The sequence below is a fragment of the Klebsiella ornithinolytica NBRC 105727 = ATCC 31898 genome (assembly GCF_001598295.1).
GTDB classification, from domain to species: domain Bacteria; phylum Pseudomonadota; class Gammaproteobacteria; order Enterobacterales; family Enterobacteriaceae; genus Klebsiella; species Klebsiella ornithinolytica.
In genome coordinates this window covers 514,846-572,516 of sequence record NZ_BCYR01000001.1, presented here as the reverse complement: position 1 = coordinate 572,516, position 57,671 = coordinate 514,846, and the positions used below count along the sequence as shown (strand labels likewise).

Annotated in this window: 49 protein-coding genes and 1 pseudogene (2 of these 50 only partly in view); 31 read left to right on the top strand and 19 right to left on the bottom strand. The window is 56.3% G+C overall.

The annotated features are described in order from the left end of the window. From mepS to ROR01S_RS02485, 4 genes are all read right to left on the bottom strand, one after another. Positions 1-359, bottom strand: the 5' portion of a protein-coding gene (gene mepS, locus ROR01S_RS02500; RefSeq protein ID WP_004864824.1) for a bifunctional murein DD-endopeptidase/murein LD-carboxypeptidase. Its footprint begins 214 nt before the window's first position; only the first 359 of its 573 coding nucleotides appear in the window; its start codon is at positions 357-359; its stop codon lies beyond the left edge, outside the window. A 425-nt stretch (positions 360-784) separates the two neighbouring features. Next, positions 785-1,492: a phosphatase PAP2 family protein gene (locus tag ROR01S_RS02495; RefSeq protein WP_004864822.1), complete on the bottom strand. Its 708-nt coding sequence runs from the start codon at positions 1,490-1,492 to the stop codon at positions 785-787. Between the two features lie 42 nt (positions 1,493-1,534). Further along, positions 1,535-2,512 carry a CobW family GTP-binding protein gene (locus ROR01S_RS02490; protein WP_064359079.1) on the bottom strand — a complete coding sequence of 326 codons (978 nt, stop codon included), beginning with the start codon at positions 2,510-2,512 and terminating at the stop codon, positions 1,535-1,537. A gap of 121 nt (positions 2,513-2,633) precedes the next feature. Further along, on the bottom strand, positions 2,634-4,100 hold the full coding sequence (locus ROR01S_RS02485) for a mannitol dehydrogenase family protein (RefSeq protein ID WP_004864819.1): 1,467 nt from the start codon (positions 4,098-4,100) through the stop codon (positions 2,634-2,636). Between the two features lie 206 nt (positions 4,101-4,306). Between ROR01S_RS02485 and uxuA the strand changes: the two genes are divergently transcribed. Continuing rightward, entirely contained in the window at positions 4,307-5,497 is a 1,191-nt protein-coding gene (uxuA, locus tag ROR01S_RS02480) for a mannonate dehydratase (RefSeq protein ID WP_004864817.1), read from the top strand. 586 nt (positions 5,498-6,083) lie between these two features. Here uxuA and yeiP read toward each other — a convergent pair. Further along, the gene (gene yeiP / locus ROR01S_RS02475) at positions 6,084-6,656 is read right to left on the bottom strand and encodes an elongation factor P-like protein YeiP (protein WP_004864815.1); all 573 of its coding nucleotides are present in this window, start codon (positions 6,654-6,656) and stop codon (positions 6,084-6,086) included. A 149-nt stretch (positions 6,657-6,805) separates the two neighbouring features. Between yeiP and ROR01S_RS02470 the strand changes: the two genes are divergently transcribed. Next, positions 6,806-7,060, top strand: coding sequence for a YkgJ family cysteine cluster protein (locus tag ROR01S_RS02470; protein ID WP_015583834.1), 255 nt, complete (start codon positions 6,806-6,808; stop codon positions 7,058-7,060). Here the strand turns inward: ROR01S_RS02470 and setB are convergent. Next, positions 7,057-8,238, bottom strand: coding sequence for a sugar efflux transporter SetB (setB, locus tag ROR01S_RS02465; RefSeq protein ID WP_032717962.1), 1,182 nt, complete (start codon positions 8,236-8,238; stop codon positions 7,057-7,059). The genes ROR01S_RS02470 and setB overlap by 4 nt on opposite strands. Before the next feature lie 331 nt (positions 8,239-8,569). Here setB and fruB point away from each other — a divergent pair, with 331 nt between their 5' ends. The 3 genes from fruB to fruA are packed head-to-tail and all read left to right on the top strand — an operon-like array spanning position 8,570 to position 12,347. Beyond that, positions 8,570-9,700 carry a fused PTS fructose transporter subunit IIA/HPr protein gene (gene fruB, locus ROR01S_RS02460; RefSeq protein WP_064359078.1) on the top strand — a complete coding sequence of 377 codons (1,131 nt, stop codon included), beginning with the start codon at positions 8,570-8,572 and terminating at the stop codon, positions 9,698-9,700. Beyond that, positions 9,701-10,639, top strand: coding sequence for a 1-phosphofructokinase (fruK, locus tag ROR01S_RS02455; protein ID WP_004864796.1), 939 nt, complete (start codon positions 9,701-9,703; stop codon positions 10,637-10,639). 16 nt (positions 10,640-10,655) lie between these two features. After that, a complete protein-coding gene (fruA, locus tag ROR01S_RS02450) occupies positions 10,656-12,347 on the top strand; it encodes a PTS fructose transporter subunit IIBC (protein WP_004864795.1) in 1,692 nt (563 codons plus the stop codon). Positions 12,348-12,462: 115 nt separating this feature from the next. On the opposite strand, the gene nfo is transcribed toward fruA, so the two are convergent. Further along, positions 12,463-13,320 carry a deoxyribonuclease IV gene (gene nfo, locus ROR01S_RS02445; RefSeq protein WP_004864792.1) on the bottom strand — a complete coding sequence of 286 codons (858 nt, stop codon included), beginning with the start codon at positions 13,318-13,320 and terminating at the stop codon, positions 12,463-12,465. Positions 13,321-13,413: 93 nt separating this feature from the next. Continuing rightward, complete coding sequence (locus tag ROR01S_RS02440; RefSeq protein ID WP_004864791.1) at positions 13,414-14,463, bottom strand: YeiH family protein; 1,050 nt, start codon at positions 14,461-14,463, stop codon at positions 13,414-13,416. 371 nt (positions 14,464-14,834) lie between these two features. Between ROR01S_RS02440 and yieE the strand changes: the two genes are divergently transcribed. The 5 genes from yieE (at position 14,835) to pdeG (ending at position 21,597) form a co-directional block, all read left to right on the top strand. Further along, positions 14,835-15,701 carry a DNA-binding transcriptional regulator YeiE gene (gene yieE, locus ROR01S_RS02435; protein WP_004864789.1) on the top strand — a complete coding sequence of 289 codons (867 nt, stop codon included), beginning with the start codon at positions 14,835-14,837 and terminating at the stop codon, positions 15,699-15,701. Between the two features lie 191 nt (positions 15,702-15,892). Next, on the top strand, positions 15,893-17,362 hold the full coding sequence (locus ROR01S_RS02430) for an amino acid permease (protein WP_004864786.1): 1,470 nt from the start codon (positions 15,893-15,895) through the stop codon (positions 17,360-17,362). 58 nt (positions 17,363-17,420) lie between these two features. Beyond that, positions 17,421-17,687: a hypothetical protein gene (locus ROR01S_RS26940; RefSeq protein ID WP_155407391.1), complete on the top strand. Its 267-nt coding sequence runs from the start codon at positions 17,421-17,423 to the stop codon at positions 17,685-17,687. Further along, positions 17,675-19,648: a catecholate siderophore receptor CirA gene (gene cirA / locus ROR01S_RS02420; protein ID WP_015583841.1), complete on the top strand. Its 1,974-nt coding sequence runs from the start codon at positions 17,675-17,677 to the stop codon at positions 19,646-19,648. Before ROR01S_RS26940 ends, cirA begins: the two co-directional genes overlap by 13 nt. A gap of 425 nt (positions 19,649-20,073) precedes the next feature. After that, positions 20,074-21,597, top strand: a complete 1,524-nt coding sequence (gene pdeG, locus ROR01S_RS02415; protein ID WP_004864779.1) for a cyclic di-3',5'-guanosine monophosphate phosphodiesterase PdeG — start codon at positions 20,074-20,076, stop codon at positions 21,595-21,597. A gap of 75 nt (positions 21,598-21,672) precedes the next feature. Here the strand turns inward: pdeG and fghA are convergent, their stop codons facing one another. Continuing rightward, positions 21,673-22,509 (bottom strand): S-formylglutathione hydrolase, encoded by an 837-nt coding sequence (gene fghA / locus ROR01S_RS02410; RefSeq protein ID WP_004864777.1) that lies wholly within the window; start codon positions 22,507-22,509, stop codon positions 21,673-21,675. A gap of 360 nt (positions 22,510-22,869) precedes the next feature. Between fghA and folE the strand changes: the two genes are divergently transcribed. The 6 genes from folE to mglC all read left to right on the top strand — a co-directional run bounded on the left by folE (position 22,870) and on the right by mglC (position 29,906). Continuing rightward, positions 22,870-23,538, top strand: coding sequence for a GTP cyclohydrolase I FolE (folE, locus tag ROR01S_RS02405; protein WP_004864775.1), 669 nt, complete (start codon positions 22,870-22,872; stop codon positions 23,536-23,538). A gap of 17 nt (positions 23,539-23,555) precedes the next feature. Continuing rightward, positions 23,556-24,713, top strand: a complete 1,158-nt coding sequence (gene yeiB, locus ROR01S_RS02400; protein ID WP_004864773.1) for a DUF418 domain-containing protein YeiB — start codon at positions 23,556-23,558, stop codon at positions 24,711-24,713. A gap of 155 nt (positions 24,714-24,868) precedes the next feature. Continuing rightward, positions 24,869-25,891 (top strand): HTH-type transcriptional regulator GalS, encoded by a 1,023-nt coding sequence (gene galS / locus ROR01S_RS02395; RefSeq protein ID WP_004864771.1) that lies wholly within the window; start codon positions 24,869-24,871, stop codon positions 25,889-25,891. Between the two features lie 293 nt (positions 25,892-26,184). Further along, entirely contained in the window at positions 26,185-27,183 is a 999-nt protein-coding gene (gene mglB, locus ROR01S_RS02390) for a galactose/glucose ABC transporter substrate-binding protein MglB (protein ID WP_004864769.1), read from the top strand. A 176-nt stretch (positions 27,184-27,359) separates the two neighbouring features. Beyond that, a complete protein-coding gene (gene mglA / locus ROR01S_RS02385; protein ID WP_004864767.1) occupies positions 27,360-28,880 on the top strand; it encodes a galactose/methyl galactoside ABC transporter ATP-binding protein MglA in 1,521 nt (506 codons plus the stop codon). 15 nt (positions 28,881-28,895) lie between these two features. Then, the gene (gene mglC, locus ROR01S_RS02380) at positions 28,896-29,906 is read left to right on the top strand and encodes a galactose/methyl galactoside ABC transporter permease MglC (protein WP_004864765.1); all 1,011 of its coding nucleotides are present in this window, start codon (positions 28,896-28,898) and stop codon (positions 29,904-29,906) included. Positions 29,907-30,145: 239 nt separating this feature from the next. On the opposite strand, the gene sanA is transcribed toward mglC, so the two are convergent. The 4 genes from sanA to ROR01S_RS02360 form a co-directional block, all read right to left on the bottom strand. Then, positions 30,146-30,859, bottom strand: coding sequence for an outer membrane permeability protein SanA (gene sanA / locus ROR01S_RS02375; protein ID WP_004864763.1), 714 nt, complete (start codon positions 30,857-30,859; stop codon positions 30,146-30,148). 126 nt (positions 30,860-30,985) lie between these two features. Beyond that, positions 30,986-31,870, bottom strand: coding sequence for a cytidine deaminase (gene cdd / locus ROR01S_RS02370; protein WP_064359077.1), 885 nt, complete (start codon positions 31,868-31,870; stop codon positions 30,986-30,988). A 127-nt stretch (positions 31,871-31,997) separates the two neighbouring features. After that, entirely contained in the window at positions 31,998-32,693 is a 696-nt protein-coding gene (locus ROR01S_RS02365) for a CidB/LrgB family autolysis modulator (RefSeq protein ID WP_004864760.1), read from the bottom strand. After that, the gene (locus ROR01S_RS02360; protein ID WP_004864758.1) at positions 32,683-33,090 is read right to left on the bottom strand and encodes a CidA/LrgA family protein; all 408 of its coding nucleotides are present in this window, start codon (positions 33,088-33,090) and stop codon (positions 32,683-32,685) included. The genes ROR01S_RS02365 and ROR01S_RS02360 overlap by 11 nt, the downstream gene beginning before the upstream one ends. Positions 33,091-33,460: 370 nt before the next feature. On the opposite strand from ROR01S_RS02360, the gene dusC reads away from it, so the two are divergent. The 5 genes and pseudogenes from dusC (at position 33,461) to ROR01S_RS02335 (ending at position 40,531) form a co-directional block, all read left to right on the top strand. Further along, a complete protein-coding gene (gene dusC, locus ROR01S_RS02355; RefSeq protein WP_004864755.1) occupies positions 33,461-34,393 on the top strand; it encodes a tRNA dihydrouridine(16) synthase DusC in 933 nt (310 codons plus the stop codon). 352 nt (positions 34,394-34,745) lie between these two features. Then, on the top strand, positions 34,746-36,110 hold the full coding sequence (locus tag ROR01S_RS02350; RefSeq protein ID WP_015583844.1) for a carbohydrate porin: 1,365 nt from the start codon (positions 34,746-34,748) through the stop codon (positions 36,108-36,110). A gap of 176 nt (positions 36,111-36,286) precedes the next feature. After that, positions 36,287-37,120 carry a transcriptional antiterminator BglG gene (gene bglG, locus ROR01S_RS02345; protein ID WP_004864750.1) on the top strand — a complete coding sequence of 278 codons (834 nt, stop codon included), beginning with the start codon at positions 36,287-36,289 and terminating at the stop codon, positions 37,118-37,120. Between the two features lie 31 nt (positions 37,121-37,151). After that, a pseudogene (gene bglF, locus ROR01S_RS02340) lies at positions 37,152-39,121 on the top strand (PTS beta-glucoside transporter subunit IIABC). 15 nt (positions 39,122-39,136) lie between these two features. After that, the gene (locus ROR01S_RS02335; RefSeq protein ID WP_004864744.1) at positions 39,137-40,531 is read left to right on the top strand and encodes a glycoside hydrolase family 1 protein; all 1,395 of its coding nucleotides are present in this window, start codon (positions 39,137-39,139) and stop codon (positions 40,529-40,531) included. A 123-nt stretch (positions 40,532-40,654) separates the two neighbouring features. On the opposite strand, the gene ROR01S_RS02330 is transcribed toward ROR01S_RS02335, so the two are convergent. Further along, the gene (locus ROR01S_RS02330; protein WP_032717953.1) at positions 40,655-41,389 is read right to left on the bottom strand and encodes a class I SAM-dependent methyltransferase; all 735 of its coding nucleotides are present in this window, start codon (positions 41,387-41,389) and stop codon (positions 40,655-40,657) included. 123 nt (positions 41,390-41,512) lie between these two features. Between ROR01S_RS02330 and mdtQ the strand changes: the two genes are divergently transcribed. Then, the gene (gene mdtQ / locus ROR01S_RS02325; RefSeq protein WP_064359075.1) at positions 41,513-42,958 is read left to right on the top strand and encodes a multidrug resistance outer membrane protein MdtQ; all 1,446 of its coding nucleotides are present in this window, start codon (positions 41,513-41,515) and stop codon (positions 42,956-42,958) included. Positions 42,959-43,021: 63 nt separating this feature from the next. On the opposite strand, the gene ROR01S_RS02320 is transcribed toward mdtQ, so the two are convergent. After that, positions 43,022-43,591, bottom strand: coding sequence for a DedA family protein (locus tag ROR01S_RS02320; protein ID WP_004864738.1), 570 nt, complete (start codon positions 43,589-43,591; stop codon positions 43,022-43,024). A 405-nt stretch (positions 43,592-43,996) separates the two neighbouring features. On the opposite strand from ROR01S_RS02320, the gene ROR01S_RS02315 reads away from it, so the two are divergent. After that, positions 43,997-44,584, top strand: coding sequence for a Yip1 family protein (locus ROR01S_RS02315; protein WP_004864735.1), 588 nt, complete (start codon positions 43,997-43,999; stop codon positions 44,582-44,584). A gap of 200 nt (positions 44,585-44,784) precedes the next feature. Next, positions 44,785-45,732: a D-alanyl-D-alanine endopeptidase gene (gene pbpG / locus ROR01S_RS02310; RefSeq protein WP_015583849.1), complete on the top strand. Its 948-nt coding sequence runs from the start codon at positions 44,785-44,787 to the stop codon at positions 45,730-45,732. 39 nt (positions 45,733-45,771) lie between these two features. On the opposite strand, the gene ROR01S_RS02305 is transcribed toward pbpG, so the two are convergent. Together ROR01S_RS02305 and dld are read right to left on the bottom strand one after the other, a co-directional pair. Beyond that, positions 45,772-46,326, bottom strand: a complete 555-nt coding sequence (locus ROR01S_RS02305) for a GNAT family N-acetyltransferase (RefSeq protein ID WP_004864731.1) — start codon at positions 46,324-46,326, stop codon at positions 45,772-45,774. Between the two features lie 85 nt (positions 46,327-46,411). Then, entirely contained in the window at positions 46,412-48,157 is a 1,746-nt protein-coding gene (dld, locus tag ROR01S_RS02300) for a D-lactate dehydrogenase (RefSeq protein ID WP_004864729.1), read from the bottom strand. Between the two features lie 194 nt (positions 48,158-48,351). Here dld and bglX point away from each other — a divergent pair, with 194 nt between their 5' ends. The 5 genes from bglX to ROR01S_RS02275 all read left to right on the top strand — a co-directional run bounded on the left by bglX (position 48,352) and on the right by ROR01S_RS02275 (position 54,593). Next, the gene (gene bglX, locus ROR01S_RS02295; RefSeq protein ID WP_064359074.1) at positions 48,352-50,649 is read left to right on the top strand and encodes a beta-glucosidase BglX; all 2,298 of its coding nucleotides are present in this window, start codon (positions 48,352-48,354) and stop codon (positions 50,647-50,649) included. A gap of 200 nt (positions 50,650-50,849) precedes the next feature. Then, positions 50,850-51,767 carry a glycine betaine ABC transporter substrate-binding protein OsmF gene (gene osmF, locus ROR01S_RS02290; RefSeq protein ID WP_004864724.1) on the top strand — a complete coding sequence of 306 codons (918 nt, stop codon included), beginning with the start codon at positions 50,850-50,852 and terminating at the stop codon, positions 51,765-51,767. A 7-nt stretch (positions 51,768-51,774) separates the two neighbouring features. Then, positions 51,775-52,932 (top strand): ABC transporter permease, encoded by a 1,158-nt coding sequence (locus ROR01S_RS02285; RefSeq protein WP_004864722.1) that lies wholly within the window; start codon positions 51,775-51,777, stop codon positions 52,930-52,932. Beyond that, the gene (locus ROR01S_RS02280) at positions 52,925-53,872 is read left to right on the top strand and encodes an ABC transporter ATP-binding protein (protein ID WP_015583852.1); all 948 of its coding nucleotides are present in this window, start codon (positions 52,925-52,927) and stop codon (positions 53,870-53,872) included. The genes ROR01S_RS02285 and ROR01S_RS02280 overlap by 8 nt, the downstream gene beginning before the upstream one ends. Beyond that, positions 53,856-54,593, top strand: a complete 738-nt coding sequence (locus ROR01S_RS02275) for an ABC transporter permease (RefSeq protein ID WP_064359073.1) — start codon at positions 53,856-53,858, stop codon at positions 54,591-54,593. Before ROR01S_RS02280 ends, ROR01S_RS02275 begins: the two co-directional genes overlap by 17 nt. On the opposite strand, the gene ROR01S_RS25680 is transcribed toward ROR01S_RS02275, so the two are convergent. Next, the gene (locus ROR01S_RS25680) at positions 54,568-54,681 is read right to left on the bottom strand and encodes a protein YohO (RefSeq protein WP_004103838.1); all 114 of its coding nucleotides are present in this window, start codon (positions 54,679-54,681) and stop codon (positions 54,568-54,570) included. The two genes, ROR01S_RS02275 and ROR01S_RS25680, sit on opposite strands and share 26 nt — an antisense overlap. A gap of 59 nt (positions 54,682-54,740) precedes the next feature. Beyond that, positions 54,741-55,472: a MerR family transcriptional regulator gene (locus ROR01S_RS02270; protein WP_044350053.1), complete on the bottom strand. Its 732-nt coding sequence runs from the start codon at positions 55,470-55,472 to the stop codon at positions 54,741-54,743. A gap of 209 nt (positions 55,473-55,681) precedes the next feature. Here ROR01S_RS02270 and ROR01S_RS02265 point away from each other — a divergent pair, with 209 nt between their 5' ends. Together ROR01S_RS02265 and btsR are read left to right on the top strand one after the other, a co-directional pair. Next, complete coding sequence (locus ROR01S_RS02265; RefSeq protein WP_004864713.1) at positions 55,682-57,370, top strand: sensor histidine kinase; 1,689 nt, start codon at positions 55,682-55,684, stop codon at positions 57,368-57,370. After that, on the top strand, positions 57,364-57,671 hold the 5' portion of the coding sequence (gene btsR / locus ROR01S_RS02260; RefSeq protein WP_004864711.1) for a two-component system response regulator BtsR. The gene runs 412 nt beyond the window's last position; the window shows 308 of its 720 coding nt (coding positions 1-308); it begins with the start codon at positions 57,364-57,366; its stop codon lies off the right edge, out of view. Before ROR01S_RS02265 ends, btsR begins: the two co-directional genes overlap by 7 nt.

Sequence of the window (57,671 nt, the reverse complement as noted above, 5' to 3'; positions counted from 1 at the left end):
TGCTGCTCTGAAGTGGAGCGCGGCAGTTCCAGACCAAATTGTTCACGGAAAGTACGCTGCACGAAAGCAGAGCAATCAATGCCTTTCCGGGTGCTGCCGCCGAGGCGGTAACGCACGCCTTTCCAGCTGGCATACTGGTCCATCAAACGGGACTTAACGTCCAGGTTGCTGACCATCTTTTCAAATTCATCCTGAGAGGCTTGCAGTGATGATAAATCGCCACTACCCACAGCATGCGTCTCAGAATGCATATTCTTTGCGGTACTACTTGTCGAACTACAGGCAGAGAGCAAAACTGCCACTGCTATCGCGGGCACTACCCGCAAGATATATCTCAAAATCGGCTGAGATTTGACCATGTGGTTTGTTTTCCCTTGTTGTCCTTAACGACAATGTCGTTATAAAAAATGCCAAACGTGTTAGAGCCTAAATACCTGCCAGCAATGAGACAATTCCTTAAACCTAAATTTGTGGGATACCGCACAAATTTATTTTTGAGCCGGATTGAGGTTACTGGAAAGGCAAAACGAGATTGAGATTACCCTATCAAACGTGGGATGGCGAGCGGTTTTGCGAGATTTCTTATAAGAATTTGTGCATCTAAAAGTGAATCGTCGGGAAAGCGCAAAATAGCGGCAATTGTGGGTAAAAAATATGCAATTGCTTCATTTGTAAGACGATTAATGTGACAGGAAGATGACGTTGGCGATAAAAACACGGGCAAATAAAAAAGGGACCGAGAACGATCCCTTATGGATATAGTTAATAATATGTAAGGAAGAGATTAATTTTTACCCACTCCGCCGGGAAGCGAACGGTTAAACCAGGCGATCAATATGTCGCTTAACGGTGTCATCAGAACCCAGGGAATGCCAATGAGGACGGCGGTCAATGAGCCAACGGCAATATCGGTAAACCAGTGGGCGCCGATCATGACCCGCGGAAAAGCGAAAACAACAAAAATAGTCAGGGCAATAGCAAACGCCCGACGGCCAAAATAGCGCCACATGAAGGTGGCGAAGATCAGCAGCATCATGCCGTGATCGCCGGGAAAACTGTCTTTCGACGCATCTTTGGTCGGGAAGGCGACAACATCACTCACTTTTACAATATCGCTGAACGCGAGCGACGGGCTGGCGCGTTTAACCGGCATCAGATGCTGCGCCAGCTGATTAATGACTACCGCGAACAGCAACATGACCAGGCCGATAATGACGATCCGACGGCGACCGGCGCTTTGCTCCTTCAACCAGAAGCTCAGCATCAGGGCGCCCATCGCCAGCAAAGAGCAGGCGTCGAAAGCCCGGTTATTGATGATAGCCAGCAGCCAGGCATAGGCCTGACTCTTTCCTACACCCTGGTTAAAGAAGTGGAAAATGGCGGAATCCAGCGGCAACCAGAAACCATGATTCGCGGGCAAATACCACGAAAAAAAGAGAGCAAAGCCCGCAGCGTTAAGCAGCAGGATCAGGGGAATTCGGTTTTTAATCATAACAGTTGCGAGTTGTGTAAGACGGCGGGAAACATACCCGCCTTAACCTAAACGAAGTTTCAACAAAGAGGCTTGTAACGCATTCCAGTCCGCCTCGGATTCGGTAATCAGCTCAATACGGCTGTCCGGGGGCGCAACGTTTTGGGTTTCAATATGCAGATCAAGTCCCTGACGGTTAATACGTACCAGGCCTTCGGCAATACGCATCACGCCTTTGACGCGGGCAACCGGCGCCAGACGAGCCCACTCAAGCAGGCCAATCGTATCAAAGGTCGTATCGGCATCAAAGATCCAGCCGCAGGCCTGGTAGCCCTGACCGCTGTTGAGGCTCCGTCGCCAGCGTTGGTGGGCCGGCAGGCTGAGCGCGGCCAGACCTTTTTTATGCCCGTGACTGTGCGCATGTTCGGCACTTTCCGGCAGCGGTGTCAGATTCCGGCGCGGTAAATCCAGCAGCTTCGGGTCGATATTGCCGTGGGTGGCGCCAATATGCAGTCGCTCGCCCGCGTGTTCCTGCCACCAGGCGTCAAAGGCCTGTTCGCTTTCCGCCGTCATCCGGTCCGTTTTATTGCTGATAATGACATCGGCCGCCGCCAGCTGATCGCGGAAGTTGTCGTTCGCCATGACTTTACTGTCCAGCAGCTGGCGGGGATCCAGCACGCACAGGGTGGCGAGAAGATCGATCCACGGCTCGTAGACGGCGGCGGTCAGAATATCGAGAATTTGTTTGGGATGGCCGAGCCCGGTAGGCTCAATCAGCAGACGATCCGGTTTCCCCTGGCGCAGCAGGGTATTCAACCCCACCTGCATCGGCAGGCCGTTGACGCAGCACATACAGCCGCCGGGAATTTCTTTGAGCAGGGCGCCGCTATCGGCCAGCAAAGCGCCATCGATACCCACTTCGCCAAACTCATTAACCAGCACGGCCCATTTTTCATCTGCAGGCTTGTGGGCCAGCAGATGAAGAATCGAGGTCGTTTTACCGCTGCCGAGAAACCCCGTGATCAAGTTGGTTTTGGTCACATTTTCTCCAGGATACAAATGTAATGTTGTAACAGTTGAGACTATCCTGACGAAAAAAAGGGGAAAAGAGAAGGGCTACGGCGGACAGAAAAGAATTCTGTCCGCAAAAGAGCAGCAATTGTTAAATCCCGGGCACGTTGGCGATAGCCTGGCGGGCACCGACGGTACAAAGCTGATGCCAGGCGGCGGTGATGTTGTCTACAAACTGCGTATTGCCCGGCAGGTCGCGACCGAAGATTTCTTCCAGGGATAGCAGGGCGCTGACGCGTTCCTCGTTGCGGCTGCCGGCAACCAGAGCCTGAATCTTCTCGCTCAGCGGGTCGCGAATATCGATAGCCTGACCGGCATCATCTATACCGCTGACGTAGCGCATCCAGCCCGCCACGCCGAGCGCCAGCAACGGCCAGCGGCTACCGCGCTGCAGGTGAACGCGAATACCGTCAAGCATACGCTGTGGAAGCTTCTGACTGCCGTCCATCGCTATCTGCCAGGTGCGATGTTTAAGCGCTGGATTGCTGAAGCGCGCGATCAGACTGTCGGCATAGTGCGTCAGATTGACGCCTTCGATAGCCAGCGTCGGGGCCTGTTCGTCAAGCATCAGTCGGCGAGCGGCGCTGCGCAGCACCGCATCCTGCATGCAGTCACTGATATGCGCATGGCCGGCAAGGTAGCCGAGCCAGGCAAGGAAGGAGTGGCTGCCGTTGAGCATCCGCAGTTTCATCTGTTCCCACGGCAGCACGTTATCGGTCATCTGGGCGCCGGCAATTTCCCACGCCGGGCGGCCCGCCACGAAGTTATCCTCAATCACCCACTGAATAAATGGCTCACAGCTGATGGCGCATGGGTCTTCTACGCCGAGTGCGGCGCTGATTTCAGCCAGCGACTCATCGGTGGCGGCGGGCACAATACGGTCAACCATGGTGCCGGGAAAACTGACGTGTTCAGCGATCCACTGCGCCAGTTCGGGGGCGCGCTTCTCCGCCATGCCCAGAACCGCATTTTTAACCACGTGGCCGTTATCAGGAATATTATCGCAGGAGAGTACCGTAAACGGCGGCAGGCCTCGTTCGCGGCGGCGGGACAAGGCTTCGACCAGAATCCCCGGCACCGACTGCGGCAGCGTGGGATTGTCCAGATCGTGAATAATGCGCGGCTGCGTCAGGTCCAGCGTGCCGCTGGCGGGATCGATACAGTAGCCTTTCTCTGTAATGGTGAGCGAGACGATGGCCACCTGCGGTTCGCAGAATTTTTCAATGATAGCGGGCAGAGAGTCCAGCTTTGCATTCAGACATTCGTGAACGGCGCCTACGACAATCGGCTGGTTGCCGTGCGCGCCTTTTTCCAGCACGGTGAACAGGTGGTCCTGCTGACGGAGCTGGCTCATCAGCCGGTCGCCGCTGAACAGGCTAATTTCGCAGATCCCCCAGTCTCCGCCGCTGGCGTTCAGCACCCGATCGGTAAGCAGGGCCTGATGAGCGCGATGAAACGCCCCGAAGCCAAAGTGCACAATGCGCGAGCGCAGCTGGCTGCGATCGTACTGAGGAAGCTGCACGCTTTCTGGCAGCGTAGCGGTAGCAATAGTTGTCATTCTTTACACACCTGATTAACCAATGATTAACAATGCCAGTGTAAAGTTATATGACAACAAATTAAATTGGTGAGCCGTATTTATACGCTTAGTGTGAGCTGGATCAATCAATTTAGCGGGATAAATTGATCCCCGGCGAGAAGCCTGTATGGTAGTCATCATTGATGTTGGTGTTATTGGTATAACAACTTTGAGAGGGCATAGCGATGGAACAAACCTGGCGTTGGTATGGACCGAACGATCCGGTGTCGCTTGATGATGTACGGCAGGCTGGCGCGACGGGTGTGGTCACCGCACTGCACCATATTCCTAATGGTCAAGTCTGGCCGGTTGACGAAATTAAACAGCGTCAGGCGCTGCTGGCGGAAAAAGGGTTGACGTGGTCGGTCGTGGAAAGTATCCCGGTACACGAAGAGATCAAAACCCAAAGCGGGCAGTGTGCGACCTGGATCGCCAACTACCAGCAGAGCATTCGTAACCTGGCAGCCTGCGGGATTGATACCGTCTGCTATAACTTCATGCCAATTCTCGACTGGACGCGCACTGACCTTGAGTACCAGCTGCCGGACGGTTCGAAAGCCTTGCGTTTTGACCAAATCGCGTTTGCCGCTTTTGAGTTACATATCCTTAAGCGCCCTGGCGCCGAGGCGGATTACAGTGAAGAGGAGCAGCGCCAGGCGCAGGCTCGTTTTGCGGCGATGAGCGAAGCAGATATTGAAAAGCTGACCCGCAATATTATTGCCGGTTTACCGGGCGCAGAAGAGGGCTATACCCTCGAACAGTTCCGCGCGCGGCTGGCGGAATATGACCATATCAATAAAGCGCAGCTGCGTGAGAACATGGCCGTCTTCCTGCGTGCTATCGTACCGGTATGCGAAGAGGTTGGCGTACGGTTGGCCGTACACCCGGACGATCCGCCGCGTCCGATCCTCGGTCTGCCGCGTATCGTTTCGACTATCGAAGACATGCAGTGGCTGAAAGAGACCGTGGACAGCATCAACAACGGCTTTACGATGTGCACCGGTTCTTACGGCGTGCGTGCCGATAACGATCTGGTGAAAATGGTCGAAACCTTCGGCGACAGGATCCACTTCACTCATCTGCGTTCGACCTGCCGTGAAGAGAACCCCAAAACGTTCCACGAAGCGGCGCATCTGACCGGTGACGTCAATATGGTGGCGGTGGTGGATGCGATTCTGAGCGAAGAGCTGCGTCGCAAGCATGCGGGCGATCTGCGTCCGATTCCGTTCCGTCCGGACCATGGCCACCAGATGCTGGACGATCTGCGTAAGAAAACCAACCCGGGCTATTCGGCGATTGGTCGTCTGAAGGGGATGGCGGAAGTACGCGGCGTTGAGCTGGCGCTGAAGATGACGAAGTATCCGGAACTGCTGTAATTCTGGCGGCGGGAAGGTAAGAAGTAGAAAGGACAGCCTCTGGATTGATGCCGATCGTTTACGGGTCGGCTGACCGATCCGGCGGAGGTGTAAGAATCCGTCATCTCAAAGAAATTGCCGGTTTTGTATGTGGCGCTGTCAGGTTTTCAACATTTCTGCAGGCGAGCCTGTCCTGGAGATTGTTGTTAAGCCGGGGATGGCGTTTTTATGGTGGTTTGCGTGAAAGGGGGCTTCGCACTCCGAGCATGTGTTCTGTGGGATATTCCGTTCACCACCGGTCCCGCGTATTTCTGTTTTCAGCGCAATGCCGTTCACCTGCAGCGGGTGTGAGACAGTGTCGGATGCATCGTGAACGGAACATGCCACAAAAGTGAACGGAATACTCCACGGCACCCACGCGACAGACCCCTTTCGTACCAACCACCGTTTACCGGCATCGCCCTGACCTGAGATAAAGCAAAAAAATGCGGGTCACCTTTAAGTGACCCGCATTAGCCTCTGGCCGTTCTTTTTTGTCTTACTGCCCGGCTCATGCGGCGGGCGGTCTGGACAGGGCGTTTCCGCCCTTATCCGCCACGACGCGATATTAGTCCGCGCGACCCATATAGCGGCTTTCTTCGATATGAATACGAATTTTCTCGCCGGTGGTCAGGTATTCCGGAACCTGAATCACCAGGCCGGTGCTCAGGGTCGCCGGTTTGGTGCGAGAGCTTGCCGAGGCGCCTTTAATGCCCGGTGCGGTTTCCACGATTTCCAGATCCACGGTCTGCGGCAGCTCCAGCGCCAGCAGCTGGCCATCCCAGGTCAGAACCTGCATATCAGGCATGCCGCCTTCCGGAATGAACAGCAGCTCTTCTTCAATCTGCTCTTTGGTGAAGGTGTACGGCGTGTAATCTTCTTTATCCATAAACACGTACTCGTTGCCGTCAACATAGGAGAAGTCAACGAAACGGCGGGTCAGGGTCACGGTGTCAACGATATCGTCGCCTTTAAAGCGCTCTTCCACTTTCAGACCGGTACGTACATCAGAGAAACGCATTTTGTACAGCGTTGCTGCGCCACGGGCGCTCGGTGACTGAATATCAATATTTTTTACAATCAGCAGCTTGCCATTGTAATTCAGCACCATACCTTTTTTAATTTCATTCGCTCTTGGCATTGCAGTAATCCTGTCACTTAACGGTTCAAAAAATATCGCGTAAAACTACTCGTGCCGGGGCTTTCAGGCAAGTGGAATTCGCGAGTTTTGCTATCTCTGGACAAAACGTTTAGGCTGGGCCGTGAACCGCAACATCAAGAGAGTCATTTATGGAATGTCGTATCGATTGCGGTGCCTGCTGTATCGCCCCCTCTATTTCATCCCCGATCCCCGGAATGCCTGACGGCAAGCCTGCTAACACGCGCTGCGTCCAGCTTTCGGAACAGAATCTGTGCAACATCTTCACGTCGCCGCTCAGACCGAAAGTCTGCGCCAGCCTGCAGCCTGTCTTTGAGATGTGTTCGACAAATCGCGAAGCGGCCATGACCTATCTTATCCAGCTGGAAGCGAGCACCGCGCCTTAAACGTCTTTAATGCGCCACAGGCAAAGCAATGACACCGCGCCCATGCCGAGGGCAATCCAGAAAACAGCGTGATAGCTCCAGATTTCTGCCACCACGCCCGCCAGCGAACCGGCGATAATCCAGCCGACGCGGGTGGTATTGGTATACAGCGTGGTGGCAGCGCCGGCCTGGCCGGGCATCAGATCCTGGAAGTAGAGCATGCCAATACCGGCCAGAATACCGATGAATATCGCGTTCAGCGCCTGCAGAGCCAGCAGTAAAGCGGGCGTATGCACCAGCAGCATCCCCACGTAAAACAGTATTCCGGCGGCCGCGGCGAGGCGCATCAAAAAGCGCTTACCAAAGCGCCGGGCATAATAGCCGGCAATCAGCATCGTCGGGATTTCCAACCCGGCGGCGGTCCCCATCATCAGCCCGGCCAGCTTCTCGGATAAATGCAGCTCATTAATGATATAGAGCGGCATATTAATAATGTACAGGCTGTTAATACCCCACATTAATGTGCAAACGCTGAACAGCAGCAGCGCATCGCGACGATGGGTACGCGGCGCTTCCAGATGACCGACTGCCGCCAGTTTCTCTTTGCGCATGCTGGGCAGAAAGAACCATACCATCGCTCCGCAGACCACAAAGGCGATCGCGGCGCAGAGATACATCACGGTAAAGCCGAACCCCATTGCCAGCGCGTAGGCCAGCGGCGGGCCGATCACCCACGCCAGCGAGACCTGGGCACGCAAAATGGAGCTGAACATCACCGCTTCGCGGCCGGTTTTATCGGCATGCTCGCGCGCCAGGGCGAACATCTGCGGGTTGGCGGTGGAGCCGAAGCTGCTGAGGAAGACCCCGACGAAGAGCAGAATAAAGTAGTTGCGGTTCCAGGCGAACAGCAGGCAGGCCAGGACCCCAAGCAGGCAGCAAAAGACAATCAGCTGCTTGCGATCGCCCTGGCGGTCCGAGCGTCCGGCGAGAAACTGGCTGACCAGAATACCGATCACCGCGCTACCGGTAAAAAAGAAGCCGACCATCGCCGGGCGCACATGCACTTCGTTGGTTAAAAACAGGCTCAGGGTCGGCGTTTGCAACGCGCCGGCAATGCCCGTCAGGAAGGCAACGATCAGGAAAGCAGAAGAGGTTAAATCGAACCCGCGTCGGGGGAGGGCGGCGCTACTGTTTTGCATGGGTGGTTATCTGTAATTGTCTGAGCAGCGGAGTTTACGCCGTCACTCAGAAAATGAACAGTAGTATGGTATGTAAAATTAAAAAGCAGTTTCAAATTAGTCATTTCAGCAAAAAGCTGAAGCCTGGCTGAATGCGAACGTCGGGCTTCAGCAAAAGTGTGCTGCACCTCTAATTTCCGTTATCAGGTTGATAACAGATCTTGCGCAGTGGATAAGAAAGGTACAGACTCATTGAAACGTTTCAGCGTCATCGGGAGTTTCTCCATCAGGAAGATGACGCCTTTTTTCGCAAAATAGCTGAAACGATTCAATACAGCAGGAGAGGAGAACCATGTTCCAGTTATCTGTGCAGGATATTCATCCCGGCCAGCAGGCCGGTAATAAAGAAAAGGCGATTCGTCAGGTTGCCGCAGCGCTGGTCAGCGCGGGCAACGTGGCGGAAGGCTACGTTAACGGGATGCTGGCTCGCGAGCAGCAAACCTCCACATTCCTTGGCAATGGCATTGCCATCCCGCACGGGACTACCGACACGCGTGACCAGGTGCTGAAAACCGGCGTTCAGGTCTATCAGTTTCCGCAGGGCGTAACCTGGGGAGAGGGGCAGACCGCGTACGTGGCAATCGGTATCGCCGCCAGCTCGGATGAACATCTGGGGCTTCTGCGTCAGCTGACCCACGTCCTGAGCGATGATTCAGTCGCTGAACAACTTAAATCAGCGACCACGGCGGAAGAGCTGCGGGCCCTGTTGATGGGTGAAAAGCAGAGCGAAGCGCTGAAACTGGATAATGACACGCTGAGCCTGGATATCGCTGCCAGCGACCTGATGACCTTACAGGCGCTGAACGCCGCGCGTCTGAAAGAGGCTGGCGCCGTTGACGCCTCTTTCGTCAGCCGCACCATCAATGATAAACCGCTTAATCTCGGGCAGGGCATCTGGCTGAACGACAGCGCGGAAGGCAACCTGCGCAGCGCGATTGCGGTCAGCCGTGCCGCCAGCACATTTACCGCCGATGAGCAGCCGGTCTCGCTGCTGATAACCGTCGCGATGGCAGATGAACAGCCTACCGCGGTACTGAATCGCCTGAGCAATCTGCTTATTGATAAAAAAGCTGACCGTCTGCTGAAGTCTGATGGCGCGACGTTGCTGGCGCTGCTGACCAGCGACGAGGCTATCGCCGACGACGTGCTGAGCGCCGAGTATGTGGTGCGCAATGAGCACGGGCTGCACGCCCGTCCGGGCACGATGCTGGTGAACACCATTAAACAATTTTCCAGCGACATTACCGTCACCAATCTGGACGGATCCGGCAAGCCGGCAAATGGCCGCAGCCTGATGAAAGTCGTGGCGCTGGGCGTGAAGAAAGGCCACCGTCTGCGCTTCACCGCGCAGGGTGAAGATGCGCAACAGGCGCTGGATGCGATTGGCGAAGCGATCGCCGCAGGCCTTGGGGAGGGCGCATAAATGAGCAGACGTGTAGCAACGATTACATTAAACCCGGCGTATGACCTGGTGGGTTTCACACCGGAAATTGAACGCGGGGAGGTCAACCTTGTGCGGACCACCGGTCTGCATGCCGCCGGGAAAGGTATCAACGTGGCGAAAGTGCTGAAAGATCTCGGCATTGACGTCACCGTTGGCGGATTTCTTGGTAAAGATAACCAGGATGGTTTTCAGCAGCTGTTCAGCGAGCTGGGGATTGCCAACCGTTTCCAGGTGGTTCAGGGGCGGACGCGCATCAACGTCAAGCTGACGGAAAAAGATGGTGAAGTGACCGATTTCAACTTCTCCGGTTTTGAAGTGACCCCGGCCGACTGGGAACGCTTTGTGAATGACTCCCTGAGCTGGCTGGGTCAGTTCGACATGGTGTGCGTCAGCGGCAGTCTGCCGTCAGGCGTTAGCCCGGAAGCCTTCACTGACTGGATGGTTCGCCTGCGCAGCCAGTGTCCGTGCATTATCTTTGACAGCAGCCGCGAAGCGCTGGTTGCCGGTCTGAAAGCCGCGCCGTGGCTGGTGAAGCCAAACCGTCGCGAGCTGGAAATTTGGGCGGGCCGTAAGCTGCCGGAAATGAAAGACGTGATTGATGCGGCGCATGCGCTGCGCGAGCAGGGCATTGCCCACGTGGTTATCTCCCTCGGCGAAGAGGGTGCGCTGTGGGTTAACGCCTCGGGCGAATGGATTGCGAAACCGCCTTCCGTCGAAGTGGTCAGCACCGTTGGTGCCGGGGATTCCATGGTTGGCGGTCTGATCTACGGCCTGCTGATGCGTGAATCCAGCGAGCATACGCTGCGTCTGGCCACTGCCGTTGCGGCGCTGGCGGTTAGCCAGAGCAATGTCGGTATTACCGATCGTACCCAGTTGGCCGCCATGATGGCGCGTGTCGACTTAAAACCCTTTAATTGACAGCAGGAGAGGCATAATGAAAACGCTGCTGATTATTGATGCCGGACTTGGACAGGCGCGCGCCTATATGGCGAAAACCCTGCTGGGTACCGCAGCGCATAAAGCGCATCTTGAACTGACCGATAACCCGAACGACGCTGAACTGGCGATCGTTCTCGGCACTGCCCTGCCGGCGGATAGCGCGCTGAGCGGTAAACAGGTGTTCCTCGGCGATATTAATCGCGCCGTTGCGCATCCGGAGCTGTTCCTGAGCGAAGCGAAAAGCCATGCGACGCCGTACGCTGCTCCGGCAGCTGCGTCACTGCCGGCCGCGACCGGTGGTGCAAAACGCATCGTGGCGATCACCGCTTGCCCTACCGGCGTTGCGCATACCTTTATGGCGGCAGAAGCCATTGAAACCGAAGCCAAAAAACGCGGCTGGTGGGTGAAGGTGGAAACTCGCGGCTCGGTCGGCGCAGGTAACGCCATCACGCCGGAAGAGGTGGCGCAGGCGGATCTGGTGATTGTGGCTGCCGATATTGAAGTCGACCTGGCAAAATTTGCCGGCAAACCGATGTATCGCACCACTACCGGTCTGGCGCTGAAGAAAACGGCCCAGGAACTGGATAAAGCCGTTGTTGAAGCGAAACCGTACCAGCCATCCGGTCAGAGCGGCAAGCAGGCTGATGCGGCGAAGAAAGAGGGCGGCGGTGCCTATCGTCACCTGCTGACCGGCGTCTCTTATATGCTGCCGATGGTCGTTGCCGGCGGTCTGTGTATTGCGCTCTCCTTTGCCTTTGGTATCAAAGCCTTTGAAGTGAAGGATACCCTTGCCGCCGCGCTGATGCAGATTGGCGGAGGTTCAGCCTTTGCGTTGATGGTTCCGGTGCTGGCGGGCTTTATCGCCTTCTCCATTGCCGACCGTCCGGGCCTGACGCCGGGTCTTATCGGCGGGATGCTGGCCGTCAGCGGCGGTTCCGGCTTTATCGGCGGGATTATCGCCGGTTTCCTTGCCGGTTACGTTGCTAAACTGATCAGCACTAAATTGAAGCTGCCGCCGAGCATGGAAGCGCTGAAACCGATTCTGATCATTCCGCTGGTCTCCAGCCTGATCGTCGGCCTGGCGATGATCTACCTGATTGGCAAACCTGTTGCCGGTATTCTGGCAGGGCTGACCCACTGGCTGCAAACGATGGGAACGGCGAACGCGGTACTGTTGGGCGCAATTCTCGGCGCGATGATGTGTACCGACATGGGGGGCCCGGTGAACAAAGCAGCCTATGCCTTCGGCGTCGGTCTGCTGAGTACCCAAACCTACGCACCGATGGCGGCGATTATGGCGGCCGGTATGGTGCCACCGCTGGCAATGGGTATCGCCACGCTGGTTGCCCGCAATAAGTTTGATAAAGGGCAACGGGAAGGGGGGAAAGCGGCGCTGGTTCTGGGTCTGTGCTTTATCTCTGAAGGGGCCATTCCGTTTGCTGCCCGTGACCCGATGCGTGTCCTGCCATGCTGTATCGTAGGCGGCGCGGTGACTGGTGCTATCTCTATGGCTATCGGAGCGAAACTGATGGCGCCGCACGGCGGTCTGTTCGTCCTGCTGATTCCTGGCGCGATTACCCCAGTGGTTGGTTATCTGCTGGCGATTGTTGCCGGTACCCTGGTGGCCGGTCTCTCCTATGCGGTGCTGAAACGTCCGGAAGGACAGACCGCGGAAAAAGCGGCCTGAGTTATCCTCCGCGATAGAGCGTCGTAATAAAACAAAAGGGCCGAATATTCGGCCCTTTTTCTGTTCTACTTCTCTACGTAGCGATACGTTTCACACGGCCCGCACGCGGCTGGCGTCAGGCCGAGGCCTCTTCCGTTTGTTGCGCTCGCAGCCAGGCAATCTCTTCTGCCCAGATATCCGGGTTAATGGTTTCCAGAATCAACGGGATACCATCGAAGCGGCTGTCCTGCATGATCCAGCGGAAAGCGTCGTGGCCGATATTGCCTTCGCCCAGGCTGTGGTGGCGGTCAACGCGGCTGCCGAAGGCGCTTTTAGCATCGTTGAGGTGCATGCCGCGCAGATAGCGGAAACCGACAATACGTTCGAAGTCGGCGAAGGTTTTCTCACACGCTTCTGCGCTACGCAGGTCATAACCGGCGGCAAAGGCGTGGCAGGTATCAATGCAGACGCCGACGCGGGATTTGTCCTCCACGCCGTCAATAATGGCGGCCAGGTGTTCAAACTGGAAACCGAGGTTGCTGCCCTGGCCGGCGGTATTTTCAATGACGGCGGTCACGCCTTCGGTTTTAGCCAATGCAATATTAATGGACTCGGCAATACGCGCCAGGCACTCGTCCTCCGGTATCTGCTGCAGGTGGCTGCCGGGATGGAAATTGAGCAGCGTCAGTCCGAGCTGCTGGCAGCGGCTCAGTTCATCGATAAAGGCATCGCGAGATTTTTCCAGCGCCTCCTCAACCGGGTGGCCGAGGTTAATCAGGTAGCTGTCGTGCGGCAGGATTTGTCCGGGACCAAAGCGGTATTTTTCGCAGGCGGCTTTGAATTCAGCAATTGTTTCGTCGCTGAGCGGGGCAGCTCGCCATTGCCGCTGGTTTTTGGTAAACAGCGCGAAGGCGGTGGCGTCGATTTCGGCGGCGCGAATGGCGGCATTGGCCAGTCCGCCGGAGGCGCTGACGTGCGCTCCAATGTATTTCATAAAAAAGCTCCAGTTAAGCCGCTGGGTGGAGAGTAATGATAGCGGCTTAACTGCAGAGTTACATCAACGAATGCGTGCGTTCACGCGACCGGGTTATGCCATCAGGCTGTGAATCACCAGGTTGATGGCACCCCCGCCGACGATCAGCCAGACGAACAGTATCAAGGCCATCAGCAGCGGTTTAGCACCGGCTTTTTTTAGCGCGCTGACGTGAGTGGTCAGCCCCAGTGCCGCCATCGCCATCGCCAGCAGGACGGTATCGAGCGTCACCAGCATGTCGACGACCGGTTTTGGCAACAGGTGGAAAGAGTTAAACACCGCCACCAGAATGAACAGGATGGCAAACCACGGAATGGTGATTTTGCTTTTTTCTCCCTGGCCCTCTGGCGCCAGCTGTTTGACGCGAGCGGCCATAAACAGCAGGAACGGAGCCAGCATCATCACGCGCAGCATTTTCGCAATCACCGCGGCATTTTCCGCATCCGGGCTGATTGCATGTCCTGCGGCTACGACCTGCGCCACCTCATGCATCGTAGAGCCCATATAGATGCCATAGGCTTCCGGTGTGAACCAGTGCGCCAGCATCGGATACATCGCCGGATAGAGGAAGATAGCCAGGGTACCGAAAATGACTACCGTAGCCACCGCGACGGTCACTTTACTGGCTTCCGCCTTGACGACCGGCTCGGTAGCCAGAATTGCGGCGGCGCCGCAGATGCTGCTACCGGCGCCAATCAGCCAGCTGGTATGTTTGTCGAGGCCGAAGACCTTCTGCCCGAGGTAACAGGCGATAAAAAAGGTGCTGGTCAGCGTCAGTACGTCGATAGTGATACCGCTGACGCCGACATCGGCGATTTGGGCGAACGTCAGGCGAAAACCGTATAAAATAATGCCGAGTCGTAACAGATGTTGTTTGGCAAAGATTACGCCGCCATCACAGGATTGCCAGAGCTTAGGGTAAATCGTGTTACCGATGACCATACCGAATAAGATGGCCAGCGTCAGTGCGCTGAAGCCGGCGCCGGCGATAGCGGAAAAGCTACCAGCCCAAAGCGCAGCGCCGGTCAGAACGGCGGTCAGCGCAAGTCCCGGGATAAAATGCCATAGGGTGCGATGTTTAGTCGGTAAAGTGAGTGCTGTCATAACCTTCTCCTTTGTCTGTGTAAAGATTACGACGGACTGGTTTAAATATAAAATTGATTATATATTTATAATCAATCGGAATAAGTGGTATACCCGCCATACATCAAGGTGCTGTGCGTTGGCTGCGCTCACTTACCCCAGTCACATGTTTCAGTAAGTGCCTGGGGAACTTGCTCTCTGGCCGCATGATTCGGCCTATGGCCTGAACCCTTTGGGGCCAGCGTAAACGCTGTTCAGGACGGTTAACCGTCTTGTCCTGCAACTCGAATTATTCAGGGTATATGCGAATATTTTCGCGTCTGGAGTGGCATTCTCACGATCGACCGGTTGTCGGAGAGCCACGCTGTATATAAATGAAGGCAGGATGAGTTATGCATATCACGCTACGGCAGCTGGAAGTATTTGCTGAGGTGCTAAAGAGCGGGTCAACGACCCAGGCGTCACAGATGCTGGCGCTTTCTCAATCGGCGGTCAGCGCGGCGCTGACCGATCTGGAGGGGCAGCTGGGCGTGCAGCTGTTTGACCGCGTCGGCAAGCGGCTGGTGGTAAACGAACATGGCCGGCTTCTCTACCCGCGGGCGCTGGCATTACTTGAGCGCGCGCTGGAGATTGAGCAGCTGTTTCGCGGTGACAATGGCGCGATCCGGGTTTATGCCAGCAGCACGATCGGCAACTATATCCTGCCGGAAATTATCGCCCACTATCGCCGAGATTTTCCCGACCTGCCGCTGGAGCTGAGCGTGGGCAATAGCCAGGACGTGATTAATGCGGTCGCCGATCTGCGGGTGGATATCGGGCTTATCGAAGGGCCATGTCATGCGGCAGACATTATCGCCGAGCCATGGCTGGAAGATGAGCTCGTGGTGTTCGCCGCACCGGATTCGCCGCTGCTGGAAGGGGAGGTGACGCTGCAACGGCTGGCGGAAGCGCCGTGGATCCTGCGTGAACATGGCTCCGGCACCCGCGAAATCGTTGACTACCTGTTGCTGTCGCATCTGCCGGCGTTTCATCTGGGCATGGAGCTCGGCAATTCGGAAGCTATCAAACACGCCGTGCGTCACGGCCTGGGCATCAGCTGCCTCTCCCGGCGGGTTATCGCCGAACAGCTGGAGGTGGGATCGCTGGTTGAACTGCCGGTCCCGCTGCCTAATCTGACCCGCACTCTGTGGCGGATTCACCATCGGCAAAAGCATATTTCCAAGGCATTACAACGTTTTCTGCGCTACTGTCAGGTATAAATCATCGGCGGCTAGCAAGGGTATTATCGTGAGAGATCAGCAGATTATGACTGGCATTTCCGGGGATTAGTGCTTTACTAATAATCCATTGTCGATCATGAAGCTCTCTTATAACTTCGCATTTGTACCGGATAGAACCCGGATCGTCTGCTACAATCGCGCCTCGTTTTTTGGATGGATAGCATTTTCACATGGTTTCGGATACTAAAACCACAGAAGCGCCCGGCCTACGCCGTGAACTGAAGGCGCGCCACTTGACCATGATCGCTATTGGCGGTTCCATCGGTACAGGTCTTTTCGTTGCATCTGGTGCAACTATTTCTCAGGCAGGCCCTGGCGGCGCACTGCTTTCCTATATTCTGATCGGTCTGATGGTCTATTTCCTGATGACCAGCCTGGGTGAACTGGCGGCGTATATGCCGGTATCTGGTTCCTTTGCGACTTACGGTCAGAACTATGTCGAAGAGGGCTTTGGCTTCGCGCTGGGCTGGAACTACTGGTATAACTGGGCGGTGACCATCGCCGTTGACCTCGTGGCGTCTCAGCTGGTAATGAGCTACTGGTTCCCGGATACGCCGGGTTGGGTCTGGAGCGCCCTGTTCCTCGGTATTATGTTCCTGCTGAACTGGATCTCGGTTAAAGGCTTTGGCGAAGCGGAATACTGGTTCTCGCTGATCAAAGTGGCCACCGTGATTATCTTTATTGTTGTCGGCGTGATGATGATCGTCGGTATCTTTAAAGGCGCGCAGCCTGCGGGCTGGAGCAACTGGGCCATTGATGACGCGCCGTTTGCCGGTGGTTTCTCCGCGATGATAGGCGTGGCGATGATCGTCGGCTTCTCGTTCCAGGGCACCGAGCTTATTGGTATTGCCGCGGGCGAATCCGAAAATCCGGAAAAGAATATCCCGCGTGCGGTGCGCCAGGTGTTCTGGCGTATCCTGCTGTTCTATGTCTTCGCGATTTTGATTATCAGTCTGATCATTCCGTATACCGACCCAAGTCTGCTGCGTAACGACGTGAAAGACATTTCCGTCAGCCCGTTCACCCTGGTGTTCCAGCATGCGGGCCTGCTGTCTGCGGCGGCAATCATGAACGCGGTTATCCTGACGGCGGTGCTGTCGGCGGGTAACTCGGGAATGTATGCGTCAACGCGTATGCTCTATACCCTGGCCTGCGATGGCAAAGCTCCGCGCATCTTCTCGAAGCTGTCCCGTGGCGGCGTGCCGCGTAATGCGCTGTATGCCACGACGGTGATTGCCGCGCTGTGCTTCCTGAGCTCGATGTTTGGTAACCAGACCGTTTACCTGTGGTTGCTGAACACCTCCGGGATGACCGGTTTCATCGCCTGGCTGGGGATCGCCATCAGCCACTATCGTTTCCGTCGCGGCTACGTGCTGCAGGGCAACGATCTAAACAATCTGCCGTACCGTTCAGGGTTCTTCCCGCTGGGGCCGATCTTTGCCTTCGTGCTGTGCCTGATTATCACGCTGGGCCAGAACTATGAAGCGTTCCTGAAAGACACCATCGACTGGGGTGGCGTGGCCGCAACCTATATCGGTATCCCGCTGTTCCTGGTGATCTGGTTTGGTTATAAGCTGGCAAAAGGTACCCGTTTCGTCCGCTATAGCGAAATGAAGTTCCCACAGCGATTTAAAGGCTGACGGCCGAAGCTTGTTGTAATCGTTCCCGCAAAACCCTCTTTTAAAGAGGGTTTTTTTTATGCTGTACGCCTTACAAATTGATACAGTTCTTCATAATTTTATTGATAATCAAAATCATTATCTTTATCATCCTCATCAAAATCAGGATGAAGCCAATCTCCCTGTCTTGCCGGTCATGAACAATCAGCAAGGGGCGACCAGCCACGTCAACTGTAAAAAAAGACCGCGCGTACCGCCAATGAGCGGTGCGCCGACAGTACGTGTTAATTGCACCTTTTGTTTGATTCGTTATAGACCTCATGGAGATATGGAATGTTCAGGTTAAACCCTTTTGTCCGGGCGGGATTGTGCGCATCCGTCGTATCGCTGGCGTTTCCGGCCGCAGCCGAAGTGAATGAAGAAACGCTGGTCGTCACCGCCGCGGCGACTGAACAGAGCGTCAAAGATGCGCCAGCCAGTATCAGCGTTATTACTCAGCAAGATCTGCAGCGCCGCCCGGTCCAGAACCTGAAGGATGTCCTGCGCGACGTGCCAGGTGTGCAGCTCACCAACGAAGGCGACAACCGCAAGGGCGTCAGCATTCGCGGCCTCGACAGCAGCTATACGCTGATTCTGGTCGACGGCAAACGCGTCAACTCGCGCAACGCGGTCTTCCGCCATAACGATTTCGATTTAAACTGGATCCCGGTCGATGCCATCGAACGCATTGAAGTGGTCCGCGGGCCGATGTCCTCCCTCTATGGTTCCGACGCCCTCGGCGGCGTGGTGAACATCATCACCAAAAAAGTCGGCCAGAAGTGGACCGGAACCCTGAGTGCCGATACCACGATTCAGGAACATCGCGATCGCGGTGATACCTACAACGGTCAGTTCTTTACCAGCGGCCCGCTGATTGACGGCGTGCTGGGGATGAAAGCCTACGGCAACCTGGCAAAACGCGCGAAAGACGATCAGCAGCCCTCCAGCAATGCCGCCGGCGAAACGCCGCGTATTGAAGGTTTTACCAGCCGCGATGGCAACGTTGAGTTTGCCTGGACGCCGACCGATAACCAGGACATCACCGCCGGCTATGGCTTCGATCGCCAGGATCGCGATTCCGACTCCCTCGACCGCAACCGTCTGGAACGCCAGAACTACTCCCTGAGCCATAACGGCCGTTGGGACGTGGGCAATAGCGAACTGAAGTTTTATGGCGAAAAAGTCGATAACAAAAACCCGGGCCAGGACGGGACGATCACCTCTGAAAGCAATGCCGTTGACGGCAAGTACGTTCTGCCGCTGGGGATGATTAACCAGCTGCTGACCTTCGGTGGCGAATGGCGCCACGATAAACTGAAAGATCCGGTCAACCTGAGCAGCGGCGGAAAATCCACCTCTGCCAGCCAGTACGCGCTGTTTGTTGAGGATGAGTGGCGTATTTTCGAACCGCTGGCGCTGACCACCGGTATTCGTATGGACGACCATCAAACCTACGGCGATCACTGGAGTCCACGTGCTTACCTCGTCTACAACGCAACCGATACGGTCACCGTAAAAGGCGGCTGGGCCACGGCCTTTAAAGCGCCGTCGCTGCTGCAGCTGAACCCGGACTGGACCACCAACTCCTGCCGTGGCTCGTGCAGCATCATTGGTAACCCGGACCTGAAGCCGGAAACCAGCGAAAGCTTCGAACTTGGCCTCTACTACCGCGGCGAAGAGGGGCTGCTGGATGGCGTAGAAGGCAGCGTGACCACCTTCCAGAATAACGTCGACGATATGATCGATATTCTGCGAACCTCCAGCGCCAGCGAAGCGCCGGGCTACCCGAACTTTGTCGGCTGGAAAACGGTCAACGGCAAACGCGTACCGGTCTTCCGCTACTTCAACGTCAACAAAGCGCGTATTAAAGGGGTGGAAACCGAAGTCAAAGTGCCGTTCGGCGACGAGTGGAAGCTGACGGTGAACTACACCTATAACGATGGCCGCGATCTCAGCAACGGTGGCGACAAACCGCTGCAATCGCTGCCGTTCCACACCGCCAACGGGACGCTGGACTGGAAGCCGCTGGATGATTGGTCCTTCTACGTCACCGCGAATTATACCGGCGAGCAGCGCGCTGTCAGCGCCACCTCGAAAACCCCGGGCGGCTACACCATGTTTGATATCGGTGCGGCCTGGCAGGTGACGAAGAGCGTGAAGCTGCGTTCAGGCGTGCTGAACGTGGGGGATAAAGATCTGAGCCGCGACGACTATAGCTATACCGAAGAAGGTCGTCGCTACTTTATGGCCGTGGACTACCGCTTCTGATCGAAGCGGAAAGAGGGCAGATGGCGACTGCTGTCTGCCCCTGGATAAACTTCTGGCCGGCTTTGCATCATGATGGCCTGACCTTACATCGCCGTCGGTGTTTCCACAATGCCGACGGTGAGTTGTTTTTGCAGATGTTTTTCAATGCGCTGGCGCCGTTATCACACAAACAGGCGCGGCGCGAAATGGCGTATACACTATAGGGAGAGACGCTCCCATTCTCTATCAGGATGGATGACTTCCTCCGGTTTGTTCAGAACTGAAATTCGACGGTGAGTGGTAATATCCGCCGGTTATTTCCGCTGGTGTCCAGAACACATTCAGAGGGCAGGGTTAAGATTGAGAACATGACTGACGTCATGGGGATCAATGGTGAGCATGTCGACGTTATTCATTAATCGCATCTCCATTGACAGAGAACAATAATGCGCAATGTCATACTCCCTGTTTTCGTTGCTGTATTTTTTATCCTCATCGGCGTGTCTATTTTGAATATACAGCTGTGGTACTCCGCCAGAATAAATAGCGCCAATGCCGCACATCATGCCGCGAAAAGAATTGATGCCATCCTTGAGGAGGCGCGCCAGGCGACAACAACCGCGCTGGAGGTGGCGAGCAGAGGCTGTACGCCGGAAGGCCAGTTTCAACTTGGGACGGAGGCGGCGCTTAAACCACACCTCAGAACGATTTTGATTATTAAGGACGATAAAATCTGGTGTTCTTCCCTGCCGGGAAATCGGGTTCTGCTGTTGAATTTCAACGATATGCCGGACACCCGGTTAATGCTGATTCCCGCGAGAAATACCGTGAACAGTCGGCCGATTCTCGCCTGGCAAACGCGTTTTCCGGCCGGAAAAGCCGTCATCAGCATCAGCGATGTGCATATTCGCGATGCGCTGAGCAGCAATATACAGAATACGCAATTTGCCTTAGTGGTGGGCGACCGGACTATCGGAACGGCAGGCGATGTCAGAAACACCGACTTAAGCCGCAGTACCACCGCATATTTCCGATCGGCCGAATTTATGTTTGCTATTGAATACAATCTCCCGGCGTTTTTTAGTGTTAAACGAATGATTAATCAGGGGGCTGGTTTGTTGATCTTTATTCTGTTCGTGGCATGCGCCCTGGCCTGGATCCTGCTGAAGTATGCGAACAAATACACGACCCCCGAGGATAACTTGCGTAAAGCCATTGAAAACGGGGAGATCGTTCCTTTTTACCAGCCGGTGGTTAATGGCCGCAGCGGGGCTATCTATGGCGTCGAGGTGTTGGCCAGATGGAAACATCCGCGACTGGGGCTTATTTCACCGGTGACATTTATCCCCCTCGCGGAACGAACGGGACTGATTATTCCCTTAACCCAAAGCCTGATGGCGCAGGTGGTGGTGCAGATGAACAAAATCACCAGCAAGCTGCCCGATGGTTTTCATATTGGTATCAACTTCAGCGCTTCACATATCAGTTCGCCTCAGTTTATGGATGACTGTCTGAAATACCGCGACGGTTTCCAGAACAAGAATTTAACGCTGGTGCTTGAAGTCACCGAACGTGAACCGCTCCACGTCGATGAGCAGCTGATCGCGAATCTGAACACCCTGCACGCCCGCGGTTTTACAATTGCGCTGGATGATTTTGGCACCGGGTATTCAGGGCTGTCTTATCTTCATGATTTGAACATTGACTACATAAAGATCGATAAAAGCTTTGTCGGTCGGGTGAACGGCCTCGATGAATCGACGAAGCTGCTGGACTGCGTGCTTGAAATGGCGCGCAAGCTCTCATTGCGTATTGTGGCTGAGGGCGTTGAAACCGTAGAGCAGCTGAATTATCTCAACCGGAAAAATATCACGCTGTTACAAGGTTATTATTTTTTTAAACCGGTTTCTTATATTGAGCTGATAAAGATCCTGCTGTCGAAGAATAAAGAAACGGTGATTGTTGAATGACGCATGCCATTGCGCGGCGGTCGGGCCAGCGGGAAACGGTGCGCCGCGACGAGGCTGCGGCACACCGGCAGGCAATCAGGCCAGCAGATAGCGGGCATGAAAACGCAGATGATCTTCGATAAATGAAGCAATGAAATAGTAGCTGTGATCGTAGCCGGGCTGAATTCTCAGGGTTAACGGCCACGCCTTCTGCCGCGCGCACTCTGCCAGCACCGCCGGCTGCAGCTGTAGCGCGAGGAATGTGTCGTTATCGCCCTGGTCTATCAGCGTCGGAATGGCATCGCCGGGCTGGCTGGCCTGCATTAATGCGCAGCTGTCCCACGCCTGCCAGGTCGATTCATCGGCCCCCAGATAGGCGGTGAAGGCTTTTTGCCCCCAGGGAACCTGCGTAGGGTTAACGATGGGCGCGAAAGCGGAAACGCTGGTAAAGCGACCCGGGTTTTTCAGCGCCATGATCAGTGCGCCGTGCCCGCCCATCGAGTGACCGCTGATTGCGCAGCGCTCGCTGACGTGAAACTGCGAACGGATGAGCTGCGGCAGTTCATCACGCAGGTAGTCGTACATCTGGAAATGCGCAGACCACGGCGCCTGGCTGGCATTCAGGTAAAAACCTGCGCCTTTGCCCAGATCCCAACCGCTATCGTCGGCGACATCATCGCCGCGAGGGCTGGTATCCGGCATCACCAGCACAAGACCAAGTTCGGCAGCGATACGCTGGGCGCCCGCTTTGGTGGTGAAGTTTTCATCATTGCAGGTCAGCCCCGACAGCCAGTAGAGCACCGGCGGCGGCGTCTCATCACGCAGGGGAGGTAAAAAAATACTGAACGTCATTGCACAGTTCAGGGTACTGGAGTCGTGCCGCCAGCGTTGCTGCCGACCTTCATAACAGCGATGCTCTTCAAGCAATTCCATGCAGGGCTCCTCAGGAAGGTAAATGCGGGTGTCAGGTCATAATACAGATATTTCATCTACCCGTGAGTAACTTTCACTTCCTCCTTTGAGGAACATATTGCATCATTAATGCAACTTTTAGCCAACATGCCCGCCCGCCGGAAACGGTGCCATACCGCGTGGCGCTAAGTGGCTGAGTGAAAGGCGAGTAGGGCAAGTTTAATTAGCGGCAGGCAGGGCCCGTCGCGAGGGATCAATAGCTCACGCAAATTTCAATAATTATCGTTTCGGCTACTGGATTATGTGCGCCACCTCACGCACAATGAATGCAAACTTTGCCCGCAGAAGAGCAAAGAGCGCCACACCTGCAGGAGAACCTAAATGTCAGCACTGAGTAAAGAAGCCATACTCGTTCATGAAGCGCTGGTCGCTCGTGGGCTGGAGACGCCGCTGCGTCCGCCAGTACAAGAAATTGATAATGAAACTCGCAAGAGCTTGATTGCCGGACACATGACCGAGATTATGCAACTGCTGAATCTTGATCTAACTGATGACAGCCTGATGGAAACGCCACGACGCATCGCCAAGATGTACGTCGATGAGATTTTTTCCGGGCTGGATTATGCCAGGTTCCCAAAAATCACCGTTATCGAAAACAAAATGCAGGTCGATGAAATGGTCACCGTGCGTGACATTACCTTGACCAGCACCTGTGAACACCACTTTGTCACTATTGATGGTAAAGCGACGGTAGCCTATATCCCGAAAGATTCGGTCATCGGCCTGTCGAAAATTAACCGTATCGTGCAGTTCTTCTCTCAGCGCCCGCAGGTGCAGGAGCGACTGACTCAGCAGATTTTAACGGCGCTGCAGACGCTGCTGGGCACCAGCAACGTTGCGGTATCCATTGATGCGGTGCATTACTGCGTCAAAGCGCGCGGCATCCGTGATGCCACCAGTGCCACGACGACGACCTCTCTGGGCGGCCTGTTTAAATCCAGCCAGAATACTCGCCAGGAGTTCCTGCGCGCCGTACGTCACCACAACTAAAATACGGAGCAGGGCAGATGGAGCGAAATGTCACGCTGGACTTTGTGCGCGGCGTCGCCATCCTTGGGATCCTGCTTCTCAATATCAGCGCCTTCGGCTTGCCGAAGGCCGCCTACCTCAACCCGGCGTGGTCCGGGAGCATTTCCCTCAGCGATGCCTGGACCTGGGCAATTCTCGATCTGTTTGCGCAGGTCAAATTTCTGACGCTGTTTGCCTTGCTGTTTGGCGCCGGACTACAGATGCTGCTGCCTCGCGGCAAGCGCTGGATCCAGTCGCGCCTGACGCTCCTGGCGCTGCTGGGTTTTATCCACGGTCTGTTGTTCTGGGATGGCGATATCCTGCTGGCCTATGCGCTGGTGGGGCTGGTGGCGTGGCGCATGGTGCGCGATGCGCATCACATCAAATCGCTGTTTAACACCGGCGTCGTGCTCTACGTCATCGGTGTTGCGGTGCTCGTGCTGCTCGGCGTGATTTCCGGCGGCGCGCCGAACCGTTCATGGGTGCCCGATGCGGCCAATTTACAGTATGAGCAATACTGGAAGCTGAACGGCGGGCTGGAGGCGGTCAGCAACCGTGCCGATATGCTCTCCGATAACCTGCTGGCGCTGGGGGCGCAGTACGGCTGGCAGCTGGCGGGGATGATGCTAATGGGAGCGGCGCTGATGCGCAGCGGCTGGTTAAAAGGGCAGTTTAGCCTTAGCCACTATCGCCGCACCGGCGCCCTGCTGATTGTCGCCGGCATGGCCGTCAATCTGCCGGCTATTTTTGCCCAGTGGCATCTGGGGTGGAATCCTCGCTGGTGTGCGTTCCTGTTACAGGCTCCTCGCGAACTGGGCGCCCCGCTGCAGACCATAGGCTATGCCGCGCTGGCATGGGGCTTCTGGCCGCAGCTGTGCAGGCTGCGGCTGGTGGGGGCTATCGCCTGCGTCGGGCGGATGGCGCTTACCAACTATCTGCTGCAAACGCTGGTCTGCACCACTATTTTTTACCGTTTTGGCCTGTTTATGAAGTTTGACCGTCTGCAGTTGCTGGCTTTCGTGGTGCCGGTCTGGGCGGTAAATATCACCTTCTCTCTCTTTTGGCTACGTCATTTCCGTCAGGGGCCGGTGGAATGGCTGTGGCGTCAGTTAACCCTGCGTGCGTCGGGGACATCACTAAAAAACACATCCAGATAACGATCTCGATCACAATCATTAACAAAACGGATGTAACCGTTTCCAGGCTTGTGACATCTCTCACGTAGCGTGCAGCACGTCGCTGCCAGAATAGCCACCTTGCTGAACACAGGAGGTGGGTGTGACGTATTGCAATTCTCTTAAGGGCGGTAAGCATGATCACCATTCGTGATGTCGCCCGTCAGGCGGGCGTTTCCGTGGCGACCGTCTCGCGCGTGCTGAACAACAGCGCGCTGGTGAGCCCGGATACGCGGGAAAATGTAATGAAAGCGGTAACGCAGCTGGGCTACCGGCCGAACGCCAACGCCCAGGCGCTGGCGACGCAGGTCAGCGACACCATTGGCGTGGTGGTGATGGATGTGTCGGATGCCTTTTTCGGCGCGCTGGTCAAAGCGGTGGATACGGTCGCTCAGCAGCACCAGAAATATGTGTTGATCGGCAATAGCTACCATGAGGCGGAAAAAGAGCGTCATGCCATCGAGGTGCTGATTCGCCAGCGCTGTTCCGCGCTGATCGTCCATTCCAAAGCCCTCAGCGATGAAGAGCTTGGCGACTTTATGGAGCATATTCCGGGGATGGTGCTGATTAACCGCATTGTGCCCGGCTACGCGCACCGCTGCGTGGGGCTGGATAACGTCAGCGGGGCGCTGATGGCCACGCGGATGCTGCTGAACCACGGCCATCAGCGCATAGGCTACCTCTCCTCAAACCACGGCATTGAAGATGACGATATGCGCCGGGAAGGGTGGTGTAAGGCGTTACAGGAACAAAATATTATTGCGCCAGATAGCTGGATCGGCTCGGGCACGCCGGATATGCAGGGTGGAGAAGCGGCTATGGTTGAGCTGCTGGGGCGCAATTTAGGCCTCACCGCGGTCTTTGCCTACAATGACAGCATGGCGGCCGGGGCGCTGACGACGCTCAAAGATAACGGCATTGCGGTACCGCAGCATTTGTCGTTGATCGGCTTTGACGACATCCCTATTTCTCGTTACACCGACCCACAGCTGACGACCGTGCGCTATCCTGTTATGTCAATGGCAAAGCTGGCAACGGAGCTGGCGCTGCTGGGGGCGGCAGGCAAACTGGATCATGAAGCGCGTCATTGCTTTATGCCAACGCTGGTACGCCGTCATTCGGTGATGCCGCGACAAATTGCGGGGCCGATCACTAACTGATGATGTGCCTTATGTAACCGCTTTCAATCTGTGAGTAAATTCACAGTATATTAACATTCAACTGATTATGATGGCCTCGTTTACCAGTCTGAACCACTATGTCACGGTGATTAATCACTTTTACCGTAGCAATAAGGCGCTAAACGCTTAATTAAGTCCTATTTCTGGAGCGTTACCCTACACGGAAGACAGAATTTACAGTCGTGAATGTTGTTGTGCGGTAACACTAATGTAACAAGTCCCCGCCGGCTATTTTCACACCAACGACCCTGCATAATAAAACCGGAGATTCCATGAATAAGAAGGTGTTAACCCTGTCTGCTGTTATGGCTAGCATGTTATTTGGTGCCGCGGCACACGCAGCGGATACCCGCATCGGCGTAACCATTTATAAATATGACGACAACTTTATGTCGGTCGTGCGCAAGGCGATTGAGAAAGACGGCAAATCAGCGCCAGACGTTCAGCTGCTGATGAATGACTCGCAGAATGACCAGTCCAAACAGAACGATCAGATTGACGTCCTGCTGGCAAAAGGGGTGAAGGCGCTGGCGATTAACCTGGTGGACCCGGCAGCGGCTGGCACCGTTATCGAAAAAGCGCGCGGCCAGAACGTACCGGTGGTGTTCTTTAACAAAGAGCCGTCTCGCAAAGCGCTGGATAGCTATGACAAAGCCTTCTACGTCGGGACTGACTCCAAAGAGTCCGGGATTATTCAGGGCGACCTGATTGCCAAGCACTGGAAAGCCAATCCGAACTGGGATCTGAACAAAGATGGTCAGATTCAGTATGTCCTGCTGAAAGGCGAGCCGGGCCACCCGGATGCTGAAGCGCGTACCACTTACGTGGTTAAAGAGCTGAATGACAAAGGTCTGAAGACTCAGCAGCTGCAGATGGACACCGCGATGTGGGATACCGCTCAGGCGAAAGATAAGATGGATGCCTGGCTGTCAGGTCCGAACGCGAACAAAATCGAAGTGGTTATCGCCAACAACGATGCGATGGCAATGGGCGCGGTTGAAGCGCTGAAGGCTCACAATAAGAGCAGCATTCCGGTATTCGGCGTCGATGCCCTGCCTGAAGCACTGGCGCTGGTAAAATCTGGCGCGATGGCCGGTACCGTGCTGAACGATGCTAACAACCAGGCGAAAGCGACCTTCGATCTGGCGAAAAACCTGGCCGATGGTAAAGAAGCGGCAGCGGGTACTAACTGGAAGATTGAGAATAAGATCGTCCGCGTACCTTATGTTGGCGTAGATAAAGACAATCTGAGCCAGTTTATCGGTAAATAATTATTGAGTTACGGGCGTGAGCGCTCCCGGAACAGCTCCGCTTGCCGAACAGCGAATGCTGCGGCAAGCGGAAATACCCGGATATTCACGCCCGATTATTCCTGATACAGAACCCGACCCTGATAGCGACGCGTCTGCGTCGGTTGGGGTGTGCATGAACGCAGCCAGGTATAACTATGGTCAGCAATAATAGCGAACGGTCAGGCGAATTCTTGTTGGAAATGAGCAATATCAACAAATCGTTTCCTGGCGTCAAGGCACTCGATAATGTCAATCTGAAAGTCCGTCCTCATTCTATTCATGCATTAATGGGAGAGAACGGTGCGGGTAAGTCGACATTATTAAAATGCCTTTTTGGAATCTATCAAAAAGATTCCGGTAGTATTCTTTTTCAGGGAAAAGAGATCGATTTCCATTCCGCGAAAGAAGCGTTGGAAAACGGTATTTCAATGGTTCACCAGGAGTTAAACCTGGTATTGCAACGTTCGGTGATGGACAACATGTGGCTGGGGCGTTATCCCACCAAAGGCGTGTTTGTCGATCAGGAAAAAATGTATCGCGATACCAAGGGAATATTTGATGAACTGGATATTGATATCGATCCGCGCGCTCGCGTCGGCACGTTATCAGTATCGCAGATGCAGATGATTGAAATCGCCAAGGCATTTTCTTATGACGCCAAAATTGTCATTATGGATGAGCCTACGTCATCATTGACGGAGAAAGAAGTTAATCACCTGTTTAAGATTATCCGTAAGCTGAAAGAACGCGGCTGCGGTATTGTCTATATTTCTCACAAGATGGAAGAGATCTTCCAGCTATGCGATGAAATCACGATTCTGCGTGATGGTCAGTGGATTGCCACCCAGCCGCTGGAAGGCCTGGATATGGATAAGATCATCGCCATGATGGTCGGGCGCTCGTTAACCCAGCGCTTCCCGGAGAAGCACAACACGCCCGGTGAAACCATTCTGGAAGTGCGCAACCTGACCTCGCTGCGTCAGCCGTCGATTCGCGATGTCTCCTTCGATCTGCGAAAAGGGGAGATCCTCGGTATCGCCGGGCTGGTGGGAGCGAAGCGTACCGATATTGTCGAAACCCTTTTCGGCATCCGCGAAAAATCAGGCGGCACGATTACGCTGCACGGCAAGAAGATCAATAACCATAGCGCGAATGAAGCCATTAACCACGGTTTTGCGTTAGTCACCGAAGAACGCCGTTCCACCGGTATTTATGCTTATCTGGATATCGGCTTTAACTCGCTGATCTCCAATATTAAGAAATATAAAAACAAGGTGGGTCTGCTGGACAATTCCCGCATGAAAAGCGATACCCAGTGGGTGATTGACTCGATGCGCGTGAAAACCCCCGGGCAGCATACGCAAATTGGTTCGTTGTCCGGTGGTAACCAGCAAAAGGTTATTATTGGTCGCTGGCTTTTAACCCAGCCGGAAATTCTGATGCTTGATGAACCCACGCGCGGGATTGATGTTGGCGCGAAGTTCGAAATTTATCAGCTGATTGCTGAGCTGGCGAAGAAAAATAAAGGGATCATCATTATTTCCTCCGAGATGCCGGAGCTGCTGGGTATTACCGACCGTATTCTGGTTATGAGCAACGGTCTTGTTGCCGGAATTGTTGAGACAAAAACTACTACGCAGAACGAAATTTTACGTCTTGCGTCGTTGCATCTTTAAGAGCAGGGGCTTCTCATGAGTGCGTTAAATAAAAAAAGTTTTCTCACGTACCTGAAAGACGGTGGGATTTACGTTGTGCTGTTGGTTTTGCTGGCGATTATTATTTTCCAGGACCCCACGTTCTTAAGTTTGCTGAACTTGAGTAACATCCTGACTCAGTCTTCGGTGCGTATTATTATCGCGCTCGGCGTTGCCGGGCTGATTGTGACCCAGGGTACCGACCTCTCTGCCGGTCGTCAGGTCGGGCTGGCGGCGGTTATCGCCGCAACCATGCTCCAGGCGGTCGATAATGCCAACAAGGTGTTCCCGGAGATGGCGACTATGCCGATTCCGCTGGTGATCCTGCTGGTCTGCGCAATCGGTGCGGTTATCGGGTTGATTAACGGGATCATTATCGCTTACCTGAACGTGACGCCGTTTATCACCACCCTCGGTACGATGATCATCGTCTATGGCATCAACTCCCTGTACTACGATTTTGTCGGCGCATCGCCTATTTCCGGCTTTGACAGCCACTTCTCACACTTTGCCCAAGGGTTTATCGCGCTGGGGTCGTTCCGCCTGTCGTACATTACGTTCTACGCGGCGATTGCGGTCTTCTTCGTGTGGATCCTGTGGAATAAAACCCGTTTTGGTAAAAACATTTTTGCCATCGGCGGTAACCCGGAAGCGGCCAAAGTTTCCGGTGTTAACGTGGCGCTGAACCTGCTGATGATTTATGCCCTGTCCGGTGTGTTCTATGCTTTTGGCGGTCTGCTGGAGGCCGGGCGTATCGGTTCGGCGACCAACAACCTCGGCTTTATGTATGAGCTGGATGCGATCGCGGCCTGCGTCGTCGGCGGCGTGTCGTTCAGCGGCGGTGTGGGGACGGTGCTTGGTGTGGTGACCGGGGTGATCATCTTCACCGTTATCAACTACGGCCTGACCTATATCGGCGTAAACCCCTACTGGCAGTACATCATCAAAGGGGCGATCATTATCTTCGCCGTGGCGCTGGATTCGTTGAAATACGCGCGCAAAAAATAACCGTCCGTTGTTATCCCGCCCGTGCATTTGCGCGGGCTTTTTTTCGTCTGTTTACCACGGCCAGGGTGAAAGCGGGAGGGGGTGTCGCGGTCTCTGCCTGGTTACTGGCGGGCCGCTGTAGAGCTCACTTAGCGCAACGCTTCGCCCGAACACCCGTTTACCTGAACCAGACCACGATAAATAGCTGACCGCGCAAGGCGGAGTGGGCCGGCGGAAAGCATACCGCCATCAACGACCCGTCATTTACTCTTTTGCAGTTCCAGCAGCTGTTCTGGCGTTACGGCAGGATAGGACTGCGCTCCCTCCGGCACTTCCTGCAAAGTTGGTATCGGTATCAGCGGCCCTAAAAAGCGGGGTTCGCGTTTGAACACGTACAAATCCGCCAGCGCGCCAAACCGGGCGCCAAACTCACGTAAACGCACGTTCCACATATCCTTCGGCGAAGGTACGGCGTAACACTGCGCCTGAATCCCCATATGCAGGGCGATAAACAGCGCCCGTTCGCAGTGGAAGCGTTGGGTAATGATAATAAAGTCGTTGGTATCGAAAACCTTGCGGGTGCGCACGATAGAGTCGAGGGTGCGGAACCCGGCGTAATCGAGCACGATATCGGCAGGGTCGACGCCGCCTTTGATTAAATCGCGGCGCATGGTCATCGGTTCGTTGTAGCTTTGCAGCGCATTATCGCCGCTCAGCAGCAGGTAGTTCACCTTGCCGCTATTGTAAGCGTTCAGCGCACCCTGAATACGATAGCGATAATACTGATTAATCACTCCGGTGCGATAGTACTTGGCGGTACCGAGCACCACCCCAACCTGGCGGTAGGGCAGATCCTGGAGTTCATCATAAATATAGGGAGCGGTTTTCCAGCTCATCCAACGGTCAAGACCCAGCACGGTCAACAGCAGCAGGCCGAACAGGACTAACAGGCTGTATAACACACGCTTTAACATTCACCTGACTCATGTGGACAATGGAGCTATCAGGCTACTTTACCCGCCGGGCAAGAGCAAGAAACCATCGTTTAATTGCGGGGATTTTCAACAATGCGGGCCAACAGGGCCCGCATGACGGGTCACTTAGCCGAGCAGGACGCGATCAATATTGTGGCAACCCAACGCTTTCAGCGTTGCTACGGTTGCATCCCACTGAATCAGCGCCGCATCGGCTTTCTCAGCCAGAATGGCGCGCTGAATATCCGGATAGTCATATCCGTTGAGGCTCAGCAGGTTGAGCGCTCCCTGCAGCGGCGGCAGCGTTGGGTTAAATGCCGCGTTTTCCGCATAGCTACCGGCGAAAATGGTGCCGTCTTTCAACTCCAGCGCCACGCCGGAAGGCGACTGGCTGTACGGCATATGGCAGCGGTTGGCTGCCTGAATGGCCGCCTGCGCCAGAGTGTCGCCGGTTAGCGGGAAACCATGATCCTGTTCATCCATCAGCAGCGTTTTAATCTCGAGATCTTTCGGACCGAAGGCATCCGGCAGATAGTGCTGTAGAGAATGCGCTTCGCGACCCGGCAGATGAATACGCAGAACCTGGCTGCTGTTCAGCTCATTCATAAACTGACGACAGTGGCCGCAGGGGGTGTAGTTGACGGTAATAGCATTGAGCGAGCGTTCGCCGCGCAGCCACGCGTGGCTAATGGCGCTTTGCTCGGCGTGCACGGTTTGCTGCATCGTGGCGCCGAGGAATTCCATGTTGCCGCCAAAATACCAGGTACCGCTAATACCGCGGGCGATGGCGCCAACGTTAAAATGGGACAGGTCGGCGCGCGCACAGGCCGCCGCGAGCGGCAGCAGCGCAAAGGCCAGCGCGTCTTCATCGAGGCCTGTTGCATTCCGCAGCGCGGCGACCTGACCGGCATCCAGCAAAGCCGGGAAGTGTGGGTCGATCAGCATCGGTGCGATGGCCGTTTGCAGGTCTGCCGCCAGGTGGGGAAGAGCAGCGTGAAAACGTGGGTGCATGGCGTTGCCTCATAACAATGTAATGGGAATCTAGTGTACGGGCGGGGGTAGCCCGTATATGTGATTAATATCTCATTGTTTATGCAACATGTTTATGTTGCACTGATAAATGTGACTTAAGTCACATCTATCCGACGATAGCCAGAATCAGCGGGAACAAAAAGGGGGCCACCAGCGAGGTGATAATCCCGCACAGCACCAGCGCCAGGGAGCTGAAAGCCCCTTCCTGATAATCCAGCTCCGCGCAGCGGGCGGTCCCGAGGGCATGCGATGCGGTCCCCATCGACAGGCCGCGCGAGGCTTTGGTGCGAATGCGCATCAGGTTAAGCAGGCTGTGGCCGAAAACCGCGCCGAGAATCCCCACGAAAATGACGCACACCGCGCTGATGGCCGGAATACCGCCAATGCTCCCGCTGACCGCCATCGCAATCGGCGTGGTGACCGACTTCGGCATAATCGACGCGGCGATTTGCGGTGTCGCGCCGAGCAGCAGCGCGACGGTAGTGCCGGTCACCATCGCCACGACGCTACCGATAAAGCAGATCGTAATGATCGATTTCCAGCGGGCGCGGATCTGATGCAGCTGCTCATACAGCGGGAAGGCCAGCGCCACAACCGCAGGCTGAAGTAAATCGTTGAGAATTTTACTGCCCTGAAAATAGCGATCGTAGGAGATACCGCTGAGCAACAAAAAGGGGATGATCACCACCATCGCCACCAGCAGAGGATTCAGCAGCGGAAATTTAAACCGCGCGGCCAGCTTGCGGGCGAGGAAAAAGACGATCAGCGTCAGCGGCAAGGACCACCAGATTTCATGCATCATCTTTGACGTCCTCCGTTTGACCGACCACTTTACGTTCGCCGTGAACCAGATGTGAGCTCCAGCTCACCACCAGGAAGACCACTAATGTACTGATCGTGCAGGAGATTGCCACCGGGCCGAGCTGCGCACGCAGCAGATCCCAATATTGCATGACGCCAACGCCAATAGGCACGAACAGCAGCGCCATATAGCGAATCAATATGTTACAGCCGGGGTTGACCCACTTCGGCGGCATAATCTGTAGCGCCAGAAGAACGAACAAAATCAGCATGCCGATGATGCTGCCTGGAATGGTAATGGGCAGCAGGGAAGCAATAAAAATCCCGGCGTATAAACAAGCATAGATCAGGACAAAAGCCCGCAGGTACTGCCAGATAATATTCAGCGATTTACTCATGGTAATAACCCTTGATGAACCGTATTCATCATACAATTAAACCTTGAAATGTGCTACCGATCACATCATGAATTCCAGGCATAGATTTAATAGAGTAATGGAACCTTCGGGCATGCGGAATGCATGTTGATGAATCCTGCGATAAATAATAGTGAAAGCGCCGCGTGGAGAGCGGGGCGCTGCGCTTTTGTCCCGCCGCCCCGGCGCAACTCCGCTGTTCGCGGCGTGGCAAATTGCGCGTGACGCGAAGGGCGGTATCCCTGCCTTATCGCACCTCTCGACCTGCCAGGCGCAGCCGAACCACATTGAGATCTTTCAACCGACGCACAGAGGCGCTACCATAGCGCCTCTTTTTTTTCCGGGTAACAATATGCGTGTATTACTGGCGCCGATGGAAGGCGTGCTCGATTCGCTGGTGCGCGAGCTGCTGACCGAGGTTAACGATTACGATCTGTGCATCACCGAGTTTCTGCGGGTGGTGGATCAGCTGCTGCCGGTAAAATCGTTCTATAAACTGTGCCCGGAACTCCATCATCAAAGCCGCACTCCTTCTGGCACCCGCGTTCGGGTTCAGCTGCTGGGGCAATATCCGCAGTGGCTGGCGGAAAATGCCGCGCGGGCGGTGGAGCTGGGCTCCTGGGGCGTTGACTTGAACTGCGGCTGTCCGTCAAAGCTGGTGAACGGCAGCGGCGGTGGGGCGACGCTGCTTAAAGACCCGGAGCTTATCTATCGCGGCGCAAAAGCAATGCGCGAAGCGGTACCGGATCATCTGCCGGTGACGGTCAAAATTCGCCTGGGCTGGGACAGCGGAGCGCGGCAGTTCGAAATTGCCGATGCGGTAGAGCAGGCCGGCGCGACGGAGCTCGTGGTTCACGGCCGCACGAAAGAAGACGCTTATAAAGCGGAGCGGATCAACTGGGCGGCGATTGGCGAAATCCGCCAGCGGCTGTCAATTCCGGTTGTCGCTAACGGCGAAATCTGGGACTGGCAAAGCGCACAGGCGTGTCTGGCGGTCACCGGTTGCGACTCGGTAATGATTGGTCGCGGCGCGCTAAACGTGCCAAATTTAAGTCGGGTCATCAAATATAACGAACCGCGCATGCCGTGGCCGCAGGTCGTGGAGCTACTGAAAAAATATACGCGTCTGGAAAAACAGGGCGATACCGGGCTGTATCATGTTGCGCGAATTAAACAGTGGCTCAGTTATTTACGCAAAGAATATGATGAGGCGCTGGTCGTGTTTAATGAAATACGCACGCTGAAAACCTCGGCGGACATTGCGCTAGCCATTGCCCGTTATTAGGGAAGATTGTTAAATCGCTCACACTTTATTACTCGGGAACCATCTGCTGATGGGCATTTCTGTCGCTGAGTGATATTGTGTAACTTATATATTCAGGGTTGCTACTGATACAGGCAAAACCTAAGCACTTCCGCCATTTGTGGCTGGAGTGCTTAGGTTTTTTTTTGCCTTTTATTTTTGAGGAATTAAATGTTCATTTAAAGCAATGACTTATGATCTGCCCATGTGTGTCAACAAAGCCGTTGAATGGCTGACGGGCAGGTATTGAAAAAATAAATATAAAGACGAAAAACGGGCGGGTTTATTGCCTGGGGCCAGCTATTACCCTTATTCAGTCACAACGGATATCATTATGCACAACAAAAAAATAAATCCCCTCCTGTTGATAGTGACATTTTCGCTGTTAACGCCCGGCGCTTTTGCCGCGGAAACGGAAAAATGGAACGGTACGGTATTAGGTTTTGAGAACCCGCAAAAAGGGTTGCTCGGGGAGATGTCAGGGATTCGTCCAATCCTTGAAAATAACGGATTTCATTATAATCTCGGCTACCTCAATGAAATGGGTTACAACGCGGGCGGCGGATATAACCATGATAAACAGCTGGCTTATATCGATCAGGTCGCTCTGACCTTTACGCAGGACCTGGAGCGCTGGACCGGGATCCCGGATGCACGTATCGAAGGTAATATCGTTAACCGTAACCACGATGACAACCTGACCACCCAGCGGCTGCAGGATCCGCGGGTTAATTTTAACGATCTGGCGCAGGAGAGCTGGGGAGGCCAGTCTATTACCCGTCTTGGCTGGCTGACCTTTGCCCGTAGCTTCGATGACCGTCGTCTGACGTGGCGTATCGGGATGATGAATAAGGTGCAGACCTTCGATCAGATTATCCCCTGCGATTTCCAGCTGCTTTCACAGTGCGGCGGCAAGTCCGCTAACTCGATGACCTGGAACAACTGGAACGTCCATACCTGGGGAACGACCGTCGAATATAAGCTGACCCCGACGCTGACGCTGAAGGGCGGTGTCATGGAGCAAAACCCGGAAGCCTCTTCCCGTAGCCACGCGTGGAGCTGGTCGACAAAAGGCAGCAAAGGCATTCTGCTGCCGGTAGAGATTGAAGCGCGGCCGGTCATCAATGGCCTTTCCGGCGCGTATAACCTCGGTGTGCTCTACACCAACGCGCCGCAGAGCGATCTGTATAGCGGAAAATCCGGCGGCCCCGGGGCCACCGATCCGCAAGGATATGCGCAATACGATCGCACCTGGTTTCTGTATGCCGGGATGAACCAGCAGATAACCCGCCATGCCGACGACCCCGATCGCGGGATGAGCGTCTCGCTGAGCGGCAGCTATAGCGATCAGCGCAGCAACTACATCCATACCGCCGTAGCCGCATCAATGCGCTATCGTGGCCTGTTTGACGCCCGTCCGCAAGACTGGCTGGGCTTTGGCCTGACCTGGATGGATATGAGCAACCATTACGCGCGCAATCAGCAGTATATGAATGAGGTCAGCGGAGCTACGGACTACTACGCGGCGAACTATCAGCCGGTGGCCGGGCATTCGGTGAATGCTGAACTGTACTACCGCCTGCGTCCGGTTTCGTGGCTTGAGCTGCAGCCAGGACTGCAGTACTGGCATCGTCCGGGCGGCGTCGCTCAGACTCAGGATGCCTGGGTCATCGAGTGGAAAACCGTGGTGACTTTCTGACGGTCTATACCGCGTCGAGTGATTAGTCGCGATCCGTATCACGTTTTTCGGCTTCGCAGGTTGAGCCGACGGAAGAAATTGCTACAGTGCGGGTGTTGGATTGCTACTGCTTCGGCAGGCAAAACCTGATTTCCCGGCTTTGTCGGGGGTCAGGTTTTTTTGTTTCTGGGGTTCATATGCAAATCGCCAAAGTTCTTAATAATAATGTGGTGGTTGTTTTAGATGAGCAGCGACGCGAACAGGTGGTGATGGGGCGAGGGCTAGCCTTTCAGAAACGCGTCGGTGACTCACTGGACGAAAGTAAAATTGAAAAGATCTTCGCGCTGCAGAGCGATGAACTGGTTGGCCGTTTAGGTGAATTACTCAGTCAGATACCGTTAGAAGTGATGACCACCTGCGATCGGATTATTGAACTGGCGCGCGGGCGGTTGGGTAAGTTGCAGGAGAGCCTGTATATCACCCTGACCGATCACTGCCATTTTGCCATTGAACGGCAAAAGAATGGGGTGACGATCCGCAACGTACTGCTGTGGGAAATTAAGCGGCTTTATCCGAAAGAGTTTGAGCTCGGGCAGGAGGCGCGGGCGATTATCGCCAGGCGGCTCGGCGTTGAGCTCGCCGAAGATGAGGCCGGATTTATTGCGCTGCACCTGGTCACCGCGCAGCTCAACAGCGAAATGCCGGAAGTGATGCATGTCACCCGGGTGATGCAGGAGATCCTGCAGCTGGTGAAGTATCAACTGCAGTTGAACTATGACGAAGAGTCGCTGAGCTACCAGCGCTTTGTCACTCATCTGAAGTTTTTTGCCCAGCGGATGCTGACGCGCACGGTGGTGGCAGATGATGACGTCACTTTGCACAGCGCGGTGAAAGATAACTACGCCAAAGCGTGGAAATGTGCCGAAACCGTCGCGATTCATCTACAGAAAAGCTATCAGCGGTCGCTGACGACGGAAGAAATTATGTTTCTCGCCATTCATATCGAGCGGGTGAGAAAAGAAGGGCGTTAATTCCCTTTACTGAAAACTGGATTGTTACTGCATAACGCAGGCAAAACCTGAGCGCGACGCCATCCGGCGTGGTTCTCGGGTTTTTTTTATTTTTACACTCAGTCACGGTTGCCTGCGGGCAGCGGAAGTAAGGAAAACAGCATGGAATATAAAGCACTCGCGCAGGATATTCTTAGCCGGGTTGGTGGCAAAGAGAATATCGTGAGTCTGGTTCACTGCGCCACACGGCTGCGCTTTAAGCTCAAAGAGAACAAGAAGGCGGACGCGGAAGGACTGAAGACCAACCCTGGCGTCATCATGGTGGTGGAAAGCGGTGGTCAGTTCCAGGTGGTGATTGGTAACCACGTCCACGATGTCTGGCAGGCGGTACGCACTGAAGCGGGTCTGACGGACGACAGCGAACCGGTGACCGGTTCCGCGGAAAAAACCTCGGTGCTTGGCCAGGTGATTGATGTGGTCTCCGGTATCTTTACGCCGTTTATCGGCGTGCTGGCGGCCTCGGGGATCCTGAAAGGGCTACTGGCGCTGGCGGTGGTTTGCGGCTGGCTGACTCCGCAGCAGGGGACCTATAAAATCTGGTTTGCCGCCAGCGACGCGCTGTTCTTTTTCTTCCCGCTGTTTCTGGGCTATACCGCCGGGAAAAAATTCGGCGGTAATCCGTTTATTACCATGGTGATCGGCGGGGCGTTGACCCATCCGATGATGATTCAGGCCTTTGACGCGGCCCAGCTTCCCGGTAGCGAGGCGGCGCACTTTCTCGGCATCCCGGTAACCTTTATCAACTACAGCTCCTCGGTGATCCCGATTATCCTCGCATCGTGGGTGAGCTGCTGGCTGGAGCGCAAAAGCAACGCGCTGCTACCTTCAGCAATGAAAAACTTCTTTACGCCGCTGTTTTGCATCGCCGTAGTGGTTCCGCTGACCTTCCTCGCGATCGGCCCGGTGGCCACCTGGCTCAGTCAGCTGTTGGCCCACGGTTACCAGATTATCTACACCGTCGCGCCGTGGCTGGCGGGCGCGGCGATGGGCGCGCTATGGCAGGTATGCGTTATTTTTGGCCTGCACTGGGGGCTGATCCCCTTGATGATTAATAACCTGACGGTGCTGGGACAGGACTCGATGCTGCCGATGCTGCTGCCGGCGGTGATGGGCCAGGTTGGGGCGGCGCTGGGGATCTTCCTGCGCACCCGCGATGCGCGGCAAAAAGTGCTGGCCGGATCTGCGGTATCCGCCGGGATCTTTGGTATCACCGAGCCGGCGATTTATGGTCTGACTCTGCCGCTGCGTCGCCCGTTTATCTTCGGCTGTGTGGCCGGCGCCATCGGTGGGGCCATCGTTGGGCTGAGCGACAGCCACGTCTACTCCTTTGGCTTTGCCAATATTTTCACTCTGGCGCAGATGATTCCGCCGCAAGGAATCGACAACACCGTATGGGGCGGGGTGATTGGCATCGTGGCTGCACTGGTTATCTCTTGCGTGCTGACCTTTATCGCCGGACTGCCGGCAAGCCGGGCGGAAGCATCGGACCTTCCGCTTGCTCCGGTATCGGAAAACGATATTCTTGCCCCGATGACCGGTACCGTACTGGCGCTGGATCAGGTCCCCGATAGCACCTTCGCCAGCGGTCTGTTGGGAAAAGGCGTGGCGATCATTCCCAGCGTCGGCAGAGTGATTGCGCCGTTCTCCGGAGAAGTGGCGTCACTCTTTCAGACCAAACATGCGATTGGTCTGCTCAGCGATAGCGGCATTGAGCTGTTAATCCATGTTGGTATTGACACCGTGAAACTCGATGGCGTGCCGTTTACCGCCCATGTTAAAGAAGGCGATAAGTTCAAAGCCGGTGATGTGCTGCTTGAATTTGACCGCCAGGCCATTCTGGACGCCGGTTATGACCTGGCGACCCCGATTATTATCAGCAACAGCGACGATTATCGTTCCGTAGACATCGAATCCACCAGCGTGGTTGATGCCGGCCAGCCGCTGTTGTCCGTCAGCCATTAATCAGAGGAGAGAAAGATGAAGAGATTCCCGCAGACCTTTTTATGGGGCGGCGCAACCGCGGCAAATCAGGTGGAAGGCGCGTATCTGGAAGATGGCAAAGGATTATCAACCTCAGATGTACAGCCGCATGGCGTCTTTGGCGACGTCGTTGAACGGGTGCCGGGCGACAGCGGCATCAAAGATATCGCGATCGATTTTTACCATCGCTACCCGCAAGATATCCGTCTGTTTGCGGAGATGGGCTTCAACTGCCTGCGGGTGTCGATTGCCTGGACGCGGATTTTTCCGGACGGCGACAATGCCGAACCAAATGAGGCCGGGCTGGCCTTTTACGACCGCCTGTTTGCTGAAATGGCTCAGCACAATATCACGCCGCTGGTGACGCTATCGCACTATGAAATGCCGTGGGCGCTGGTGAAAAACTACGGCGGCTGGGGCAGCCGCGAGGTGATTGGCTTCTTCGAACGCTACGCCAGAACGGTGTTTGCCCGCTATAAAGATAAGGTCAAGCTGTGGCTGACCTTTAACGAAATCAATATGTCTTTGCATGCCCCGATGACCGGCGTCGGCCTGCCGGAAGGGAGCAGTAAAGAGGCGGTCTATCAGGCTATTCACCATCAGCTGGTGGCGAGCGCCCTGGCGGTAAAAGCCTGTCATGAGATCGTGCCCGAGGGCAAAATCGGCAATATGCTGCTGGGCGGTTTAATGTACCCGCTAAGCTGTAAACCGGAAGATATCTTTGAAACCCTGCAACAGAATCGCAGCTGGCAGTTCTTCGGTGACGTGCAGTGTCGGGGCGAGTATCCGGGCTACATGCTGCGCTACTTCCGCGACCAGGGAATGACGATTACCATCACCGATGCCGACCGCGCGGCGCTGAAAGAGACCGTCGATTTTATCTCCTTCAGCTATTACATGACCGGCTGCGTCACCGCCGACGAGGAGCTGAACAAAAAGGCGCGTGGTAATATTCTCAGCATGGTGCCGAACCCGCATCTGGCGAGTTCCGAGTGGGGCTGGCAGATCGATCCGCTGGGTCTGCGGACGCTGCTTAACGTGCTGTGGGATCGCTATCAGAAGCCGCTGTTTATCGTTGAGAACGGGCTGGGGGCGAAAGATAAAGTTGAAGCTGACGGCAGCATTAACGATGACTACCGTATCAGCTACCTGAACGACCATCTGGTGCAGGCGCGAGAAGCCATTGAAGACGGCGTGGAGCTGCTGGGCTTTACCAGCTGGGGCCCCATCGACCTTGTCAGCGCGTCGAAAGCGGAGATGTCCAAACGTTACGGCTTTATCTACGTCGATCGCGATGACAGCGGCAACGGGACCCTGGCGCGCAGCAAGAAGAAAAGCTTCTACTGGTACAAAGAGGTGATTGCCAGCCGTGGCGGCAGCTTGAAAGAGTAATCGCCTGATGGCTTTGGTGGTCAGGGAAGGTATTAACCGCCCCCGACAGAGAGGCGATCACCGTCGCTAAAATCGCGTCGTCACCCCGTTCAAGGCCCGGAGATTCTCCGGGCCTTTTACTTATCATGCCGGTTTGCGGGCGCGCAGCAGAAAGATCATCGGCCGCTCTTTTTCCTCATCCAGCCCCGGCTGGGCGGCGATTTGCTCCGCCGTTGGCCCCCATTCATCGAGATGCTCAATGACAAAACCGGCGGCAACCAGCAGGTTTATCCAGCTGGCCAGCTTGCGGTGCTGTTTTTTCACCCCGTCGGCAAACCAGTTGCTGATTCGCTCTCCCTCTTGCTGATAGTGACTCACCGGCCAGATTTTCTGTCCGGCGTCATCGTTCTGCCAGCCCTGGCGGAGGGGGGCGGTGTAGACAGGGTGTTCTGCGGAAAAGAGCAGCGTGCCGCCGGGGGTCAGCGCCTGGTAAATCACGGCGAACAGCGGGGCGACATCGGGGAGATAGTGCAGGGCCAGCGAACTGTAGACCAGCTCGCATGAGTCGGCCGGCAGGGTCAGCGTCTGCAAATCTTCACAGCGGTAGTCAATATCGTCTCCCTGGCCCATTTCACGCGCGCGGTCGAGCATCCGGCTGGAAAGATCCACACCGGTCACCTGGGCGGCGCCTTGTTCACGCGCCCAGCGGCAGAACCAGCCGTAGCCGCAGCCGAGATCGACGACGCGCAGGCCGCGTAAAGCCGGCAGCATACGTTGAATAGCCGGCCATTCCGGCGCGCCGTCGAGCCCTTTAACCGACCGGTCGAGAGTGGCATATCCTGCAAAAAAATCAGGATCATCGTAGATGTTCTGGCTCATTATCACTCCATGAATTATTTGTTTATTTTTAATTATCCAGGTGTTTAGTCACACACTTTACTAAACGGCTTAATTTTATTTAACTTAGTATAACCAACCTTGTTTAGTTACCTGACCTGTCTAATGAATCTTACTCTGAGAAAAAGCGTATTGGCTGGGTTCCCCCTGGTCATCGCTCTGGCTGGCTGCGCGCCGTCCCATGATATTGGCGAGCCGCCGCCGCAGCAGATACCTGCCTCCCATGTGTCAATGGATCTGCCCGCGGCGGTTAAAAATGGCTGGCCGCAAAGCAACTGGTGGCAGGATTACCACGACCCGCAGCTGAATAATTTGATCCAGCGCGCTCTGGCGAATGCCCCGGATATGCAGATTGCCGAACAGCGTATCAAGCTGGCGGAAGCTCAGGCTCGTATGTCGCAAGCCAGTCTTGGGCCGGAGATGGATTTCTCTGCCAATGTTGAACGGCAGAAAATGTCGGCGGAGGGGCTGATGGGGCCGTTTGCCACGGATACCGACGGCAATACCGGGCCCTGGTACACCAATGGCACCTTTGGTCTGACGGCGGGCTGGGATCTGGATCTGTGGGGGAAAAACCGGGCGCTGGTGAAAGCCCGCATCGGCGAACTTAAAGCACAAGTGGCGGAAGAGGCGCAAACCCGCGAACTGCTGGCCAGCAGCGTGGCGCGACTCTACTGGCAGTGGCAGACCGAAGCCGCGGTGAAAACCGTGCTCCAGCAAGTTAAAAGCGAACAGAATAATATTGTCAGCGTTGACCAGGCGCTGTATCAGCGCGGGATCACCAACTCGGCCGAAGGGGCTGAAAACGATATCAATGTCAGCAAAACCGACCAGCAGCTGGCGGACGTTGCGGGCAGTATGAAAGAGATCGAAGCGCGCCTGATGGCGCTGACCAACAGCCAGAGTCAGGCGCTGAATCTGCATCCGGCTAATCTTCCGCAGGTGAGCGCGCAGATGCCGACGGAGTTGGGGTATGAGCTGCTGGCGCGCCGCCCGGATCTGCAGGTGGCCCACTGGTATATTGAGGCCTCGCTGAGCGAGGTGGATGCGGCGAAAGCGGCGTTCTATCCGGACATCAACCTGATGGCCTTCCTGCAGCAGGATGCGCTGCACCTGAGCGATCTGTTCCGCCATTCCGCCCAGCAGATGGGGCTGTCCGCTGGGTTGACGCTGCCTGTCTTTGATAGCGGCAGACTGAATGCCAACCTCGATATTGCCAGCGCGCAGAATAATCTGTCGGTGGCAAAATATAACAAAGCGGTTGTGGACGCGGTGAACCAGGTGGCGAAGACCGCCAGCCAGGTTGAGACCCTGATGGAGAAGAATCAGCAGCAGCAGCAGGTTGAAAAAGATGCGCAGCGGACGGTGAATCTGGCGGAGGCTCGCATGAGCGCCGGGATTCTTCCGGGGTCACGTGTCAGTATGGCCAGGCTGCCTGCGCTTCAGGAGCGCATTACCGCGCTGCGTCTGCGCGGCCAGTGGCTGGATGCCAGCATTCAGCTGACCTCGGCGCTGGGCGGCGGCTACCACCAGACCACGAAATCAGGTTAACGCCTGGCAAGGCACCCTCTGCGCGGCCGGGCTTTCCGGTCGTCAGGCGGTGCCGGCTCGGCGCTACTCTTTCTTTTTCGCCTCGCGGCGTCGGAACCACCAGTGCGCGGCTACCACCAGCGCGACCACCAGAATCAGCCAGATCCAGTGCTTCAGATGCGCATCAAGATGATGCAGCCACGGTCCAATGGCTTCCCCGCCCAGATAGCCCAGCGTGGTGAATAACAGCGCCCACACCAGCGCGCCGAGAATATTCAGCGGCAGGAACACTTTTGGCGGCAGGCGGCTGGCGCCGATCAATAACGGCCCGATGACCCGGAAACCGTACATAAAACGGGTCCCAATCACAAACAGATAGGGGCGGCGCTGAATCATGCGCTGCGCTTTGCGTATCCGCGCCTGATGGCGGGAAAATCGCTTCAGCAGCTTGCCGCCAAAGCGTCGGCCCAGCAGATACAGCAGCTGATCGCCGATCATTCCCCCGAGGGCAACGGAGAGAACGACCAGGGGAAATTTTAATAACCCCTGATGCGCGACCACGCCGCCCAGCAGAGTGATGGTTTCACCTTCCGCCATGCTGCCAATGACCAGCGCAGCGTAGCCATACTGGGAAATCAGGTTATTGATATCCATACAAAAATAAACTCCCTTACCCCTTATGCTTCCGCGCATGTCTGGCGACCAGCGGGGCCGGTTGTGCAGCGCGAAGCATCAACGGGATCAATCATCAATGGGTTAATCATACACCCTGGGGCTTAAAACGAGGTTAAGCGTCTATCTCATCAGGACGCTTTTGCTGGTCATTTTGCCGCAGGGCAGGGATCACAACGATTTATGGCGGCCTGCCAGGGGGAATCCGCCTGCACGTGCTACGCCTACGCGGCGCTTTCTCCGCGCTGTCGGTGTTCAAACCGCCTGCGCCAAAAACGCCTGCCAGGACAGGCTCTGAGCGCATTTTTAGTGCTGTACATAAACGAATCGCGCAGGGTGAATTATACTTGGATCAGTGCTGTACGAGGCCGTGACAAGGGGGACGCTATGAACCATGTCTGGGGACTATTCTCTCATCCGAATCAAGAGATGAGCGTTATCAAGAGCGAAAACGAGACGATTTCGCACCACTATACGCACCATGTGCTGGTCATGGCAGCGGTTCCGGTTATCTGCGCCTTTATCGGCACCACGCAGCTTGGCTGGAACTTTGGCGATGGCACCGTGGTAAAACTTTCGCTGATGACCGGTCTGGCGCTGGCGGTGGTGTTCTACGCCGTGATGCTGGGCGGGGTCGCGGTGATGGGGAGGATTATCTGGTGGATGGCCAGAAACTATCCGCAGCGGCCATCGCTTAAGCGCTGCATGGTGTTTGCCGGGTATGTCGCTACGCCGCTGTTTCTTAGCGGGCTGGTCGCGCTTTATCCGCTGGTCTGGCTGTGCGCGCTGGTGGGGACGATCGCGCTGTTTTACACCGGCTACCTGCTGTATCTCGGCATCCCGACCTTCCTGAGTATTAATAAAGAAGAGGGACTCAGCTTTGCCAGTTCCACCCTGGCCATCGGGGTACTGGTGCTTGAAGTCCTGCTGGCGATAACCGTTATTCTCTGGGGATACGGCTACCGACTGTTTTAATTCTGTTGCTGAACCGTTTGATGAGTGAATCTATTGCTGGCATAAATGGATTTTTATGCCAGCAATGCAGCATTTGCTCACGATTCTTATTAGTCAGGTCGCGTTCTGCCGGGGTATGATAGGGTCTGCCAGCGTTGCCTGTTGCCCGGCGACGCAGCGTACGTTAATAACGTGCAAGAATACTTTTCAGAATGCTCACGATGCCGAAATTTCGAGTTTCTTTGCTCAGCCTGACCTTGCTTCTGGCTGTGCCTTTTGCGCCCCAGGCGATAGCAAAAACCCCCGTGGCCGCCACGGCCCTGCAGCCGGAAATTGCTTCCGGCAGTGCGATGATCGTTGATCTTGCCAGCAAAAAGATTATTTACCAGAGCCAGCCGGATCTGGTTCGCCCCATCGCATCGATTACCAAAGTGATGACGGCGATGGTGGTTCTGGATGCGCATCTGCCGTTAGACGAGATGCTCACCGTAGATATCAGCCACACGCCGGAGATGAAAGGCATCTATTCACGCGTGCGGCTGAACAGCCAAATCAGCCGCCGCAATATGCTGCTGCTGGCGCTGATGTCCTCCGAAAACCGCGCTGCCGCGAGCCTGGCCCACCATTATCCTGGCGGCTATGACGCCTTTATTCGCGCCATGAACGCCAAGGCCCAGGCGCTGGGCATGACCCATACTCGCTACGTTGAGCCGACGGGCCTGTCGATTCACAACGTATCGACCGCGCGCGACCTGACGAAGCTGCTGATGGCCACCGAGCAGTATCCGCTGATCGGCCAGCTGAGCACCACCAAAGAAGATACCGCCACCTTCGCCCATCCGGCCTATACGCTGCCGTTCCGTAATACCAACCACCTGGTCTATCGGGATAACTGGAATATCCAGCTGACCAAAACCGGTTTTACTAATGCCGCGGGCCACTGCCTGGTCATGAGAACGGTGATTAATCAGCGCCCGGTGGCGCTGGTGGTGATGGATGCGTTCGGGAAATATACCCACTTTGCCGACGCCAGTCGTCTGCGTACCTGGGTTGAAACCGGGAAGGTGATGCCGGTTCCGGCCTCCGCGCTGAGCTATAAAAAACAGCGTGAGGCGCAGATGGCGGATGCGATGCTGAAAGGCGGCGCGCAGACCGCGCAAAACGATTAATGCCTCTCCCCCGACTCGCGCACGCGGGCGGGGGATTTTTTATTCCGGTATGGTTAAGTCGCCCTCGCCGAGCTGGCGCTGCATAATTAACGTATCCCGCCAGTCGCCCATCTTGTACCCGACGCTACGCAGCTGACCCGCCACGGTAAAACCAAATTTTTTGTGAATGGCGAGCGAGCCGGCATTGTTATGCCCGTCGCCGATAATCGCCAGCATCTGCCGCCACGGGCCTTGTTCGCACTTTGCAATCAGCTGCGTGAGCAGGGCGCTGCCGATGCCGCGCCCGCCCATGCCGGACTCGACATAAATCGACTCTTCAAGCGTGTAGCGATAGGCGGGGCGAGGACGGTAAAACGTCGCGTAGCAGTAGCCGACGATGGTGCCGCGCCACAGCGCCACCAGCCAGGGCAGCCCGTTGTCACGCACGGTTTTGATGCGCTTGCGCATTTCATCGACGGTCGGGGGAATATCTTCAAAGGAGGCGCGTCCGTTCAGCACGTGCCAGACGTACAGCGCCGCGATGGCGTGCGCGTCATCGGGCAGGGCTTCGCGGATCTCTAATTCAGCGCCGTGTAACATATCCGCTTCGGACATGATGGGACTCCTTAACCAGGTTTGCCGGAGAGGCGTTTCTCCGGCGTGCAGCGTAATACAGAATCCCGTAACTCGTCACCCCTGATTAGTGCTCTTCAGCGCCGTGACTCCCGTCCGCCTGGCGCTCACCCCAGTACTTCTGCTTACTGGTTTTTCCGAGCCCCGGGTTCATGCTGTTAGTCGGGTCATTCTGGCGGTAGAACTGTTTTAAGCTCTCCGGCGCTTCATAGAGATGGCCGACGTTATGCTCGGCGGGGTATTGCGCCCCGCGCGCCTTCAGCAGCTCCAGCATCTTCTCTTTCAGTTCGTGGGCATCGACGCCTTTTTTGACGATGTAGTCCTGGTGGAAGACGTGGCACATAAAGTGACCGTAATAGAGCTTATGTACCAGCTGACTGTCGATCTCCGGCGGTAGATGCTCAAACCACTCGGTATCGTTACGGCGCAGGGCGATATCCAGCGCCAGAATATCTTCCACTTCGTCGGCATGTACCGCCTGGTAACGGATGGCTGCTCCTGCGGCGGCGAAGCGGTGAAGAAACGCTTTGCTGCCTTCTTCCGGCGTGCAGGCAAAGAAATCGCCCTCGGCCTCGCGGAAGTATGCCGTCAGCCAGGTCTGGGCTTCTTCGATGCCATCGCCCGCCATTTTCAGCAGCAGGTGATGTTCATATTTATCGCGCCAGCTTTTCATCCGCTCCGGGAGATGCGCCGGGAAGACGTGTCCGAGCTTCTGCATGAAGCGGTCGGTAAAGTGGGGCTTAAACAGCGACACTTTCTCCAGCATGGCGTCGGTGCGGCCTTTCATCGTGAAGAAGAACGGCATTTTGTCGGTGCCGAGCTTATCGATCATCAGGAAGGTGTCTTTCCCGTAGCGCTCGGCGATATCGTAGATATCGCGATGCATGTACTCACCCGCCACCGGCAGGTGCTGAAACTCGGCGAGAATATGGCGACGGATCTCCGTCAGCACCGCCGGGTTATTGCTACCGATGTAAAAGACCTGCTGGCGTTTTTCCGCCGGAAAGGTATCGAGGCGCGCGGCGAATACCGCCAGCTTGCCGGCGCAGCCGGAGGATTCAAACAGGCGATCCGGGTCGGCATTGTAGCGCGCCGGGGTATCGGCATTGACGTCGCGCACGCGGGTGACGTAATCGTGGTCATGGGCGTGGCGGCCATCGTGCTGAATATCATCTTCTTTGATACGGTCGTCGTCGAGGCGGCTGAGGATCTGTTCCGGCGTGGCGCCGAGGTCAATCCCGAGGTGGTTCACCAGCCGCAGCTTGCCGTTTTCGTCAATCTGCGCAAATAACGACATCTCGGTATAGGCCGGGCCGCGTTGTACCAGCGAACCGCCGGAGTTGTTGCAGATCCCGCCGATCACCGAGGCGCCGATGCAGGAAGAACCGATCACCGAATGCGGCTCGCGACCCAGCGGCTTCAGCGCTTTTTCCAGCGAGTAGAGCGTGGTGCCCGGGAACGCCAGCACCTGTTCGCCTTTATCCAGCAGGTGCAGCTTATCGAGGCGCAGGGTGCTGATGATGACGATCTCGCGGTCGTAGTCGTTGCCGCTTGGGGTTGAACCTTCGGTCAGCCCGGTGTTCGCCGCCTGCATCAAAATGATTTTATCGGCGTCGACACAGGCGCTCAGCACGCGCCACAGTTCCAGCAGGGTTCCCGGGAAGACCACCGCCAGCGCGTCGCCCTGGCCGGAGCGGAAACCTTTACGGTAGCGCTGGGTTTTTGCCGGATCGGTTAACAGATGGGAGGAGCCAACCAGTCTTGCCAGTTCCGCCAGAAAACCAGAATTATTCGATGTTGTTGCCGATGACATGATCCACTCCTTGTGGTGGTACCGAAAATATCGGAATTAAGCATAGCGCTTTGTATGACAATTTTGTGCACCAATGTGTCGAAAAATCAGAGAAGAACCTTAGCATTGTGCAGGCGTCTTGTTTATATATATGGCAAACTGCGGTTTTTATTATGTTTTGCCGTAACCCCGGCCTGAGAGAAAGAGAGATAAAAATGAAATGGCTCTGCACTATAGGCGTCGCCGTCAGTCTGGCGCTGCAACCCGCGCTGGCGGATGAACTGTTCGGCAATCACCCTCTGACGCCGCAGGCCCGCGATGCGTTCGTGAGTGAACTGCTCAAGAAGATGACCGTCGATGAAAAAATTGGCCAGCTAAGGCTGATCAGCGTCGGGCCGGATAACCCGAAAGAGGCGATCCGCGAGATGATCAAAGATGGCCAGGTCGGGGCCATTTTCAATACCGTGACCCGCCCGGATATCCGCGCGATGCAGGACCAGGTCATGCAGCTCAGCCGGTTGAAAATCCCGCTGTTTTTCGCCTATGACGTGATTCACGGTCAGCGTACCGTGTTCCCGATAAGCCTTGGTCTGGCCTCTTCCTTTAACCTGGACGCGGTAAAGACGGTGGGGCGTATTTCGGCGTATGAAGCCGCCGACGACGGTCTCAACATGACCTGGGCGCCGATGGTCGATGTCTCCCGCGATCCGCGCTGGGGCCGCGCTTCGGAAGGTTTCGGCGAAGATACCTATCTGACCACCGAAATGGGACGGGCGATGGTTGAGTCGATGCAGGGCAAAAGCCCGGCGGATCGCTACTCGGTGATGACCAGCGTGAAGCACTTCGCCGCCTATGGCGCGGTGGAGGGGGGCAAAGAGTACAACACCGTCGATATGAGCCCGCAGCGCCTGTTCAACGACTATATGCCGCCGTATAAAGCGGGGCTGGATGCCGGGAGCGGCGCGGTGATGGTGGCGCTCAACTCGCTGAACGGCACGCCGGCGACCTCCGATGCCTGGCTGCTGAAAGAGGTGCTGCGCGATGACTGGGGCTTTAAAGGCATCACCGTCTCCGATCACGGCGCGATCAAAGAGCTGATCAAGCACGGCGTTGCTGCCGATCCGGAAGATGCCGTGCGGGTAGCGCTGAAGTCGGGCATCAACATGAGTATGAGCGACGAGTACTACAGCAAATACCTGCCGGGGCTTGTTAAATCCGGCAAGGTGACGATGGCGGAGCTGGATGACGCCACCCGCCACGTGCTCAACGTTAAATATGATATGGGGCTGTTTAACGATCCGTACAGCCATCTCGGTCCGCAGGGAACCGATCCGCAGGATACCAACGCCGAAAGCCGCCTGCATCGCCAGGAGGCGCGCGAAGTCGCCCGGCAAAGCCTGGTGCTGCTGAAGAACCGTCTGGAGACGCTGCCGCTGAAAAAATCGGGAACCGTTGCGGTTATCGGGCCGCTGGCTGACAGCAAACGTGACATGATGGGCAGCTGGTCGGCGGCAGGGGTGGCGGATCAGTCGGTGACGGTGCTGACCGGCATCAAAGAGGCGCTGGGCGACAAAGGCAAGGTTATCTATGCCCGCGGCGCTAACGTCACCAACGATAAAGGTATTGTCGATTTCCTCAACCTGTATGAGAAAGCGGTGCAGGTCGATCCGCGCTCGCCGCAGGCGATGATCGATGAAGCGGTGGCGGCGGCGAAACAGTCCGACGTGGTGGTGGCCGTGGTGGGCGAGGCGCAGGGCATGGCCCATGAAGCCTCCAGCCGTACCGACATCACCTTGCCACAGAGCCAGCGCGATTTGATTAGCGCCCTGAAAGCCACCGGTAAGCCGCTGGTACTGGTGCTGATGAACGGTCGTCCGCTGGCGCTGGTGAAAGAAGATCAGCAGGCTGACGCTATCCTCGAAACCTGGTTCGCCGGGACCGAGGGGGGCCATGCCATTGCCGATGTGCTGTTCGGCGATGCCAACCCGTCCGGTAAACTGCCGATGTCGTTCCCGCGCTCGGTGGGGCAGATTCCGGTGTACTACAGCCATCTTAATACCGGCCGTCCGTACAATGCCGATAAACCGAACAAATACACCTCCCGCTACTTTGATGAAGCGAATGGCCCGCTGTACCCGTTCGGCTACGGCCTGAGCTACACCACCTTTAGCGTTTCCGACGTCAAAATGTCGGCGCCGACCCTGCAGCGCGACGGTAGCGTCACCGCCAGCGTACAGGTGACCAACACCGGCAAGCGCGAAGGCGCAACGGTGATTCAGCTCTATCTGCAGGATGTGACCGCCTCGATGAGCCGTCCGGTGAAAATGCTGCGCGGCTTTAAGCGCGTGACCCTCAAGCCGGGAGAGACGCAAACCGTCGCCTTCCCGATTGAAATTGACGCCCTGAAGTTCTGGAATCAGAAAATGAAATACGATGCCGAGCCGGGAAAATTCAACGTCTTTATTGGCGTCGACTCCGCCCGCGTGAAGCAGAGTGAATTCGAGCTGCTGTAAGCGAGGAAACGGCGGGTTTCGCCGGCCGGGCCAGGCGCCAGCCGCCTCCCGGCAGAAACGCGGGCGCCCTGTTTAAAACAGCGTTGTCATCCTTCTCAAAGGCCGAATATTCGGCCTTTTCTTTTTCTGGATGCACTAAATGAACTACGCTTTTCTCTTAAGCTCCTGTTAATGGAGCGCAAATTAAGAGGGACGCGGGGATGATAAAGGCACGTATCTGGTCAGGCGCGCTGGCGCTGGTCGCGCTGGTCAGCCTGCCGCTTCAGGCGGCGGAGCCGGTCAAAGTTGGCTCAAAAATCGACACCGAAGGGGCGCTGCTGGGCAATATTATTTTGCAGGTTCTGGAAAGTCATGGCGTGAAAACCGTGAATAAGATCCAGCTGGGAACCACCCCGGTGGTACGCGGGGCGATTACGGCGGGGGAATTAGACATTTATCCGGAATACACCGGCAACGGCGCCTTCTTCTTTAAAGACGAAAACGACCCGGCGTGGAAGAACGCGCAGCAGGGTTATGAGAAGGTCAAAACCCTCGACGCGCAGAAGAATAAGCTTATCTGGCTGACGCCTGCGCCGGCCAATAACACCTGGACCATTGCCGTGCGTCAGGATCTGGCGGAAAAAAATCATCTGACCTCGCTGGCCGATCTCAGCGCCTGGCTGCAAAAAGGGGGCGACTTTAAGCTCGCCGCCTCCGCCGAATTTATCGAACGTCCGGATGCGCTCCCGGCCTTTGAAAAAGCCTATGGCTTCAAGCTCAAGCAAAGTCAGCTGCTGTCGTTGGCGGGGGGCGATACGGCGGTGACCATCAAAGCGGCGGCCCAGCAGACTTCCGGGGTGAATGCGGCAATGGCCTACGGAACCGACGGGCCGGTGGCGGCGCTGGGGCTGCAAACGCTCAGCGATCCGCAGGGCGTACAGCCGATTTATGCCCCGACGCCCGTGGTGCGCGAAGCGGTGCTGAAAGCCTATCCGCAGATCGCGCAATGGCTCCAGCCGGTCTTTGCCAGCCTTGACGAGAAAACGCTGCAACAGCTCAATGCCAGTATTGCCGTGGAAGGGCTGGACGCGAAAAAAGTTGCCGCAGATTATCTGCAGCAAAAAGGGCTGCTGAAGTAGATTATTGGTGGCTATTCGCTGTTATAACCGCGTATCGCTGCTGCTGGCCTGTCTGCTGCTGCTGGTGGTGGCTCTGCCGTTCGTCAACTATGCGCCTAACCGTCTGCTCTCCGGGGAGGGACGCTGGCTTTGGCAACTCGCGCCGTGGCTGACGGCGGTGCAGGTCTGCGGCGCGCTGCTGCTGATTCTGCTCTGCTGGCTACCGGGACGCAGGCCGCTGCTGCTGAGCTTGCTGATGCTGGATGCGCTGCTGGCGCTGCTGTTCTGGGGGGCGGGGCAGACGGCGGTACAGCTGGCGCACAGCGGCTCCTCGCTGGCCCGCACCTCGCCGGGAAGCGGCCTGTGGCTGGCGCTGGCGCTGTGCTTACTGCTGGCCAGCGAGACAATCCGGCGTCTGACCACGCGGGCGCACTGGCGCTGGCTGCTCAATGTGCAAATCTGGTTGATTCCCTGCGTGCTGCTCGGCAGCGGAGCGCTGAATCAGCTCTCGCTACTGAAAGAGTATGCCAACCGTCAGGAGGTGTTTGATGACGCGCTGCGTCAACATTTGACCCTGCTGTTTGGCACGCTGTTGCCGGGGCTGCTGATCGGGCTGCCGGTAGGCATCGGCCTCTGGCGCCGGCCGCGGTGGCAGGCCCCGGTGTTTACCTTTCTCAATGTTATTCAAACGATTCCCTCCGTGGCGCTGTTTGGTCTGCTGATCGCGCCGCTGGCCGGTCTCGCCCGCCATTTCCCCGGTCTGGCGGAGCGCGGCATTTCCGGCACCGGGATGACGCCAGCGCTGATTGCGCTGGTGCTGTATGCCTTGCTGCCGCTGGTTCGCGGGGTGGTGACCGGTTTACAGCAGGTACCGCGCGATGTGCTTGAGAGCGCCGCGGCGATGGGGATGAGCGGCGCGCAGCGCTTCTGGCACGTGCAGCTGCCGCTGGCGCTGCCGGTTTTGCTGCGCAGTCTGCGGGTGGTGAGCGTGCAAACCGTCGGAATGGCGGTGGTCGCCGCCCTGATCGGCGCCGGTGGGTTTGGTGCGCTGGTCTTCCAGGGGCTGTTGAGCAGCGCCCTGGATCTGGTACTGCTGGGAGTGATGCCGACGATTGCGCTGGCGGTGGTGGTCGACGCGCTGTTTGCGCTGTGGGGGGCATTATTGAAAGGAGAAGCGGGTGATTGAATTTAACGGGGTCAACAAATCCTTCGCCGGGCTGCCGGCGGTGAAAAACCTGAACCTGCACCTGCGCGAAGGCGCATTCTCGGTCCTGATCGGAACCTCTGGCTCGGGGAAATCAACCACCCTGAAAATGATTAACCGGCTGATCGAACATGACAGCGGCACCATCCGTTTTGCCGGGCAGGATATTCGCCAGCAGCCGGTGCTGGCGCTACGTCGACGCATGGGCTATGCCATTCAGTCTATCGGCCTGTTTCCGCACTGGACGGTGGCGCAGAACATCGCCACCGTCCCGCAGCTGCAAAAATGGCCGCAGCGCAAAATCGCGGCGCGCATTGACGAATTAATGGCGCTGCTGGGGCTGGAGCCGACGCTGCGGGAGCGCTATCCGCATCAGCTCTCCGGCGGTCAGCAGCAGCGCGTTGGCGTGGCGCGGGCGCTGGCGGCCAATCCTGAAGTCCTGCTGATGGACGAACCGTTTGGCGCGCTGGATCCGGTCACCCGGGAAGCGCTCCAGCAGGAGATGATCCGCATCCATCGGCTGCTCGGGCGGACGATTGTGCTGGTGACCCACGATATTGATGAAGCCCTGCGGCTGGCGGATCACCTGGTGCTGATGGACGGTGGCGAAGTGATCCAGCAGGGGGCGCCGCTGCAGATGCTGCTCGAGCCTGAAAATACCTTCGTCGAGACTTTTTTTGGCCGCAGCGAACTGGGCGTCCGGCTGTTGTCGCTGCGCGGGGTGGGCGACTATCTGCGGCGTAATGAACGGCTTGCCGGCGATACGCTCAACGTCGCGATGACGCTGCGCGAAGCGCTGTCGCAGTTTATTGCCCATCGCTGCGACGTCCTGCCGGTAGTGGATGAACAGGGGGAGGCGTGCGGAACGCTGCATTTTGCCGATCTGCTCGGCGAGGAGGTGCGGCATGCGCGTACTTCGTGATCCGCTGCTGTGGCTGCTGGCGCTGTTTATCGCCATTTTGCTGCTGCTGCCTTATAGCACGCCGCTATTCAGCGCGCTGTTCCCCGAGCTGCCGCGCCCGGTGTATCAGCAGGAGAGTTTTGTCGCCCTGACTTTCGCCCACTGCTGGCTGGTGGTGCTTTCCAGCCTGGCGGCGACGGTGGTGGGCGTCGGGGCCGGGGTGGCGGTGACGCGTCCCGCAGGCCGCGAGTTTCGTCCATTGGTGGAGACCATCGCCGCGATGGGACAAACGTTTCCGCCGGTGGCGGTGCTGGCGATTGCCGTTCCGGTACTGGGGTTTGGCTGGCAGCCTGCGCTGATTGCGCTGGCGCTGTATGGCATATTACCGGTCCTGCAGGGGACCCTGGCCGGGCTGAGCGCCGTGCCGTCGGGGGTCGTGAGTATCGCCAACGGGATGGGCATGACGGGCTGGCAGAGACTTATTCGCGTGGAGATGCCGCTGGCTGCGCCGGTGATGCTGGCCGGTATCCGGATATCGACCATCGTCAATATCGGAACGGCGACCATTGCGTCAACGGTCGGGGCGAATACGCTCGGCACGCCGATCGTTATCGGCCTGAGCGGATTCAATACGGCTTATGTCATTCAGGGGGCGCTGCTGGTCGCGCTGGCGGCGATTATCGTCGACCGCGGCTTTGAACGGTTGAACCGGCGAATCAGCCGACACCACCGCGCACAATAAACGAGTAACCGGCCAGCATGACGCCGCCGATGCCGCTGATGGCCATGAATAAGAAGAGGGTGATAACCGCAATTTTCGCTGGCTTCATAATAGGCTCCTGATGTTAACGGAGGGATTATACGGTGAAGCACAGGTGTTAATGAAACATTAATTGCTATTTAGCCAGATAACGTGCCCCTGCTGCTGCCAGGCCTGGAGCTGATCCTGCTGCGCCAGGGTCGGGGTTTCGCCGCACCATACCAGGAGCGTGCTGTCAGGAAACAGATCGGGACGGATGTGGGTCAGAGAGTGGGGGAGGACATCGACCCGCCAGCCTTGTTCGCAGGCGATCCAGCCCTCCAGCCACAGCCGCGTGGTGTCGTTGACATTCCAGCCGAGCACCAGCGCATGGCTGCCCGGACGTTTCCAGGCGCTGGCGAGGCTGTGCGCGACATGGTTGATGAGAATCCCGTCGAGGATGCTGCGCAGCGCGGTAAGCGTCGGCTGCGGGCTGAGCAGGCGGTGGCGTAAGGGGATAAACAGATGGTTGACCAGGGTCAGCGCCGTATAGCTATGGCTGCGCTCTTTGATCCACAGCCGTAAACGGTGGTAGCTGCCGTCGTGGAGATACCCCAGCAGAATCTCCTGCTGCTCCCGCCAGCCGTCTTCCTCTCCACTCGTGTTGTCGTTAAGCAAGGTTTTGACCTTACTCACCTGAACGCCGGAATCAATCCAGCGCTTAATCTCGCGGATTCGGTCAATTTCCTGCTCGTTAAACAGGCGGTGCCCTCCGTCGGTGCGCTGCGGTTTCAGCAATCCGTAGCGTCGTTGCCAGGCGCGAAGCGTTACGGGGTTAATGTCACAGAGCTGAGCCACTTCACCAATCGTATAAAGCGCCATATATCCTCTCCCGCAAAGTCTCCCCTATAACTGTAGAAGCTGTTTACGGAAGAGGAAATATTCGCTCATTTTTTGTTCGTTTAAGTGACGAGAGGCGGGCAAGAAGTGTGATCCTGACCATGATTTGTGATTTTCTTGTAGTGCTTCAAAGAAAGTGATGACCCGGCAGTGTATGTTACGCGCTTTCGAGTGAAGCGTGGTCTGTGGGTATGTACGAGTTTGATCTGGTGTTGCTGCTGCTTCAGCAGATGTGCGTGTTTTTGGTCATTGCGTGGCTGATGAGCAAGACACGGCTGTTCATCCCGCTGATGCAGGTTACCGTTCGTCTACCGCATAAGCTGCTGTGCTACGTGACCTTCTCCATTTTCTGCATTATGGGGACCTATTTCGGTCTGCATATTGAAGACTCGATCGCCAATACCCGCGCCATCGGCGCCGTGATGGGCGGCCTGCTCGGTGGCCCGGTGGTCGGCGGCCTGGTGGGGCTGACCGGCGGGCTGCACCGCTACTCGCTCGGCGGTATGACGGCGTTAAGCTGCATGGTTTCCACCATAGTCGAGGGGCTGCTGGGCGGCCTGGTTCACAGCGTGCTGGTCAAGCGCGGGCGGCCGGATAAGGTCTTCAGCCCGCTCACCGCCGGGGCGATCACCTTCTTTGCCGAGCTGGTGCAGATGATGATCATTTTGCTGATCGCCCGGCCATTTCAGGACGCGCTGCATCTGGTGCAAAGCATCGCCGCGCCGATGATGGTGACCAACACCGTAGGCGCCGCGCTGTTTATGCGTATCCTGCTGGATAAGCGAGCGATGTTTGAGAAGTACACCTCGGCTTTTTCCGCCACCGCCCTCAAGGTGGCGGCCTCGACCGAGGGGATCCTGCGCCAGGGATTCAACGAAGAGAACAGCATGAAGGTGGCGCAGGTGCTTATTCAGGAGCTCGATATCGGCGCGGTGGCCATTACCGATCGCGACAAGCTGCTGGCGTTTACCGGTATCGGCGACGACCACCACCTGCCGGGCAAACCTATCTCTTCATCCTATACGCAAAAAGCGATTGATAGCGGCGAAGTGGTGTATGCCGACGGCAATGAAGTCCCCTACCGCTGTTCCATTCATCCCAACTGTAAGCTGGGGTCGACGCTGGTTATCCCGCTGCGCGGTGAAAATCAGCGGGTGATCGGCACCATCAAGCTGTATGAAGCGAAAAACCGCCTGTTCAGCTCCATCAATCGCACGCTCGGAGAGGGGATCGCTCAGCTGCTGTCGGCACAAATCCTCGCCGGGCAGTATGAGCGGCAGAAGGCGCTGCTGACGCAATCGGAGATCAAGCTGCTCCACGCGCAGGTGAATCCCCATTTTCTGTTTAATGCGTTGAATACCCTGAAGGCGGTGATTCGCCGCGACAGCGATCAGGCCGGGCAGCTGGTGCAGTACCTGTCGACCTTTTTCCGCAAGAATCTGAAGCGGCCGTCGGAGTTTGTGACGCTGGCGGATGAGATTGAACACGTGAATGCCTATCTGCAAATTGAGAAAGCGCGTTTCCAGGCCAATTTACAGATTCAGATGCTGGTGCCCGACGCGCTGGCTCACCATCAGCTGCCGGCGTTTACGCTGCAGCCGATTGTTGAAAACGCCATTAAACACGGCACGTCGCAGCATCTCGGGGTAGGGGAAATTACCATTCGCGCCAGCCAGCACGAGCGCTGGCTGCAGTTAGATATTGAGGATAACGCCGGCCTGTACCAGGACAATCCCAACGCCAGCGGGCTGGGAATGAGCCTGGTAGATCGCCGTTTACGGGCGCGCTTCGGCGCCGACTGCGGCATTACCGTGACCTGTGAAGCGGAACGTTTCACCCGCGTCACGCTGCGACTGCCTCTGGAGGAGAACGCGTGTTAAAAGTGTTGATAGTTGATGATGAACCGCTGGCACGAGAAAATCTGCGTGTTTTACTGGAGTCCGCCAGCGATATTGAGATCGTCGGGGAGTGCGCGAACGCGGTTGAAGCGATTGGCGCGGTGCACAAGCTGCGCCCGGACGTGCTGTTTCTCGATATTCAGATGCCGCGGATCAGCGGCCTGGAAATGGTCGGGATGCTCGACCCTGAACACCGGCCTTACATCGTGTTTCTGACCGCTTTTGACGAGTATGCGGTGAAGGCGTTCGAAGAGCATGCGTTTGATTATCTGCTGAAACCCAT

What these genes read in the sequence shown, in the direction of transcription:
- ROR01S_RS02495 (WP_004864822.1), bottom strand. Translation starts at nt 1,492, where the DNA reads ATGATTAAAAACCGAATTCCCCTGATCCTGCTGCTTAACGCTGCGGGC.
- ROR01S_RS02485 (WP_004864819.1), bottom strand. Translation starts at nt 4,100, where the DNA reads ATGACAACTATTGCTACCGCTACGCTGCCAGAAAGCGTGCAGCTTCCT.
- uxuA (WP_004864817.1), top strand. Translation starts at nt 4,307, where the DNA reads ATGGAACAAACCTGGCGTTGGTATGGACCGAACGATCCGGTGTCGCTT.
- yeiP (WP_004864815.1), bottom strand. Translation starts at nt 6,656, where the DNA reads ATGCCAAGAGCGAATGAAATTAAAAAAGGTATGGTGCTGAATTACAAT.
- ROR01S_RS02470 (WP_015583834.1), top strand. Translation starts at nt 6,806, where the DNA reads ATGGAATGTCGTATCGATTGCGGTGCCTGCTGTATCGCCCCCTCTATT.
- setB (WP_032717962.1), bottom strand. Translation starts at nt 8,238, where the DNA reads ATGCAAAACAGTAGCGCCGCCCTCCCCCGACGCGGGTTCGATTTAACC.
- fruB (WP_064359078.1), top strand. Translation starts at nt 8,570, where the DNA reads ATGTTCCAGTTATCTGTGCAGGATATTCATCCCGGCCAGCAGGCCGGT.
- fruK (WP_004864796.1), top strand. Translation starts at nt 9,701, where the DNA reads ATGAGCAGACGTGTAGCAACGATTACATTAAACCCGGCGTATGACCTG.
- fruA (WP_004864795.1), top strand. Translation starts at nt 10,656, where the DNA reads ATGAAAACGCTGCTGATTATTGATGCCGGACTTGGACAGGCGCGCGCC.
- nfo (WP_004864792.1), bottom strand. Translation starts at nt 13,320, where the DNA reads ATGAAATACATTGGAGCGCACGTCAGCGCCTCCGGCGGACTGGCCAAT.
- ROR01S_RS02440 (WP_004864791.1), bottom strand. Translation starts at nt 14,463, where the DNA reads ATGACAGCACTCACTTTACCGACTAAACATCGCACCCTATGGCATTTT.
- yieE (WP_004864789.1), top strand. Translation starts at nt 14,835, where the DNA reads ATGCATATCACGCTACGGCAGCTGGAAGTATTTGCTGAGGTGCTAAAG.
- ROR01S_RS02430 (WP_004864786.1), top strand. Translation starts at nt 15,893, where the DNA reads ATGGTTTCGGATACTAAAACCACAGAAGCGCCCGGCCTACGCCGTGAA.
- ROR01S_RS26940 (WP_155407391.1), top strand. Translation starts at nt 17,421, where the DNA reads ATGCTGTACGCCTTACAAATTGATACAGTTCTTCATAATTTTATTGAT.
- cirA (WP_015583841.1), top strand. Translation starts at nt 17,675, where the DNA reads ATGTTCAGGTTAAACCCTTTTGTCCGGGCGGGATTGTGCGCATCCGTC.
- pdeG (WP_004864779.1), top strand. Translation starts at nt 20,074, where the DNA reads ATGCGCAATGTCATACTCCCTGTTTTCGTTGCTGTATTTTTTATCCTC.
- fghA (WP_004864777.1), bottom strand. Translation starts at nt 22,509, where the DNA reads ATGGAATTGCTTGAAGAGCATCGCTGTTATGAAGGTCGGCAGCAACGC.
- folE (WP_004864775.1), top strand. Translation starts at nt 22,870, where the DNA reads ATGTCAGCACTGAGTAAAGAAGCCATACTCGTTCATGAAGCGCTGGTC.
- yeiB (WP_004864773.1), top strand. Translation starts at nt 23,556, where the DNA reads ATGGAGCGAAATGTCACGCTGGACTTTGTGCGCGGCGTCGCCATCCTT.
- galS (WP_004864771.1), top strand. Translation starts at nt 24,869, where the DNA reads ATGATCACCATTCGTGATGTCGCCCGTCAGGCGGGCGTTTCCGTGGCG.
- mglB (WP_004864769.1), top strand. Translation starts at nt 26,185, where the DNA reads ATGAATAAGAAGGTGTTAACCCTGTCTGCTGTTATGGCTAGCATGTTA.
- mglA (WP_004864767.1), top strand. Translation starts at nt 27,360, where the DNA reads ATGGTCAGCAATAATAGCGAACGGTCAGGCGAATTCTTGTTGGAAATG.
- mglC (WP_004864765.1), top strand. Translation starts at nt 28,896, where the DNA reads ATGAGTGCGTTAAATAAAAAAAGTTTTCTCACGTACCTGAAAGACGGT.
- sanA (WP_004864763.1), bottom strand. Translation starts at nt 30,859, where the DNA reads ATGTTAAAGCGTGTGTTATACAGCCTGTTAGTCCTGTTCGGCCTGCTG.
- cdd (WP_064359077.1), bottom strand. Translation starts at nt 31,870, where the DNA reads ATGCACCCACGTTTTCACGCTGCTCTTCCCCACCTGGCGGCAGACCTG.
- ROR01S_RS02365 (WP_004864760.1), bottom strand. Translation starts at nt 32,693, where the DNA reads ATGATGCATGAAATCTGGTGGTCCTTGCCGCTGACGCTGATCGTCTTT.
- ROR01S_RS02360 (WP_004864758.1), bottom strand. Translation starts at nt 33,090, where the DNA reads ATGAGTAAATCGCTGAATATTATCTGGCAGTACCTGCGGGCTTTTGTC.
- dusC (WP_004864755.1), top strand. Translation starts at nt 33,461, where the DNA reads ATGCGTGTATTACTGGCGCCGATGGAAGGCGTGCTCGATTCGCTGGTG.
- ROR01S_RS02350 (WP_015583844.1), top strand. Translation starts at nt 34,746, where the DNA reads ATGCACAACAAAAAAATAAATCCCCTCCTGTTGATAGTGACATTTTCG.
- bglG (WP_004864750.1), top strand. Translation starts at nt 36,287, where the DNA reads ATGCAAATCGCCAAAGTTCTTAATAATAATGTGGTGGTTGTTTTAGAT.
- ROR01S_RS02335 (WP_004864744.1), top strand. Translation starts at nt 39,137, where the DNA reads ATGAAGAGATTCCCGCAGACCTTTTTATGGGGCGGCGCAACCGCGGCA.
- ROR01S_RS02330 (WP_032717953.1), bottom strand. Translation starts at nt 41,389, where the DNA reads ATGAGCCAGAACATCTACGATGATCCTGATTTTTTTGCAGGATATGCC.
- mdtQ (WP_064359075.1), top strand. Translation starts at nt 41,513, where the DNA reads ATGAATCTTACTCTGAGAAAAAGCGTATTGGCTGGGTTCCCCCTGGTC.
- ROR01S_RS02320 (WP_004864738.1), bottom strand. Translation starts at nt 43,591, where the DNA reads ATGGATATCAATAACCTGATTTCCCAGTATGGCTACGCTGCGCTGGTC.
- ROR01S_RS02315 (WP_004864735.1), top strand. Translation starts at nt 43,997, where the DNA reads ATGAACCATGTCTGGGGACTATTCTCTCATCCGAATCAAGAGATGAGC.
- pbpG (WP_015583849.1), top strand. Translation starts at nt 44,785, where the DNA reads ATGCCGAAATTTCGAGTTTCTTTGCTCAGCCTGACCTTGCTTCTGGCT.
- ROR01S_RS02305 (WP_004864731.1), bottom strand. Translation starts at nt 46,326, where the DNA reads ATGTCCGAAGCGGATATGTTACACGGCGCTGAATTAGAGATCCGCGAA.
- dld (WP_004864729.1), bottom strand. Translation starts at nt 48,157, where the DNA reads ATGTCATCGGCAACAACATCGAATAATTCTGGTTTTCTGGCGGAACTG.
- bglX (WP_064359074.1), top strand. Translation starts at nt 48,352, where the DNA reads ATGAAATGGCTCTGCACTATAGGCGTCGCCGTCAGTCTGGCGCTGCAA.
- osmF (WP_004864724.1), top strand. Translation starts at nt 50,850, where the DNA reads ATGATAAAGGCACGTATCTGGTCAGGCGCGCTGGCGCTGGTCGCGCTG.
- ROR01S_RS02275 (WP_064359073.1), top strand. Translation starts at nt 53,856, where the DNA reads ATGCGCGTACTTCGTGATCCGCTGCTGTGGCTGCTGGCGCTGTTTATC.
- ROR01S_RS25680 (WP_004103838.1), bottom strand. Translation starts at nt 54,681, where the DNA reads ATGAAGCCAGCGAAAATTGCGGTTATCACCCTCTTCTTATTCATGGCC.
- ROR01S_RS02270 (WP_044350053.1), bottom strand. Translation starts at nt 55,472, where the DNA reads ATGGCGCTTTATACGATTGGTGAAGTGGCTCAGCTCTGTGACATTAAC.
- ROR01S_RS02265 (WP_004864713.1), top strand. Translation starts at nt 55,682, where the DNA reads ATGTACGAGTTTGATCTGGTGTTGCTGCTGCTTCAGCAGATGTGCGTG.